The sequence below is a fragment of the Salinibacterium sp. SWN139 genome (assembly GCF_015864625.1).
In the GTDB taxonomy this organism is placed as follows: Bacteria; Actinomycetota; Actinomycetes; order Actinomycetales; family Microbacteriaceae; genus Rhodoglobus.
In genome coordinates this window covers 1-57,671 of record NZ_JADYWV010000002.1, presented here as the reverse complement: position 1 = coordinate 57,671, position 57,671 = coordinate 1, and the positions used below count along the sequence as shown (strand labels likewise).

Genomic DNA, 57,671 nt, shown 5'->3' with positions numbered 1-57,671 from the left:
GACTCGGATGCCCGTTGGAAGGCGTAGTCGCGAGGCTTGGCGTGATGTGAGCCGCCCCCATCGAGATGCCCGCCAGCGCCGCGAACGGAACGATGCACTGGCCTGGGCGGCCGCTTTCGTCAACGAGGTCAGCTGACATCCAATCGCGGCCGATGATAACGGGGCGCACCACGACGCGGGTGCCCGTGATCAACAGCACCGAAAGGGTTAGCGGCGACTCTGCACTGCTGCGAGAGTGGAGCGCCATAATGCGGTCGCGGATGCTGAGCCGCCCCAGTCGCAGCCGTTCCTCTTCCGCGTCAATCTCGAGATCATCGGCGGTTAATTCGCGCTCGAGCTGGCTCTCGAGGTCGTCAAAGAGGTTGTCCCAGCGCATGGGTTGACGGTACTCACGGTGGCCTCGGGCTCCGAAATGTTATCCACAATTGAAAATTGGTCATAGACAACTGGTCTACTTCCTGATTAAGTGTGGTCTACCCCCTTATGGGGGTAAACATCGCCGTCTTGACCTTTTACCCGGGAGATCATGAGTACCGAGCCACTTCCCGCCTCCTTACCGAGTGTGGAAATACCCCCACAGGCGCGCCAGCGCACTGGAACCCTTCCGTCGAAGGTCATCCGGCCCCGCTTCGTTCCCGACGAATTTTTTGGGCACCAGCCGACCCCAAGCGCCGAGCTACCTGACCCCGCTCCCCTCGTTGAGAACCTCACTCGTTGTGTGATCGAGGTTCTCGCCGGCGCGCGCGACCTGGAGCAAATCGCTCGCTGGGTCACTGATGACGTTTACCGTCACCTCCTCAAGCGCACCGTGCTTTCGGCTCGCGCCCGCCGCGCCAAAGGCCAGCCCGTTACTCGGCCCAGCTTCAGCATCGGCTCAATTCGACTCTGCGAACCTCGCGATGGCGCGATCGAAGCTGTGGTCATCGTCCGTGGTCGTGCCCGCACCCGCGCTGTCGCGGTGCGCCTTGAAGGCCTCGACAAGCGTTGGCGAGCGACCGCTATCAACGTGCTGTAGTTTCACACCCCTACAGCGCACACAAACGAACGCCCCACTCAACATGAGTGGGGCGTTCGTTTGTTAAGAGCCGGCATTCAATTGCCCGCCTGAGTTCGTGCTACTTCTTGCGCTTCTCCTGCGCACGACGCTGCGAGCGGTTCAACGGCGCTTCGGGAGCAGCGCCCTCGGATCGCTGACCGAACGCGCCACGATCGTTGCCCTGGGGCTGAGCCTCCTGCTGAGGAGCAACCTTCGGCTGACGCTGCTGCGCCTGAGCCGTTGCCGCACGCTCAACCTGGCCGCGATCGTTGCGAACCTCAACCTCACCCGACGCATCAGCGCTTGGCGCCGAATAGCTGAGTTGAGTTGCCGGTGCTGCCGGTGCATCCAACCCGCGCGCCTGAACAGTCGTTGCTTCTCCGCCGCCATTGACTTCGACATCAAGGTTGAAGAGGAAGCCAACCGTTTCTTCGCGGATCTGGCCCATCATGCTTTGGAAGAGAGCGAATCCTTCACGCTGGTACTCGACGAGCGGATCACGCTGGGCCATAGCCCGCAGACCAATACCGTCTTTCAGGTAATCCATCTCGTAGAGGTGGTCGCGCCAGCGGCGATCGATAACACTCAGCACAACACGACGCTCGAGCTCACGCATGGCGGTCTCGCCCAGTTGCTGTTCGCGGCGCTCGTAAGCGATCACCGCATCCGAGTGAACTTCCTTGGACACGAACGCGCTCGTCAGCTTGCCGCGCGCACTGCCCTCGGTGAGCACCTCGTCGACAGTGATACCGACGGGGTACATCGTCTTGAGCTCGGCCCACAGTCCCTCGAAGTCCCACTCCTCGGAGTGACCCTCAGCGGTGTGAACGTCAACAACCTCGGTTACGACGTCTTTCAAGAAACGCTGAACGCGATCCTTTAGGTCGTCTCCCTCAAGGATGTGGCGGCGGTCACTGTAAATTGCTTCACGCTGACGGTTGAGAACATCGTCGTACTTGAGAACGTTCTTGCGAATCTCAGCGTTACGGGATTCAACCTGCGACTGCGCACTGCGAATGGCGCGGCTGACGACCTTGGACTCGATAGCGAGATCATCGGGAACCGACGAACGCCCCATGAGCGCCTCAGCGGCACCGCTGTTGAACAAACGCATGAGGTCGTCTTGCAGCGACAAGTAGAAGCGGCTCTCGCCCGGGTCACCCTGACGTCCGGAACGACCACGGAGCTGGTTGTCGATACGACGAGATTCGTGGCGCTCGGTTCCCAGCACGTAAAGCCCACCGACATCGATGACCTTCTTGGCTTCCTTCTCCACTCCAGCCTTCACTTCAGCGAAGACGTCGTCCCATGCAGCTTCGTACTCGTCCGGAGTTTCCGACGGGTTAAGACCGCGAGCATTCATCTCGGCAACGGCCAAGAACTCAGCGTTTCCTCCGAGCATGACGTCGGTTCCTCGACCAGCCATGTTGGTAGCAACGGTGACAGAACCGAGGCGACCCGCCTGAGCAACAATTGCTGCTTCACGAGCGTGGTTCTTGGCGTTCAGCACTTCGTGCTTGACGCCCTTCTTAGCAAGCATGCGCGAGAGCAGTTCGCTCTTTTCAACGCTCGTTGTACCCACGAGAACCGGCTGGCCGAGTTCGTGGCGCTTAGCGATGTCAGCAACTACCTGCTCAAACTTTGACTGCTCGTTCTTGTAGATCAGGTCGGACTGGTCGATGCGCTGCATCGGTCGGTTGGTGGGGATAGCCACCACGCCAAGCTTGTACGTCGACATGAACTCGGCTGCCTCAGTCTCGGCAGTACCGGTCATTCCCGACAGCTTGTTGTAGAGACGGAAGTAATTCTGCAGAGTGACGGTCGCGAGAGTCTGGTTCTCGGCTTTAACCGCGACACCCTCTTTGGCCTCAATCGCCTGGTGAATACCTTCGTTGTAGCGACGACCCTGAAGAATACGGCCGGTGTGCTCATCAACAATCAGCACTTCGCCGTTCATCACGACGTAGTCCTTGTCTTTCTTGAACAGCGCACGAGCCTTGATCGAGTTGTTCAGGAACGAAATCAGCGGGGTGTTAGCCGATTCGTACAGGTTGTCGATGCCGAGGTAGTCCTCAACCTTTTCGATACCGGGCTCAAGCACACCAACGGTGCGCTTCTTCTCGTCGACCTCGAAGTCGACCTCAGGAACGAGTTTCTTCGAGAGGTTCGCAAACTCGGTGAACCACCGGTTTGCCTCCCCCGACGACGGACCCGAGATGATGAGCGGGGTACGCGCCTCGTCGATGAGAATCGAGTCGACCTCGTCAACGACAGCGAAATAGTGTCCGCGCTGAACCATGTCGCTCGCCTGCCAGGCCATGTTGTCGCGCAGGTAGTCGAAGCCAAACTCGTTGTTGGTTCCATACGTGATGTCAGCCGCGTACTGTTCGCGACGCTCAGGAGGCGCTTGACCGGAGACGATACATCCGGTTGTCATGCCCAGGGCGCGGAAAACGCGACCCATAAGTTCAGATTGGTAGCTGGCCAAGTAGTCGTTGACCGTGATGACGTGCACCCCCTGCGCCGCGATGGCGTTGAGGTAGGCAGCGAGCGTAGCCACGAGGGTCTTGCCCTCACCGGTCTTCATCTCAGCGATGTTGCCCAAGTGCAGTGCTGCACCGCCCATGAGCTGAACGTCGAAGTGACGCATGCCCAGGGTGCGCTTTGCCGCCTCACGGACCGCAGCGAAAGCCTCAGGAAGCAGGTCGTCGAGCGACTCTCCACCGGCATAGCGTTCACGCAGTTCAACAGTCTCGTTCTTCAACTCGTCATCAGTGAGGGTGTTGAAGTCATCCTCGAGATGGTTAACGGCCGCCGCGTAGCCTTTCAAGCGTCGAAGAAGTCGACCCTCACCTACGCGAAGAGCGCGTTCTAAAACATTCGCCACCGAATACTCCCATTCTTGTCGGACGGGTCCGACGCTGGCACTGCTCGACGAAGCGCAGTCTTTTAGACGCTTACGTCACGGTAACGCGGTGCGTGCAATCAGCGCACAGCCGCGTTACCGGTTCGTAATCGTATCAACTCCAAGCCAAAAACTTGGTGTACTTAGCCGTTAGCGACCTTGCGCTTGCGCGAGCGGCCGCTTGGGACAACGTCATCTGCCTCTTCTTCGAGAGCAATAACGCCGTAATCCCAGCCCTTGCGGCGGTAGACCACACTCGGACGATCGGTCTGGCTATCGACGAACAGGAAGAAGTCGTGGCCGACCAATTCCATGTGATCGAGAGCTTCCTCAACCGTCATGTGGCTGGACGGGAACACCTTGCGGCGAATGACTACTGGCGAGTAGTCCTCGTCCCCTGGTTCCGCCTCTTCCCCCTGAATAGGAATTGCGCCGGTCGCGACCTTTTCGATCACGTCGGGACTTGCGGGGGTGATATCAACAACCGCAAAACCGCCAGCACTCGCTTCACGAAGAGAAGTGGGGCGGTGGTTTCCGCGGTGAACTTTTTTGCGATCCTTCGACTGGCGGATTCGCTCGACGAGCTTGGCCATAGCCAAATCGAAAGCAACATACTTGTCTGAACCAGCAGCTTCCGCTCGCACAAGCGGACCTGGTCCAATCAACGTCAACTCAACGCGGTCGTCTCCACTGGAACCTTTAGTTTCGTGGTGTCGGGTTACCTTGATCTCGAAGGCGATTGCCTTCTCGGCCAAGTGAGAAACCTTCTCAGACTTTTCGATCGCGTACTCACGGAAACGATCCGTGACTCCTACATTTCGTCCGTTGACGGTGATTTCCACGGCGACCTCCTAGCCATAATGCGCGGCTGCCCCGTGAGGCAGCTTCTATTTCGCGCCCTTTTCCATACCGTAGCCCTCACCGCTGGCAATGTCACGAACCGTCAGCGTTCTTGGAGTGAACCCGATGGTTGCGGCCGCGATGACCGTTCCGCCCGCAGCAGAAATTGCCCGCGCTGCTTCATCGAGTGTCGCTCCTGTGGTGAGCACGTCATCCACAATGATTACGCGGGTACCGGCAAGTGAACGCACCGCGATGAACGCGCCCTTGACGTTCGCTGCACGCTCCTCAGCGCTCAACAATTTCTGGCTGCGAGTTTTCTGAGCGACGCGAAGCGCCCGGGCGTGGCGGATCCCGGCAGCTTTCAGTACGAGCTGGACAGGGTGATAGCCGCGCGTACGGAAGGCCTTCGTGCTGCTGGGGACCGCAACGATCTCGATCGGACCTGATAGTCCCCCGACGGTCGCCGACTCGCTGAGCGCACGCCTAAGCGCCGCGAGGAGGGCACCGGAGAGCGGCCGGGCGATGTCGGTGCGGTGATGGTTCTTGAAGGCGAGCAGAACCCGGCGAACCCGATCCTCGTACCTCAGCGCGGCGTACACGCGCAGGTGCTGTGGCGTCGAGTGGATGCTCGTGTGCGCAACAAGGCTGCGCGCACATTCGCCACAGAGCGCTCGGTCGTGCCGCTGGCATCCGGCACATTCCACAGGAAGGATGAGCGCGAGAGCATCCCGCAGGGCGTCGCGCACGAGCGCACCCCAACCAGTGTTCTCGCGACCATCGTGCGGCTGTTCAGGAGGCTGCTCGTAAGGCGTCATAAAGAGAGCGTGCCGGGAGGCATCGCCCCGTTACCACGCTCCCGGATGATCCGTGGAGAGCTGCTATTGCTGCGACGCCATGAAGGAGGCGTCGAGCCCCGCGAGCACCCAGGCTTGGCTGCCCTGGGGGCGCCACACTTCTCCATCGGCAAGCACGCGGAGTCCATCGCTGTTTGTTCCTGTGCTGACAAGCTGCGTTGCCCCGTCGACGTCGCCAAGCTCACTAGACGGACCGCCAATCTCGTAGGCCGTCACCTCGGTTGAGTCAGCGCTGCCGGAGAGCGTCGCGACCGTGCTCGAGCCGACCCAGGCGGCGTCAATGGCATCACCCGCCCGAACCGGCAACGAGACCGGGTTCACGAGTTGCACCGGAACATTGCCCTGCTGACGGACGATCCCGTACACCAGCAGTTGAGGCCCAGTCGGCGTGGAGAGATACACGAGCAAACGGGCACCGTCGCGTGAGACATCCAGCGACACAATCGTTGAATCTGCCGGCAGCATCGTTTGCAACGGATGCTCTGTGCCGTCGACCTCGAATGTTGACAGCGACGTCGCTCGCGCTTCTTGCGCCGACCAGACGAACCGGAACGGGTCGAGCGAAGGCGCAACAAGGCCAGAGCGCTCATCGATCAACCGTGGAGCGACACCGACCGTCGCAAAGTAGGCGCCGCCATCGGAAGCCCGGTAAGCGACAGACAGCCTGTCGGCCGAGAGCGCCGCGCTTGTTGCACCGGCCTCGACAACAACCGAGCTCAGTTCGTTGAGTTCGCTGAGTCCGTCGCTCGTGCTGAATCCAAATTCGCTGCCGGTTCCGACAACGAGCGGCCCAGCCGACCCCGGCTCAATGACCGCAGCGCTCTGCCCCGAACTGCTGCTCTGAAAATCTCGCCCATCCACTGTCAATACGACAATGGGCGTATGCAGGGTGGCAGAAAGCTGTTGTTGCATCCGTTCGCGAGCAACAGTGTCTGCGGCGAGCGCCTCCGAACTCAGGTCAACGACAGCTCGCCCCGAGGTAAGGCTGCTGGTGGCACCCAGTGTGGTGGATGCCGGGAAAGCGGTGAGCAGCACCCCCTGTTGCACCCATGCGGAGTCCGCAGCCAACAGCGCCTGAATGGCACGGGATTGGGTGGACTCCCGCACAGCGAACCAACGAACATCCGGAATCAGAAAGGCGAAGCTGGGGTCGAAGTAGTACAGGACCTGTTCTTCGAAACTCACCTCGAAGCCGCGATCGGAGAGCACGATGCCGGGTGGCGCTACAGAAATACGCCACTCGCCAGCCACCTGCTCGAGCTCGAAAGCGAGCGTTTGCGATACCGGCGTACTCAGCTCGGAGTACACCCCACGCTCATCGATCACCGCTTGCGCCGAGAAGGAGTAGGTGAGCGTAGTCTCGTCACCCGCCTCAGCAATGGTCGGCAACTTGTCGCGCTCAAGGACCGTTGCGCTTGCTGCGGGATTCCAGGTTTCGCTCATCGAACTCGTGAGGAACTCGCGGGCAACCGAATAGTCGCTCGATGGTGATCGCACTGCGTTCATGAAGTCGGTGAGGATTTGCTCTTGAGTCGACCCCGCAACCGGGCCTGAGGCCACAATTTCGTACTGGGTGTCGTCTTGTTCATCGATGAGCGGCCCCGATTGAACGTCGCTCGAAAGCGGAACACCCACACAACCGGTGAGCGCTACCGAGACGGCAGCCAGAAGGGCGAGATAAGTCAGAGAGAACTTAGTCATTCGGGCCCTCCAGACTCGGTACGTCATCATTCGGCGGTAATTCGAGCGGCGAGGAACGCAACTCAGCGCCGCGGGCGCGCGGGATGGTGAGGCGGAAGCACGAGCCGTTGTCTCCATCCGACCACACTTCAAGCCAACCGCCGTGGAGTGCAGCGTCTTCAAGGGCAATTGCAAGGCCAAGCCCGGTGCCTCCGGTGGTGCGCTGGCGTGAAGGGTCTGCACGCCAAAAACGGTCAAACACTCGTTCGAGAGCAACTTGGCTCATGCCGACGCCATAGTCGCGCACGGCAATAGCGACCGCGTCTTGATCGCTATCAACCCACACCACAATCGGCAGTCCGTCGCCGTGGTCGATGGCGTTGCTGAGCAAATTCTGAAGGATGCGGCGGATGCGACGCGGGTCGACATCCGCTTCAAAGTAGCCACCGGGTGCCACAAGTCGCAGTTCGGATCCCTTGCTTGCCGCAAGTGACGTGAGGCTCGCGATGGCGTCTTCGACAAGGCGCACGAGGTTTGTTGGCTCGGTTTCCATATCGACGGCACCTGCGTCGTAGCGACTCATTTCGAGCAGGTCAGCGAGCAACAGCTCGAATCGTTCCACTTGAGTGTGGAGGAGCTCAGCAGTGCGGGCCGTCGCGGGCGGGAATGACTCACGTTGATCGTAGAGAACATCGCCGGCGAGCCGGATAGTCGTGAGTGGCGTACGCAGTTCGTGCGAGACATCCGACACGAAGCGTTGTTGCACTTGCGAGAGCGCAGCCAGCCGCGTGATCTGTTGCTGCATGCTCGTGGCCATTCCGTTGAATGAGCGCGCCAACGTCGCAATGACGTCGTTGCCCTGAACCGGTATGCGCACTTCAAGCTCTCCAGCGGCAAGGCGTTGGCTCGTTTCAGCAGCCAATTTTACGGGGCCAACGACGAGCCGCACCACGACGAAGGTGACGATGCCGATGAGCGCAAGCAGGGCAAAGCCGCCAAGACCGAGCGTCTGCTGCACAACCACAAGAGTGTCTTGAGTGTCTTGGATGTCGTACACAAGATAGAGCTCATATTGCGTGCCCCGGATATCGAGGGTTGACCCCACGACAAGGCCCGGATGCACAGCCCCGTCTTCGGGCTGCTCGAGCGCCACAGACTGCCAGTAGGTTCGCTGTTCGGTGGACTCCGCCACGACGTCGCGCAGCTCTTGTGAGATGAGCGACTCTGACTCCAATCCCTGAGTCTGTACGTCAGCCGGAACCCGCGGACCATCCTGATCCGGCGTGCGCAAGATCGCGTAGCTCGTGCCACCCGTGCTCGAGGCGACGCTCTCAATCACGCCAGCAAGCTCCCGCATCATGTCGTCGAGGTCTTCAAGACCAAGATCTTCATCAGCGGCATCAAACACTTGCTGGCCGGCAAGCGTTGCGTTCGCCGAAGTTCGCGTGAGCTGGTCTCGACTGGCATCAAAAAGGTTCGCCCCGACGCTTAGCGACATATAGCCCGCGATCACGGCGACAACAACCGACGACAGCAACACCGTGATTGCCACGGTGCGCACTTGAAGCGACGAGCGCCACAGAGCAGCAATACGCTGCATCCAGCCGCGCCAGTCGAATTCGAGCATGAAAGTTAGGCGCTGGCGCCGGCGCGGTAGCCAACCCCGCGAACCGTCATGACGATCTTCGGGTTATCGGGGTCTTCTTCAACCTTGGCGCGCAACCGCTGCACGTGAACATTCACGAGGCGAGTGTCTGCCTTGTAGTGGTAGCCCCACACTTGCTCCAGCAGCATCTCGCGCGTGAAGACCTGCTCGGGCTTCATCGCAAGCGCCAACAGGAGCTCAAATTCGAGTGGCGTCAGGTTGATTTTGGTGGCGCCGCGGCGAACCTCGTGGCCCGTCACATCCAGCTCAAGATCGCCGACGGTCAGAGTGCCGGTTGCGGCGTCACTGGCCGGACGCAAGCGAGTGCGCACACGCGCCACGAGCTCCTTGGGATTGAAGGGCTTGACCACGTAGTCGTCAGCCCCGCTCTCGAGACCCTTCACCACATCAGCCGTGTCGCTCTTGGCCGTGAGCATGATGATGGGCACGCCAGACTCTTCCCGGATGCGGGCACAAATCTCAATGCCATCCACGCCGGGCAGCATGAGATCAAGCAACACCAAATCGGGCGCCGCCGACTTGAAGGCGTCGTACGCTAGGGCGCCGTCTTGACAAAAAAATGGTTCATAACCTTCAGTGCGTAGAACGATTCCGATCATTTCTGCCAGGGCAGTGTCGTCATCGACTACAAGAATTCGCGGGTTCACGTGTCCTCGATACTTTCTAGCTCTCGGGCTAACAGAGTGAGAAGCTTTCGCATAAGAGTAGTCGAGTGTGAAAACATGAGTGAGATTGAATAGATGCAGTTCAACATTCGAGGGTGAGACGTGAGCGATAACAGTCCGTGGCAATCGCCAGATAGCAGTAACCCTGTCGACGGTTCCCAGCCGCTTGCACCCCCTGCTCCGTCCGCGGCGTACGCGCCCGGAGCGACAGGCGAAGCCCCTTACGGCGCGCCGGGAGCGCCCCAGTACGGCACCCCAGCACCCTCGTGGACCCCACCACCCAAGCCCGGGCTCATCCCCTTAGCCCCCATGGGACTCGGCGCCATCCTTTCTGCATCGCTGATGGTGCTGCGCCGCAATCCCCGCCCCACGTTTGGATTCGCCCTGCTGATCATGAGCGTCGTCATGGTCGCTTCGCTCGTACTCGTGGGCATCGTGACCTTTGCCGGCGTCGAACGCACGCTCAGCGCGAGCGATGCGGATGCCGCTGCCATCGAAGCTGGCGCCACGGCGGGAACAATTTTGTCGGCACTATTCGCCGTCGTGCTCTCCTTGATCGGTGGCGCACTCCTTCAAGGAATTGTCTCGCTCGAGGTGGCACGCGGTGCTGTCGGCGAACGACTACGCCTGCGCGGGCTGTGGGCGGCAGCGAAAGGCCGCATCTGGGCTCTCGTTGGCTGGTCGGCTCTCGTTGCTGCCGCCGCCATTATCGGAATCGCTCTCATCGGTGGCATTGCTGTGCTGTTGTTCACGTGGGGTGACACGGCTGGAATCGTCATTGGAGTGCTCGTGATGCTGTTCGGCATCGCCGCAAGCGTCTTCCTCGCTGCCTGGCTCGGTACCTTTTTCGCTTTCGTGCCGAGTGCGCTCATGATCGAGCGTTTGCCGCTCGGCCAAGCGATTCGTCGCTCATGGTCGCTCGTCAAGGGAAGCTTCTGGCGCACCTTCGGTATTTTGCTGCTCATCATGGTCATCGTGAACACTGTGTCGAGCGTGGTTACCGCCCCGCTGAGCTTCATCGGCGGTCTCGGCGTTGGCCTCCTCAATCCAACCGGCGACGAAGATGCCGCCATTGTCGCTTTCATCGCGCTCTACATCGTGACGATCGTCGTTTCAATTGTGATCAGCGCCGTCACGATCGTCATCCAATCGGCAGCCCCCGCCTTGTTGTACATCGACATGCGGATGCGAAAAGAAGGTTTCGATCTGGAACTCACTCGCTTCGTCGAGGCTCGTAACGCTGGCGACTTCTCGGTCCCCGATCCGTACCTCACCCTCGACAGCTCGCCTCGACGCACACCTGAAGCTTCTCCTTACACGGCTTCATGACGCTAACGACGCTCACGGTCACCGTGCCCGCCCTGCTGTCATCCAGCTGGGCGCGCGCGGTTTCTGGCGAGGTTCCGGTCGATCCCGACTCGGAGCAGGCCACGAATTGGCTCATCGAAGAGTTGTCAAAAGCTCCCTATCAAGCAGCGCGGCCCACTCTCTTCGATCAGGTATCGAAGGCATTTAGCGACTGGCTCGCGAGCCTCACCATTGGCGAAGGAACGGGCATCCCGACCATCGTGTTGATCGTGCTGCTGGCACTTGTCGCGATCGCCATTATTGCTGCGATCGTGGTCTACGGACTCCCCCGCCTCAACCGCAAGAGCCGCCACGAAGAGGGCATCTTCGGCGAGGCCGACTACCGCACAGCAGCCCAATTGCGGGTATCAGCAGAGCAGGCTGCTGCGCGCGAAGACTTTGCTGAAGCGATCGCCGACATGTTCCGTTCGATCGCCCGCGGGCTCTCCGAACGCACTCTCGTGAGCATGACGCCTGGCACCACCGGTCACGGCTTCGCCAGCCGGGCTAGCCGCGCGCTGCCCGAGCTCGCCCGCGAGCTTGGCCACAGTGCCGACGTTTTCGACCTCGTGCGCTACATGCGTAAACCAGCAACACGAGAACAGTACGAGGAACTGCGCACGCTGGAAGCACGCGTGCGCGCGGCCAAACCTGATCTTGCCGAGGCGACCCTGTGAGCGACACACAAGCAACCGCAACAGAAACGACGGTGCTCACCCCCCGCATCGGCACCACAGCCAAGCGCGCTCTCTACTGGGTTGCCGGCTCGATTCTCGTGGTTCTCGTCGCGATCGCGAGTCTCAATCTCGCCGGAACAGCAGTCGAAGGCCCACCGCTCGACCCCACCAGCGCCTATGAAGCAGGAACGCAGGCGCTCGCCGAAGTATTGCGCGATCAGGGCGTCGACGTCGTGGTTACGACGACGCTCGATGACACTCGCGCAGCGCTCGGCTCTTCCGACGACAGCACCCTGTTCTTCACCAACTTTGAGGCATACCTCAGCGAAGATCAGGTAGCCGAGGCAACCGAACTCGCGGTAACCGTCGTCTTCGCCGATCCCACCCTCACCGAGCTTCTGCGGGTGGCACCAGAAGTCGCCCACGCCGGCCAAAATGCGGATGCTGTTTCGGCATCCTGTTCAGCGCCTCTCGTCGCACAGGCCCCCGATATCACCGCCGGCCCGAGCAATTACCGCGTGATCGAGCCGAGCGCCGAGATCACGGCCTGCTACGGAAACGACGACGATGGCTACGGGCTGATCGTGCTCGACCGTGGCGATACTGAACTTCGGATTCTTGGCGCCACTGATGCACTCAGCAATGGCGCCATCACGGCAGCCGACAACGCAGCCTTCGCTCTGCGGCTCCTCGGCGAGCACGAAACGCTCGTCTGGTACACGCCAAGCTTCCTCGACCTCGCCAACTCCGGTGACGCCAAGACGCCCGCTGAACTCGCCCCCGGGTGGGTCTTGCCCGGTGTCTGGCTCACGATGCTGACACTCCTAGCTGGCGCACTCTGGCGTGGGCGCAGATTCGGCCCGCTCGTGATTGAAAAACTGCCAGTAACTGTGCGCTCAAGCGAGACGATGCAGGGGCGGGCGCGGCTCTATGAGCGCTCCACGGCGAGACTCCACACCCTCGATTCGCTGCGCATCGGAACAATTCGCCGTCTCGCCGTACTGTGCGGCATGCCGACTACGGCATCCGTCAACGATGTCATCAACCGAGTATCACCTCTTGTTGGTCAGCCGATTGAGCCGTTGAGACAGTTGCTCATCGATCGCGAGCCCGCCTCCGACTACGAACTCATCGCCCTTTCCGATGAATTGCTTGCTCTCGAAGATCGAGTTCACGCTGTCATCCGCCCCGCCTAACAACCTCAGCCCCACCGAGCCAGAGATAGAGAAGAATCGAGATATGACTGACGAGCAACTGCGGCACGCATTCACTCAACTCCGCACCGAAGTAGGCAAGGCGGTCGTTGGTCAGGATGCGGCTGTTACCGGCCTCACCATTGCACTGCTCACGGGCGGCCACGTGCTGCTCGAGGGTGTTCCCGGCGTTGCCAAGACCCTCCTCGTGCGCACCCTCAGTCGTGCCCTGCAGCTTGACACCAAGCGCGTGCAGTTCACGCCTGACCTCATGCCAGGCGACGTCACCGGTTCGCTCGTCTACGACGCCAAGGCCGGCGAGTTCGAGTTTCGCGAAGGCCCCGTCTTCACGAACATTCTGCTCGCGGATGAGATCAACCGCACACCTCCGAAGACTCAGTCATCGTTGCTTGAAGCGATGGAAGAACGCCAAGTTTCGGTCGATGGCCAGTCACTCAAGCTGCCGGTTCCCTTCATGGTCGCGGCCACGATGAACCCCATCGAATACGAAGGCACCTACACGTTGCCCGAAGCGCAGCTCGACCGCTTCCTGCTGAAACTCGTGCTCGATCTGCCCGAACGTGACACTGAAATCGAAGTGCTCACGCGCCACGCTGCTGGCTTCAACCCGCGCGACCTCGCCGCCGCCGGTGTGACCCCCGTGCTCGATGCGACCATGCTCGCCGCCGCGCAGGATGCCGTAGCAAAAGTCGGTGCAAGCCCCGACGTGATTGCCTACGCCGTCGACCTCGCTCGCGCCACTCGTCAGAGCCCCTCCGTGAAGCTCGGGGTCAGCCCTCGTGGTGCGATCGCGCTCATCTCGGCAGCCAAGGCCTGGGCGTGGCTCACCGGTGCTGACGCGATCACGCCCGACCACATTCAGAGCATGGTGTTGCCGGTTCTGCGCCACCGCATTCAGCTGCGCCCGGAAGCCGAGCTTGAAGGCGTTTCATCTGACGTGATTTTGCGATCGATCGTGCAGCAAGTGCAGGTTCCGATCTAACGATGGCGCTTTCTGGATGGTTCGTCGCCCTACTGGCGCTCGGCATTGTGCCGATCGTCGTGACCGGCGAGCCCTTTGTGCTCACGCTGTGGCTGCTCTTCGTCATCGTCGTCGGAGCCATCGACCTGCTGCTGGCGGTGTCGGTGCGCTCGCTGCGTTTCGAACGCATCGCGCCCGACCGGGTGCGCCTCGGCGAAACCACGAGCTCAACCCTGCGCATCACAAATCCAACCCGCCGCCGACTGCGCGCGGTAGTGCGCGATGGCTGGCAGCCATCCGCTGGCGCACATACCAACCGGGTTCCGCTGACCGTGCCGTCGCGCGAACGTCGGGAACTCAACACCGTGCTCACACCAGTACGGCGAGGAACCCGCGAAGCCGCGCACGTTACGGTGCGGTCGTACGGCCCGCTGCGACTGATTGCGCGTCAAACCACGGTGAGCGTGCCGAGCTCTTTCACCGTGTTGCCCCCGTTTAACTCTCGCAAGCACTTGCCATCTCGGCTCGCTCGCCTGCGGGAGCTTGACGGCGCAACGAGCGTCATGATTCGTGGTCAAGGCACCGAATTTGACAGCCTGCGCGACTACGTGCGCGGCGATGACGTGCGCTCCATTGACTGGCGTGCCACCGCACGTCGCTCTGAACTCGTGGTGCGCACGTGGCGTCCAGAACGTGATCGCCGCGTTGTCATCGTCGTCGACAGCGGTCGCACCTCAGCCGCACGAATCGAAGACGAGCCCCGCATCGACACCGCGTTCGAATCAGCGTTGCTGCTCGCCGCCCTCGCTTCAAGTGCCGGCGATCACGTCGACTTCATAATCTATGACCGCCGCGTTCGCGCACGGGTGCAGGGCGCCAGCGGCCCCGACCTGCTCTCGAAAATGGTCAACAGCATGGCGCCGGTGCAACCGGAACTCATCGAGATGGACTGGGAGTCCGTTCCCGGTCTCGTTCGCCAGGCCACCACCCAACGCGCGCTCGTCGTTCTCGCCACCACAGCCGAATCGCCAGGCGGAAGCCTCGGTCTGCTCGCCATGCTCCCCCAGCTCACCGCGAAACACACTGTTGTGGTGGCTTCCGTCACCGATCCCTCCATTGCGGATGCCACGCTCGACCGCTCCACGCGCGACTCCGTCTATCTCGCCGGGGCTGCCGAACGCGCTCTCCTCGATCAGTCGCGAGTTGCCGCCGCGATCAACCAGCTCGGAGCATCCGTCGTCTCGAGACGCCCCAGCGAACTGCCGCTGGCTCTTGCCGACCACTACATCGCGCTCAAGGCCGCCGGAAAGCTGTAGCAGCCCGCCAAGCGAAAGCTATCGCTCGAGTCCATGAGCGCGCCTAGCGCAGTGCCGCTACTGCGTTCTGCGGGCCAACGCCTAGTTGGCGACGATGTGGGTAGCCCCAGCGTCGAACTCGCTGAGGTCTCCCGTGTTGCCGGCGCGAGCGCTGCGCCCACCCAGGATCCACTGGTACGCCAAGAATCCGGCGAGCGCGACAGTACCGATGCCGATCTTGATCGGCCACGGCCAGTCTTGGCGAGTGACGTAGCCCTCGATCACTCCGGACACGAGCAGGGCAAGGATGAGCCCGACGACGATGGTGAAGAGCGAGCGGCCAGCGTGTGCGAGCGACTGAGCCCGCGTACGGGCCCCGGGGGCGACCCACGACCAGAAGATCATCATTCCGGTCGCTCCGGCCACGAAGATGGCGTAGAGCTCAAGCTGGCCGTGCGGGGCGATGTAGAGAAAGAACACGTCGAGGCGGTCGAACTCGTTCATGATCGCCGCGGTGAACCCCAGCTGTTGGGCCGTATTGAACAGCAGGTAGGGCACGTAGAGGCCGATGATTCCGAACGCGACAGATTGTGCGGCAATCCACGCGTTGTTGGTCCAGACGAACCCGGTGAATGATCCGCCGGAGTATTCGGAGTAGTACCCCACGAAGTCATCTTGCGCGAGAGCTTCGCGCTCTGCCGGCGTTCCGAAGTTAGCGAGAACCTGCGGGTTCGAAATAGCCCACCACGCGAAGAGAAAACCAACAAAGAAGGTTGCGGCGGCGAGGATGAGCGACATCCAGCGCACCCGATAGAGCGCCGCCGGCAGCTGAACAACAAAGAACTGCGGGAGTTGGCTGAGTAGGTTTGCCGAGGCCCCGGTGAAGCGCAAACGCGCCCGACTGAGGGTGAGCGAGAGACGATCCGCCTGCGCCGACTGACCCGCACTCGTCTTCATCGCCGACAATTGCGTGGCACCCGATTGATAAAGATCAATCAATTCGTCGACATCGGTGCCGGAAAGTCGTCGTTGCTTGCCCAAATCGGCAAGGCGATCCCATTCTTCGCGGTGCGCGGCTGAGTAAGAGTCGAGATCCATCTGCTTAAATGATGTCATGGCGAGCCCACAAACGACGAACACATTTGCGTATGGTGACGAACCCGATGAGCTCATCACGGGTGAAGCCGTTGCGTTGGAGCTGCATTCGACCAGTTTTGTCTTGCGAGCGGCCGGCACCATGATCGATTTTCTTGTCTACGCGGCCGCTCTCATCGGACTCCTGATCGGCGCATTCGCCTTCGCGACCGCTGCCGGTCTCGACCAGGCAATCGCCACGGCTCTTACCGTCAGCGCGACCGTGATCTGCCTCGTGGTCATCCCTACCGCCGTCGAAACGCTCAGCCGCGGCAAGTCCCTCGGCAAGCTTGCGATCGGAGCCCGCATCGTTCGCAACGATGGCGGCGCGATTGGCTTTCGCCATGCCTTCATCCGCGCCCTGATCGGTGTGCTCGAAATCTTCATGACCGCGGGTGGTTTAGCAGCAATCGTGGCGTTGCTCAACACTCGCGCACAGCGCCTCGGCGATCTCGTTGCGGGCACCTACGCCCAATACGAACGTGTGTCGAAGTTCTCGAACCCTGTGGTGCAGCTACCTGGCCAGTTGGCCGACTGGGCTCGCACCGCCGATGTCGCCAAGATGCCAGATGCTCTGGCCCGGCGCATCTCCCACTTTCTGGTTGCCGCCCCCGGCTATACGCCGATGACGCGCCACCAGCACGCTCTGAACCTTGCGCACGAGGCCTCCGCCTACGTTTCTCCGCTGCCCGCCGTGGAGCCAGAAGTGCTGCTCGGTGCCGTCAGTGCTCTGCGGCGAGAGCGCGAGACAGTCGCGCTTGCTAGCGAGAAGGCACGGCTTGCTGCCCTCTCCCCCGCGCTGACCGGTGTTCCCCGCGGCTTTCCAAGCGACCGCGGCTAAGCGCGAATCAACGCAAGCGCGCGATCGCGAACGGTCTCAAGCGTTGCCTGATCGCCGGCTTCGGCGTTGAGCCGCAGCAATGGCTCAGTGTTCGACGGACGCACGTTGAACCACCAGAAGGGTTCGCCCGGTGCCGTCGTGCCAGTGACGGTGAGGCCATCAAGCTCATCGAACTCGGCATCGCCCTCAAAGGCCGCGCGAATGCGAGCGGTAGCTGCCGGAACATCGTCCACCACCGAATTGATTTCACCGCTCGCCGCATAGGGCGAATAGCGATCGGAGAGCACCGAGAGGGGCTCCGGCTGCGAACCGAACTCGGCAAGCAAATGCATCGCGGCGAGCATCCCGTTATCGGCGCCCCAAAAATCGCGGAAGTAATAGTGCGCCGAGTGTTCGCCGCCAAAGATCGCGCCGGTTGCCGCCATCTGATCCTTGATGAGCGAATGGCCAACATGGGTGCGCACCGGGATCGCCCCCGCGGCTTCGATCGTCTCGGCCACAATTCGTGACGTGATCAGATTGTGGATGACACGGATGTCGCCCTCGGGCTGTAAAGCGCGCACCCGCTGAATCTCTCGCAGGGCCACAACCGCGGCAACAGCACTGGGACTCATGGGATTTCCGCGCTCGTCGACCACGAAGCAACGGTCGGCGTCGCCATCGAAGGCGAGCCCGACATCCGCACCGTGTTCGAGCACTGCTTTTTGCAGGTCAACGATGTTGGCGGGTTCTAGCGGGTTCGCTTCGTGATTGGGGAAGGTGCCGTCGAGTTCGAAATACATGGGGATGATCTCGATGGGAAGTGCCGGCAAACCGGCCGCCGTCGAGAGCACAGCCGGAACCGTCATGCCGCCCATGCCGTTGCCGGCATCTACAACGACACGAATGGGGCGGATGCCGCTGAGATCTACAAGTTTGCGCAAGTAGCTGGCGTAGTCGCCAAGCACATCGAGCTCTCGCTGGGCGCCAACCGCGGAAACCGCTTCGATTCCCGTAGCCAGATACTGCTGGGCGCGGTCACGAATCGACTTCAAGCCGGTTGCGAAACTGATTCCCTGGGCTCCCGCGCGACTGAACTTGATGCCGTTGTACGTCGCCGGATTGTGGCTAGCGGTAAACATGGCGGCCGGGGCATTGAGCGAACCGGACGCAAAATAGGTTTCGTCCGTCGAGCAGAGTCCGATGAGAACGACGTTGGCGCCACGAGCGCGAGCGCCCGCCGAGAACGCTGCAGCGAAACCCGGAGACGAGTCGCGCATGTCGTGGCCGACGATGATTTCGTGGCCCGCGGCATCCACTTCATCAGCGAATGCGGCGCCAAGAGCTTCGACAACATCGTCGGTGAGCTGAGAACCAACAAGGCCACGAACGTCGTACGCCTTGATAAATGGTGCGAGATCGATGGGGTTAGCTTTGCTCATGCCCCAAAACTACATGGCGAACGACCTGCCACCCCTGAGGCACGGATAGTCGATCAGCATGGCGGGCGCACAAATCGTAGGTGTGTGGTTCTGCGCTGTAGCTCAGCGGCCCCAAAACTGCCATCGAGTCGGCATAGACATAGGTGAGGGTGGCGACTGCTTCGGAGTTGCAGGCGACCTTGCTGCACGGGCGCTGATTCATTGTGAGCCCTAGCCTACGACTGTGCGCCCACAGTTGGGCAACTGGCGGTCGTACAATAAGGACGTGGCTAGATCATCGAAGCGAGCGTCTACGCGCTCTGTGCGGGGCAACTGGCGCGACCGTCACGGTCGCGGCATCCGTTCCGCCGTCACTGGTCCTCACCTTCCGCTGCTGAGTAGTCGCAACGGAAACTTCGAGCTCACGGTCGCGTCTGCCGCCCAGTATTTGAAAGAAATGTGGCCGGAGGAACTCGCCAGTGCTCGGTTCGAGCTCGGGCTTATGCCCGGCAGCAGCCCCGAGGGCAGCAAGATCGTGCGCTGGACCGCTCTGCCTGACGAGAAGCGCATCGTTCTCTACCGCTTGCCCATCGAGCGCATGGCGAGGCTGCACCGCGATGACGAACTCCATAAGCGGATGCTTATCGAGAGTTGTGTTTTTCAGGCCGTTGCCGAGTACATCGGCAAAGAGCCGTGGGAGCTTGCCCCGGAGCGGTTCCGCAATTTCTAACGGCTATGGAAAGACGGTCAGCGGCGACGAACCCGGCGTCTGCGGGTCAATCGAGTACGCCGCAATGAAGCCGTTCTCCGCCTGCGTGACACTCGCATAGACCGGGCCACTCTGGGTGAGCGTAAACGTTCGTCCGCTCGATACCGGCACGCTGACGCTCGTGCCCGGCTCGATCGTGTACTCCTCGCTGAAGCCCGCGTCGGCGGTGAGAGCCACCTCAACTGCGGTCTCGCCAGCATTGGTCACGTTGACGGTGGCATCCAGCCCGGGAGCCACCGTGAATTGTGTGTCACCGCTGAGCGCCGGGCTCGAGGTGAACCAGGCAAAGTCTGTCGCCGAAACTTTGTCGCTCGCGCTGATTACGGCGGAGGTCGTGCGGGCAGCGGCAACGATGGGCTCGTCCGATTCGATCTGAACCGTGTAGGTGCCGGTGGCGAGTTCTTCAATCGGGATGTCGGTGACAACACCAGCGCTCAGGTCGAGGGTGAACTCAATGGGGTCACGCTCGGGATTCGTCGGTGTCAGTGTTGTGGTGATGCTCGCCGGTGTCTCACCGGGCACGAGCACCCGGATAGCCGCAATCACGTCATCCGTTTCGGTTGCGGTACCGCGCAAAGCCTGAATGGCCTTAAGGCTGGTCACAACCATGGCAGGAATCACTACCGAGCGAGAAGACGGTTGGCTTGCGCCCACGATCTCGACACCGCCAGCGTCGAGCCCGCGCACGATCGACTGCTGCAGTTCTGCCGTGATCTGGCCACCAGTGCTCGTCACGTGTACGACGGGAGAAGAAATGCCCGGGGCAAACCCGGCAAGCGACAAGACGCGCTGTCCGTTGGGCGGAACCACGATTCCGGTGGTTCCGGCCGCCGACACGATCCCACGCTCGTCGAAGATGTCGAGGGTGACTGTCGAGGCAACTTCGGTGGGATTGATCAGCGAAATCAACGTCGTGCGCCCGGTGGTTGTCGAACCGCCCACAAGCCAGCTATCGCCGCCGACCGCACGGCAGCCAGCAGCCGCGAAGCCCACATAGTCACCGATCTTCACGTATTGCGATTGCGCGCCACTCAGCCGCACGAGAGAGTCGGGAGATTGCGAGTCGGGAGCAGCACTCAACACCAACGGTTCAGCAACAGCTTCACCGGCTTCGGCATCCGAGGCGGTAATGCCCGACTGTTCAACGCTGCCCGTGCTCGACGAGAAACGAGTGAGGGCCTGCCCCAAGGTGAAGACAGTGGATGCCTCGGCACCCGAATCGTCAGAGAGCCGCAAGAGCGGCCCGGGGCACGTCAGCTGCTGCGCTGTGGGCACCGGAACAACGAGCTCGCTTGGCGGTGTCGCGGTGTACGACGGAAGATCAACAAAGCTCGACCCGAGCACCGCGGCGGCGGCGACTGCGATACCGAGTACTCCGACGACAACTCGCGCGCCGACGGCGGCAGCAGCTTTGGCTGACACCGGGCGTTTTGTGCTTGATTCCGGCTCCGGGGCGCCGGTGAGTTCGTGGTCATCATCGAACTCTTCGCCGGTGGGCTGATCGGGCAGCGCAGCGGCTTCGTCTGGGGTGAGTTCGTTGTCGATCATTGGTTCGCCTCAATCACGGTGACGGCGCTCTCGGCTTTGGCGGCTTTGAGACGACGGCGACGAGTCGTCGGAATCGCGAGCAGCAGAGTAAGACCGAAGACGACGACCTGGCCGGTGAGCACAATCTGCCCCCAATTGGTCTCGGTGTTACTCGCACCGACCGGAATCTCGGCTTCGCGAAGTTCGGGGTAATGCCAGAGGTAGCCCTGAGCGGTATCACCAATGGGGTTCAGGATGCTGTTGCCATCGAGGGCTTCGATGATGCGTTGACGCGTCTCGGCGGTGTCGGAATCGGTCGCCGGGGTAAGCACGATGAAGGCGATCTGCAGGTCGTTGAGCTCATCCGCGATTGCGTAGCCGCTGCGGGAGGCGATATTGCCGGCGAGCGTCGCGTTGATGAGTTCTGCGTCGGAGAGTTCTGTGCTCGTGGCAGCAAGCGTTGACTGCTCGTCAAGTCCGGAGCCACGACCACGGTGCAAGTCGACAGCAATGGTGGAATCGGAGGTCACGGTGATCTGCAGAGTGCCGAGTCCATCGCGCTGAGTGGACTCTGCCGCCACAAAGGCCGGCAGCAAACGTCCGTTGCTTGTCGTAACGGGCACAGCGCCGGAGGCCAGCGACCACAGCGGTGCCGCTGCGATACCGAGGATACCGATGAGGGCGACAACGGCGGGAAGCGCAGCATGACGACCGAGACTGTCAATCGCGACGATCACGGCGCCGCTGAGCCCGAGCCAGTAGAGGCTGAGACCGGCACCAGCCCAAACGGTTACTTCGGATTCACCCGAGGCGCTCACGGTCAAGTGAGTAGCCGCGACGGCGGTGGCGAAGCCTAAGAGGGCGAGCGCGAGGGAGGGAACAGCACGGCGGGTGCCGGGCACGAAGAGACTCATGAGGGCGAGCGCTGCGAACGGCGCGAGCAACAGCGCCACGAGCAGCGGACCATAGCGATCATTAAGGCCGAGGGTCGAGAGAAGTTCGCTCCACCCGTTGGTTCCCGGAACGACGCTACCGATCGCCAATTGCCAACCGCTTGATGCCTCGCGGGCTACCGGTAGGCCAGGGTCGGCAAAGATCGCCAGCAGAGCACCGCGACCCCACTGCTGAATGACGAGCGGCGCAAACAGTGCGGCCGCGGGAATCACAATCCAGATCAGGCGATGAGTCGACTTGGGACGCAACACGATCCATGCCACAAGTCCAATCAACAGAGCCGGAATCAAACTCGGCGCTGAGGCGGTGATCACGGCAAAGAGCAGCGCAGCCAGTGCAGCCATCGCCCAATTGTGGGCAGCACGCAAGGCCGTGAGGATCAACCAAGGCAGCAAGATATGGGCAAGAACCGCGCCCAGTTGTCCTTCCCCCAGCGCAATGAGGAAGCTCGGAGCAACCGTCCACGCAACGGCCGCGAGCGTTGGTGCCCACGTGCGTTCGGAGATGGCAGCCGCGCACAACCACGCCGCCAGTGCGGCAAGTGGCAACGCCAACAAATACAGCATCACGATGCTGAACGAAGGATTCCAGAAGGTCAGCGAGCCCAGTAGCGCCAGAACGGCCGCGAATGGATCCGCCGCAACTACCTCCTGCGCGAGATCGTTCCAGCCGTAGCCGACATGAGCCCACAGCTCAGAAACGGTCGTCGAGAGAGGCAGGAGTCCACCGCCGGTGAGCGCAACAGCATCAACAAACCGGGAAAAACTGACCATGCCGAGGATGCCAGCCAAGAGCACTACCCAAGCGCCGCCGTTGCCAAAGAACTTGGGACGCTCGACCTCGAAGGCCGCATCGGGCGCAGCCCCCTGACGTTCATGCGCTCGCACTTCACGAAGCTCCGCCCACGACATCCGCAATGGGTCGACGGCGGCGAACCCCACCTGTTTATTGCGGCGGAGATTGCGGCGTGCCGCCACGACTCCCCCATCGAAGATCGCAGCAAAAGCGGCAGCGAATTCGCCCCCAATTGCCGTTGGACGTTTCGCGACGAGATGGCCGAGCGACCGCAGGATCGCGAGAGGCAACAGCGTGAGCCAGTGAAGCGGCACTGCGAGAGCGGGCGCATAGACGAGTCGGCGGTGCAGTTGGGCAAAGCGCTGCACCCGGTTGTGAGCCGCCGCCGAGATCGAGCGCTTGCCAAAGAGTTCCGGTCCGCCAGAGCTTGCGACCCGAGCATCCGCGACCGCAACGACGCGGTGGCCAGCCAAACGGGCACGAATACAGAAGTCGAGTGCCGCATCCACCGAGGTAAGTTTCGGGTCAAAGCCGCCGAGCGCCGTCCACACTTGGCGACGCACGAGCATGCCAGCGCCGGCCACGCCCATGGCGTCGGTCTGCACATCGTGCTGAGCTTGGTCGAGTTCGTCGTTGACGAGTCCGACCGATCGCCCGAGAGGTGTCAGTGTTTCACCAAAGTTGGAGATTACGGACGGATCGTCCCACCGCACCAATTTAGGACCGGCAACAGCCACTGACGGTGCAATTTCGACGGCGCCGAGCAGTGCACGCAAAGCATTCGGATCCGGAGCGCTGTCGTGCGCGAGCAGCCACAACCATTCGTTCTCGGTGGCCTGCGGCGCTGCGGTGTAAAGCGCAGCACCGATCGCGCCACCAAAAGTCTTGTGCGCGTGAGCGTCCGCGATTTGCGCCGGGGCCGAGTCTGCCATGAGAGCCAGTGACTCATCGCTCGACTCAGCATCAACCACGATGACCGAATCGGGTCGTCGAGATTGGGCCGCGATCGCGGCAAGTGTTCGTGGCAAGTACTTCGCACCGTTTCGGGCGACTAGTACTGCGGTGACTCTCGGCTGCATTTGTTTGAGACTATGCGCCGCTCGCGCAGTTTTACACTCGACGCGCTGCAGAGCCGCGAGTCTGAGAGCCGCCCCAATTCGGGGTTACGGCTCCACTTGGCTGACTAGCTCGCGCGCTTACGAAGCTTGCGACGCTCGCGCTCAGAGAGACCGCCCCAGATTCCGAAACGCTCATCGTTTTCGAGAGCGTATTCGAGGCATTGGCTGCGAACTTCACACGAGGAACAAATCTTCTTTGCGTCGCGAGTTGACCCGCCCTTTTCAGGGAAGAACGCTTCGGGGTCTGTTTGTGCGCAGAGTGAGTCGGTCTGCCAAGAGAGCGCATTGCCGTCTTCATCGGCGAGAGGTTGACGAACTCCGGGAACCCCTAGTCGTACAGGGTCGACAAACCAGTCGTCGGGAACTCCCGCGCGGTATCCGCTGTTGCCCATCTGGTCTTTCTCCCCTCCGCTTTTAATGCGTTGCATCAAATCGCGTTACATAATTACACCGGTGTAGTTCCCGAGAGTCAAGTCGCAGATCATAATTGCCTCGACTACGAGTTAAGGGTTATGGCGCGCCGTGACTTAAATTAACTCAGCAAAGCGAGATCGTGGTCGACCATCGCCGCCACAATTTCATCAAACCCAACCTGTGGAGTCCAACCTAGGATCCGCTGAGCCTTGCTCGCATCCCCCAGTTGTAGGGCAGCATCCCCCGTGCGCAGCAAAGAATCGGAGACTGTCAGGCGCTCAGACCAGTCGTCGACGCCCGCCCGCTCAAATGCAGCGGCCACGAAATCTCGCACGGAATGGGAAACTCCCGTCGCAATCACGAAATCATCGGCCTGCGGATGCTGCGCTGCTCTAACGAGCGCATCAGCGTAATCCGGCGCCCAGCCCCAATCGCGGCGGGCATCCAGATTTCCGAGTTCAAGGGTGTCTTGCAGCCCACGCGAAATTCGTGCAGCAGCCGCAGTGATCTTTCGCGTCACAAACGTTTCGGGTCGACGCGGCGACTCGTGGTTGTACAAAATCACAGAAGAGGCCGCAACGCCGGCAGTGCGGTACGCCCCGACGAGTCCGTGAGCATAGGCCTTAGCGGCGCCATAGGGGCTTGTGGGGCGCACTGGAGTGCTCTCGTTCTGCGGAGAGACGCTTGGCGTGCCGAAGATCTCCGCGCTCGAGGCTTGAACGAAGCGGATGTCGGCGTCGCCGCGGTCGTGAATCTTCTTAACCGCTGCGAGCATTTCTGCCACGACCGCGCCGTTCAGTCGCGCAGTGAGGGTCGGATTCTGCCACGACTGGTACACGGAGCTCAGCGCTGCCAGGTTGTAGATCTCGTTCGGTTGCAGTTCTTCGATGAGCTCGCCGATCGCACTGTCTGCCGCCAGATCGAGCTCATGGGCGACAACTCCCGGCGTCACGAGTTCACCGGACTCACGGGTGACGCCGTGCACCTCGTAGCCCTGCGCGAGCAGAAGTTCGGCGAGATACGAGCCGTCTTGGCCGGTAACGCCGGTGATCAGTGCACGAGTCACGAGAGACCGGCGAGCGTTTTCTGTTCGGCAAGGTCAGCTTCGACCATCATCGCGACGAGCTCGGGGAATTTGACGCGCGGCTCCCAGCCGAGTTTTTCTTTCGCCTTCGCCGAGTTGCCCACCAGCAGGTCGACCTCGGCGGGCCGCATGAAGCGCTCGTCCAAGGTGACGTAGTTGGTCCAGTCGTCAATTCCTACCGCGGCGAAAGCGAAGTCGAGAAGCACTCGGATGCTCTGCGTCTCTCCCGTCGAAATGACGTAGTCGTCTGCCTCATCCTGCTGCAGCATCAGCCACATTGCTTCCACGTAGTCGCCGGCGAAGCCCCAGTCACGCTGAGCATCAATGTTGCCGAGGGTGAGAGTGTCTTGGAGCCCTAGCGAGATTCGCGCAACGGCTCGGGTAACTTTGCGGGTCACAAACTCCGGGCCGCGGCGCGGGGATTCGTGGTTGAACAGCACGCCAGACGAAGCGTGCATGCCATAGGACTCGCGATAGTTGATGGTCATGTAGTGGCCGTAGACCTTGGCAACCCCATACGGCGAGCGCGGCCAGAGCAGGGTGTCTTCGTCTTGCGGAACAGTCTGGACCTTGCCAAACATCTCAGAGCTGGATGCCTGGTAGAACCGAACTTCTTGGCCGGTAGCGGCAGTGTGCAGTCGCACCGCCTCGAGCGCGTTGAGCACGCCCATTCCGGTAACTTCACTGGTGAGGTGCGCGTTCTCCCACGAGTATGCGACGAAAGAAATAGCGCCGAGGTTGTAGAACTCGTCGGGCTGTGCAACGCTCATGGCGCGCATGAGGCTCGACAGGTCGGTGAGGTCCCCCGTGAGAATTTCAACATCCGGAATCACTCGCTCAAGCAGTTCGCGTTTCGGGTTGTTCTGGCCCCGCATGAGGCCGAAAACTTTGTAGCCCTTCGAGAGCAATAGCTCAGCAAGGTACAACCCGTCTTGGCCGGTGATTCCGGTAATGAATGCGCGCTTCATAGTGATCTCTCTTGCTTGCGGCCAGCTCTGCCTAGGTTCCGAGCCAACACGTCGGCCGAAGTAACGCTACTGGAACTTCAACGGTCGTGCAGGGGCGGCAGGCGGCCGCTCGGCTTCGACCTCGGTGGGGACAGCATCCGACTTCGTCATCACCACGATGAGCACGCCATCCTTCACGCGCAACCGCTAGACGAACAGCGCTTGAATGCGCACCGAGACAGTCTCACCAATGGCAAGCCCTCCACGCGCCTCCAGCGACAGCAACACTATTGCGTTGCCGCCACAAACAACTGACCGGCGCCCCTCACCGTGAGCACACTCTCATCGCCCGTCACGAATACTGTTTCCCCGCGCGAGAGCGACGTTGAGTTCTCGCTACCGTCGACAACGAATTGCCCGGCCGTACACAACAGGATTGCCGCACTGTGCAGCTCGAGCGTCGCATCCTTGGCCACTTCAAGAAGCTGGAAGTCACGCACGGGCGGCCGGAACACTCGTGCTGTTGCCCCGACGGGCTCGGGGGCCAGATAGGGCACCGGGCTCGCCGAGAAGTCGAGAACGCTTAATAGTTCGGGAACATCAACGTGCTTCGGCGTGAGTCCACCGCGCAGCACGTTGTCAGACGACGCCATGAGCTCAATGCCCAGCCCCCGCAGATAGGCGTGGATGTTGCCCGCAGGTAAAAACAGCGCCTCGCCCTTGGCGAGCGTCACATGGTTCAACATCAACGAAATCAACACGCCCGGGTCGCCGGCGTAGTAGCCGGCAAGCGTGCGCACGAGGGCGAATTCGTTGCTCGCTTTGTCAGCTTCGGCGAGCGCGGTAACCCGCTCCACGAGCTCCGGCACTGGCTGCGCGGCAGAAATGAGCCACTCGAACATCGCCCGCAAGTCGGAGTCAGCGCGAGCGAAAGCCAACCACTCGGTGAACAAGGCCGGGTGCGGGGCGCTACTGGCGGCATCCAATTCAGCAAGGCGATCGATGGATGCTCGGGTGTCGGCCATCGAGCGAAAACCGCACAGCGCCTCAAATGTGTCACTCACGGCAACGATAAGTTCTGGCTTAGCGGACGCGTCTTTGTAGTTGCGGAATGGCGCCGTCAACGGAATGCCTGCCGCGTTCTCACGCGCGAAGCCCTCAGCAGCCTGCTCGGGAGTGGGATGAGCTTGCAAGGAGAGCGGTGCTCCCGCAGCGAGCACCTTGAGCAGGAAGGGAAGCCGCTCGACTCCCTCGCCCACGACGTGCACGGCGTCGCGCTGGATCCACTCGTGCAGATCGCTCGCGCCTCCCGCCTGCGCGGGGTCGAGGATAACGCTGGGGCTCCCCGGGTGCGCACCGAGCCAGAGCTCCGCCTCGGGCTTTCCCGTCGGCTCCGTGCCCAGAAGCGCAGAGATTTCGCCAGCGGAGCCCCACGCGTAATCGCGAGGCGTATTAGTGATGCCTACAAACATTCAGTCCACTCTTCTCGAAGCGTTAGCCCAAAGTACCAACCGTCTAGAAACGACGCGTACTCACGCTTTAGGATCGCAGTGATTTCGATAAGCAATGGAGCGAAGACTATGTCATTTGAGACCCTCAGCAGCGACTTCTACGGCTACGAGAATGCGCTGACCGATCAGGAAAAAGACACCATCCTGAAGCTGCGCGCATTTCTCGATAAAGAGGTGCGCCCGATCGCCAATGATCTGTGGGCCAAGGCCGAGTTCTTCGATCGTGACGTGATCTTCAAGGGCCTCGCCGACCTCGGGCTCTTCGGTCTCCCGTGGGCTGAAACCCAGCCCTTCCCCAACTCGGCGGTCTTCCGCGGCTGGGTCGCCCTCGAGCTTGCTCGGGTAGACGCCAGCGTCGCCACACTGGTCGGAATGCAGAACGGTCTTGTCATGGGAGCGATCGGTGTGGCTGGCTCGCAAGAACAGCGCGACGAATGGCTGCCCAAGTTTGCCTCGGGTGAACTGCTCGGCGCCTTCGGCCTCACTGAGCCGCTCTCCGGCTCCGATACGGCACAGGGACTCCAGACCGTCGCCAAGCGCGAGGGTGACAACTGGATCATCAACGGTGCAAAGCGGTGGATCGGCAGCGGCTCAATCAGCGACGTCACGATCATCTGGGCACGCGACGAAGCCGACAACCAGGTCAAGGGCTTCATCGTTCCGACGAGCACCCCCGGCTACTCAGCCACCCGCATCGAGAACAAGCAGGCGCTGCGCATCGTGCAGAACGCAGACATTGTTCTTGAGGATGTCATCGTTCCGGAGTCGAACCGCCTGCAGAACTCCACATCGTTCCGCGACACCGCAGCAGTGTTGCGCCTTACTCGCGCCGAAGTGGCGTGGGCTGCAGTCGGAAACTCCATCGGAGCGTACGAAGCCGCCGTCAAATACACCGGCGAGCGCGTGCAGTTCGGCAAGACCATCAGCAGCCACCAACTCGTTCAAGAACACCTCGCCAAGAGCCTCGGTAACATCACTGCCTCCATCGGAATGGTTACTCGAGTTTCCGAAATGCTCGATGAGGGCATCCAGAAGGATGAGCATGCAGCCCTTGCCAAGGAATACACAGCAAGTCGGATGCGTGAGACTGTCGCTTGGTGCCGCGAAGTCCTCGGCGGCAACGGAATCGTTCTCGACTACGGAGTAATGCGCCACTTCGCTGATGCTGAAGCGATCTACTCCTATGAAGGAACTCGCGAAATGAACACGCTCATCGTGGGTCGCGCCATCACAGGCAAGGCAGCATTCGTCTAATCTTGCGTCATGCGACTTTTAGCAAGCCCCCGGGCGCGGGCGTGGTTTCTTAGCGCGTCGCTACTAGTCATTTTAGGCGGCGACGCCTGGCGCTACTCCTTCGGCTGGGGTGTTTTTGTCACCCTAGCCGTGGTGCTTGGCGCAGTGTCGCTGTACATTCTCATTGCCAACCGTCAGCAGTGGAGCATCGGTGGTCTCCCGTATCCGCTCATCGCATTCATGGCGCTGGCGACACTGTCAATTATCTGGTCATTTTATCCCGGCGCCACCGCGCTGGGATTGCTCAACACATGGCTGACAGTGATCGGCGCACTCGCCGTAGCAACCAGCTTCTCGTGGCAAGAAGTTCTCGATGCTACGGCACGAGCACTCCGCATTCTTCTCGGCTTATCGATCGCTTTTGAGCTAATCGTCGCGACCATCATTCGCCACCCCGTCGCTCCGCTCGCGCCGCAACCAGAGCTCACCGTGAACCCGGATGGCCCGCTGCCAATCATGTTGCTCTGGTCGCGTAACGTGCTCTTTGATGCCCTCGATGGCGGCCGTATCCAAGGCATCGTTGGCAACGCCAACCACTTAGGCTTTCTCGCGCTCCTCGCATTAATTGTGTTCGCTATCCAATGGGCTCAAGGCACCACGAAACGTTTCACATCGATCACATGGCTGGCGCTGGCTGGCCTAACGCTGTTCTTGGCGAGGTCGGCAACTGTCACGCTTGCACTGGTCGCCGTGATCGTTACGGCAACCGCGATCCTTATTATCCGTACTCGCCGCACGTCTCGATCGAGCGCCGTGGCTCAGATCACCTTTGTCGCACTCAGCGCCGCTGCCATCGCAGCGGCGCTGATGTTCCGTGAATCCGTTTTTGCGTTACTCAGCAAGAGCGAAGATCTCACCGGACGAGCCGAAATTTGGCAGAGCGTCAGCGAGCTTGCGCAACAACGACCCGGCTTCGGCTGGGGGTGGGTCAGCGTCTGGATGCCCTGGGCAGAGCCGTTCGCCGGTCTCGCGCAGCGCAACGGCGTTGTGCAGGTGCAGGCACACGATGCCTGGCTTGATATTTGGCTCCAGCTCGGATTCGTGGGCGTCGCCTTCTTTGGCGCGCTAGTGCTGACGACGCTGATTCGCACGTGGTCACTCGCCACTGACCGGCCCCAGCGCGCTGCCGGTGAACGACTGGCCTTCACCGCCGGCTCGGTCTGGCCCGTGCTCGTCATGATCGCCCTGGCCGTGCAATCGATCCCCGAAAGCCGCTTGCTTGGGGAATATGGCTTGTACCTACTTGTCATTATTGCGGTGAAGGCGAAACGCCCCGACTGGGCAGGAGTTCGTCAATGATTTCCCGCTCCGCCCTGAACACCGCAACGAATGCCGGCGCGGTGATCCTGTCGTCGCCTCGAACGTCCGCAGCGCTCAGCACTGTCGTCATCGGCACCACGGTAGCGGCATTCTTTCTGCGAACCGTTTTAGGCACTCCTGGCTTTCTCGCCGCCTTGGTGCTCCTCGTCGTGCTTGTCTCGCTGTCGGCATGGGCGCAGTGGAAGGATATTGGCTGGCGTGCCCTGGTGCCGATTTCACTCATCCTTTTCACGGGCTGGGTCTGGCTCTCCGTGGCATGGTCGCAGTACCGTGCGGAGAGCGTAGCGAGTGCGCTCTACTTGCTAATGCTCACCATTATGGGCATCTATATCGCCCTGGTGCGCGACACAATCCAAATCGTGCGGGCTTTTGGTGATGTGCTGAGGGCAGCTCTCGTGGTCTCTCTGGTTTTTGAGATTCTCACGGGCCTCATTTTCGATTCCTCGTTAGATGCGCTTCTGATCCAAGGAAATCTGGGCACAGCGGAACCAATCCAAGGTATTTTCGGCACTCGGAATAATCTCGGCATGATCGCCCTCATCGCGTTCATCACCTTCGCGATCGAATACTCAACACGATCCGTCGAACGCAATCTCGCGATCGGTTCACTCATTACAGCGGCGCTAGTTCTCTTGCTGTCGCAGTCTCCGCTCGCCCTCGGGGCTGGGCTAATCATTGCCGCTGCCACCGGCGCGCTTGTTGCTCTGCGCCGAGTTCCGTCCGGGCGCCGACGCTATTGGCAGATACTTCTGATGGCATTCACCGCGGCCACCCTGCTCCTGAGCTGGCTTTCTCGAACAACAATCGTGGCGTGGTTCGATGCGAGCGATGAACTCGCCTATCGAGTGGGCGTGTGGCGGCAGTTATGGACGCTAGAAGACAATTATCGGCTCGAAGGTTGGGGCTGGATCGGTCCGTGGGATGCCACCGTCGCACCGTATCTCGCGTTCAGATCCTTTGATTCCCGGGTACCCGACTCCGCACACAACGCGTACCTCGATGTATGGTTCCAACTCGGCGTCGTCGGGTTTCTTATTTTTGTCGGACTGCTCGGCTTAGCTTTCACGCGCTCATGGCTTTTAGCCTCCCGTCGGCGCAGCATCGTCTTTGCCTGGCCCGCTCTCGTGCTACTGGCACTAGCTATCGGTGCACTTGCAGAGAGCTCGATCTTGACCGACTTCGGCTGGCTCACTTTCGTCGTGTGCTGCGTCAAAGCGTCGCGAGAGCTCAGCTGGCGCCGTGCACTCGACTCGAGTGTTTCGCCCGGAATTTAGGTTCTATCGCCGCGCAGACGCAGACTGACGAGCATCCCACGCTGAATTCACGATGTCCTCGACACCGAAGCGGGCACTCCACCCTGTGAACGCTTTGATCGCATTGATATCACCGACGATCGCCGCAGGATCACCCGCACGACGAGGTTGCACATCAGCCAATAGGCGCGTTCCTGACACCTCGATAAGAGCGTCGACGATCTCACGAACGCTCGTGCCTATTCCGGTGCCGACATTCAAAATGATGTTTCCCGGGTCGTGCGGAAGGGCATCCAAGACAGCCAGGTGCGCTTCAGCAACGTCCACGACATGGACGTAATCACGCACGCACGTGCCGTCTGCAGTGTCATAGTCGTCACCAAAAATTACGGGCGGCTGATTGTCGGCGATCCGATCAAGACAGATAGGAATTAAGTTGAAGGCCACCGTGTCTGCGAGCTCGGCGCTGCCGGCTCCTGCGACATTGAAGTAGCGCAGGCTGGCGGCCCTCAATGGCCAAGCCTCGGCCGCGGCTGTAATGATCTGCTCACCGACCAGCTTGGTGGCACCATACGGACTAATGGGCTGCGCTAGGGCAGCCTCTGAAATCGCACCTGAGGCATTGCCATACACCGCAGCAGACGACGAGAACACGAGCTTGTTGACACCCGCATTTTCCATCGCCATGAGCAACTTGGCGACTGCGCCCACGTTGTCGGCGTAGTAGAGAGCAGGCTTTGCCACGGATTCCCCCACTTGCTTGTGGGCAGCAAAGTGGATGACTGCATCGATCGTGTTATCTCGGAGCACAGCCTCGATCTCACTCACAGGCGCTGCCGCCAAATCCATCCTGACGAACGGCACATCGCGGATTCGATCAGCTTGTCCCGACCCGAGGTTATCGAGAACAACAACCTCGTCTCCGCGATCAACGAGCAGGCGGACAGTGTGGGCACCGATATAGCCGGCTCCGCCGGTAACGAGAACGCGCATGAAACCAGTCTAGGAGTTAGCAGGTGGTGAGTTTTGCGACTTTACTAGTCAACGCACTGGTGCCTCCGAGAAGCACGACTTTGGTCGCCCCGAGATCCACGATGTCTTGAAGCATTGCCTTCGGGACACAGGTCGTTTGCACGATGTAAAGCGGCACTGACTGCGCACCGGCGACCGCTGCACCAGAGAGCGCGTCAGGAAAGTTGTACCCGGATGCCAGATAAACCGTATGGGCATCGTCGAACGCAGCGTTATTGATTGCAGCCGACACAACGAATCGGTCGCTTCCGCCGATTCTCTCGACGTTGGATGAGCCCAGTAACGATTTGAGGCTCGATTCGATACCGCTGCTGACCGCTGCTGTACCGCCAGCAATCTTCACGCTCGTGATTCCCAGCTTCGTCAGCAGCGATTTCGTTGCCGAATCTAGCTTGGATGAATTGCCGGGAACCAGAATCACGGGGCTACCGTCGGCCGCGGCCGCGGAGCTCGCAGAAAGGGCATCAGCGAAAGTCGTTCCAGTGGCGATATACGCCGACGTCGTCGTACCTGCGGGGAAGGCAGATTCTGCAATCAGCCGCGAGGATTCGTACCGATCATCACCGGAAATACGCGAGATCTTTGGTGCATAACCAGCCAGACTGTTGTAGACAGTTTTCGAAACTGCTCCCGTGCCTCCGACAACAACTATCTCTGCTGGTTTCAGTCGTTTCAGTTCAGCACTGGTACTCGACGGAACACTGGACGATGCCACCAAAAGTAGGGGGCCATCGAATAGCGCCGCAGCAGCTGCCGCGCTCAAGGCATCGGGAAAGTCCGTTCCTGTTGCGACGTAGACGCGGTCGATACCGGAGTCGGGGTACGCCTTAGCGGAGAGTGCCGCTGAAACAACGAACCGGTCGTCTCCACTCACCCGAGAAACGGAAACATCAGGCGTGATGTCAGTGGGATTGCCGAACCACGAATAGTAGTAGTACCAGAAGTTGCGGTTTCCGTAGGAGGAACACTCATCGCCGACACCGCCAAGATTGGCTAACGCTGCGGCGTTGGGTACGTACGGCGTGTAGTTGTAGAGGGCCGCGGTGGCGTAGTTAGAAATCTTTACTGTCTTACTGCCGCAGGTGTTGTTACCCGGGTAGTAGGCGATGCTGAAGGTGCCAGGTTGCTTGGCGAAGTTAGCGGCCTTATAGGCCTTGAATTGACGGGTTCCCGTGAACACCTGAAAGCCGAAGCCTTGCGCATCCTCGGAGCAACCGGTGTCGTCGGGGCAACCATAGCCAAGCGCATTGTTGATGTTCCACGAGGTGGGGTTGGGGTTAGTGATCAGCCCTTGCTCTTTTTGCAAAGTCACCAAAATGACTTTCGCGCTGATTCCGCACGCGACCTGTGCCCGATAAATGATCGTCGAAGCTAGGAGGTTGTCTCCGCCCTTAATCTCGTTACAGATCAAGTTTCCGGTGGTCTGCGAGATTTCTTTCGCACGAGTCTCGACGTCTTGGCGCAGCGTCTTGAGCGCACCAGAATTCGCGTTCAAGAATGCCTGAATTTCACTCTGAGTCATCGCGGAACCGTCGTAGAACTCATCGTCGCTAATGATGTTTCCCGGGTCAAACTCGCTGCCGCTGATGGCATAAGCAGCGGTCGCCGGAGCTGAAACGACAGCACCTGTCGCCAGCATGGCTACAGCCGCGGCGATAGCCGCGACTCGGTAAATTCCGGCTCTGGCCGTCAAAAAAGTGTGCATTCTGCAATCCCCCAAGCAAACACGCGTTGTTACAGGATATGTCTAATGGGAAGAATGTGAAGACCCACTTTGAGTGGCACGGCGCGTGGCGCCGCACTTCGCCCCACACATGCGCTAGCTAAGAAACGCCCGCCGATCGTGAAGTCAGTGCACGAATCCCGCCCCAGAGCAGCGTACTTGATGAACTTTTCACGATCAGCACAGATCTCAAGAAGCGTCGCTTCAAGCGTCTTTGAACGGCGAAGCTGGGACGTGAGAGGCGTACAAGCCTGGTCCGCGCAGATCTGCTCCGTGCGAGAGTAAAGCGACGGCCACTCCAAGGGTGTGCAGTTCAGAAAGCTCGGTCACGACATCATTGCCGAAGTAGCCACCGAACAGTGGCGATTCAGCCTCGATAATTACGGACATACACGAGCGTCCCCTGCGCTCGAAGTACCCGCGGTGGCGATCGCCGAAGAGGTACTCCATTGAAAGAGCAAACGAATAGGATTGGCGTGTTCCCCACGACTAATTCTCTGGAGTGTGAATGCACCAAGTGAACCCCCTGCAGCACGACACCGCCGATGTCGCTGACAACGCTTCCATCGCCGCAACGGCGCGGGTTTGGCACTACGCACAAGTCCGAGAAAATGCATCGGTTGGCGAGAACTGCGTGATTGGCCGCGGAGCCTACGTGGGCAGCGGAGTCGAAGTCGGCGACAATTGCAAAATTCAGAATTACGCACTGGTCTATGAACCGGCCAAATTGGGTCGCGGCGTGTTCATCGGGCCGGCCGTTGTGCTTACCAACGACCATTTTCCTCGCGCAATCAACGCTGATGGTTCTGCCAAATCGGCTCATGATTGGAAACCGGTCGGCGTCGATATTCGCGAGGGGGCGTCAATTGGTGCCAACAGCACGTGCATCGCACCACTCGTGATCGGCCGTTGGGCGCTCGTCGGCGCAGGCTCAGTAGTCGTCAAAGATGTTCCAGAGTTTGCGTTGGTGGTCGGCAGTCCCGCTCGCCGCATCGGCTGGGTGGGTACGTCCGGGCATCCGCTCACTGAAATTTCACCAAGCCTGTGGGAGTGCCCGGTTACCGGCGCCCGCTATCAAGAAACCGCTACCGACCTTCTGATTGAGGTGCAAGATTCGTGATCCCCGCAGCTAGGCCCCAAATCGGCCAAGACGAACGCGATGCCGTTGACCGTGTGATGAGTTCTGGCATGCTCGCGCAGGGTCCGGAAGTCTCTGCCTTTGAGACTGAGTTTTCGGCGATCGTTGGCGGAGCGCAGTGCGTTGCAGTCAATTCGGGTACGTCTGCGTTGCACATGGCGTTTGTCGCGGCCGGAATCGGTGCTGGCGACGAAGTAATCGTCCCGTCGTTCAGCTTTGCGGCAACCGCCAACGCCGTTGCGCTCGCGGGTGCCACTCCCGTGTTCGTTGACATCGAGCGGGATTACTTCTCGATGGATCCCGCCGCGGTTGAAGCCGCCATTACGTCGCGAACGAAAGCGATTATGCCGGTGCATCTCTACGGGCATCCGGCACTCATGGTTGAACTGAGCGCAATCGCCGCCACACACGATCTCTTGGTCTTTGAAGACGCAGCCCAAGCGCACGCGGCGTCGGTCAACGGCATTCCGGTCGGTAAATGGGGAATTGCTGGCTCGTTCTCCTTCTACCCGACGAAGAATATGACCTCCGGCGAAGGTGGCATGATCACAACATCTTCCGATGAGCTCGCCCGGGTTGCACGATTGCTTCGCAATCAGGGAATGGAACGTCGTTACGAGAACGAAGTCGTGGGATTCAATACCCGCATGACAGACATTCACGCGTCGATTGGCCGCGTACAGCTGACCAAGCTGGCCGGCTGGACCGCACAACGTCAAGCCAACGCCGCGTTTTTCGACGAGCATCTCAGTGGCGTCATCACACCTCCGGTCGCCGCTGGCTCCGTACACGTTTATCACCAGTACACGATTCGGGTAGTCGATCAGGATCGCGACGCTTTCGCTGCGGCTCTTGCCGAACGCGGCGTAGGCACCGGGGTGTACTACCCCACCCCCATCCACCAGCTGCCCTCGTTCAAGCTCGATCTCGACCTTCCGGTGACGGCCGAAGTCGCCACTCAAGCTTTGTCATTGCCCGTGTACCCATCCCTTACCGAAGCGGAACGCGAAACGATCGTGAATGCCGTCAATGACGTAGCAAAGGCAGGCAGCTAATGACGCTTCGCGCAGGTGTACTCGGACTCGGCGTCATGGGGCGCCACCACAGCCGTGTTCTCAATGAGCTTGAGGGCGTCGAATTCAAGGGTGTTTATGACCCCTCGGATGCCGTGCCGTCGCACATCGAAGGCAAGCCCGTGGTTCGCGATCTCGACACTTTCCTCGACATGGGCTTCGATTACTGCGTCGTCGCGGCGCCCACGATTTACCACTTGGAGATCGGCACGATGCTCGCAAGCCGCGGCATTCACGCGCTGATCGAGAAACCTGTTGCATCCACCTCTGAAGCAGCATTCGAATTGCGCGATCTCTTTGACGAGGCCGGCCTGGTCGGCGGTGTTGGCCACATTGAGCGCTACAACCCTGCACTCCAGTCGGCGCGCCAGCGGATCCAAGACGGATTGCTCGGTGAGATTTACCAGGTGACGACTCGTCGCCAAGGACCATTTCCCGGCCGCATTGCTGACGTGGGCGTCATCAAAGATCTCGCCACCCACGACATCGATCTGACCGCCTGGGTTACTCAGCAGGAATACGTCTCGATAAATGCACGCACCACGTTCCGCAGTGGTCGCGAGCACGAAGACATGGTTCTGGCCGTTGGCACGCTCAGCAAAGGCACCATTGTTAGCCACACGGTCAACTGGCTTACGCCCTTCAAAGAGCGCACGACGATAATCACGGGGGAACATGGCTCTCTCGTCGCCGATACGCTCACGGCCGATCTGACCTACTTCGAAAATGGCGTTCGCCATCACCAGTGGGATGACATTTCTCAGTTCCGCGGAGTGAGCGAAGGCGACGTTACTCGTTTTGCTCTCGATAAGAAGGAACCGCTTCGTGCTGAGCACGAAGCGTTCCGCGATGCAGTGCTGTCAGGGGACACGAGTGCGATTGTGACGCTGGCACAGGGTGCCGCAGTAGTCGCCACAGCTGAGAAGTTTGTTGCGGATGGCCTCGAGCATCGTCTCTCAACGATCTAGCTTCTCTCCCACCGGTTTGATGGCCGGTCGATGGCCCCGCGGAATGCTGCGGGGCCTCTAGGCGGCGCTACTTGTCGCCGTCGGCCGCCGGAGGCTCGGGAACCTCTGACGAATTCTGCTGGTTATCGGCGCGCGCCAACGCGACCTGCCGAGCCATCGCTGTGAGGTCATTTTCGAGACGACGAAAACGGCGGTACGTCGTTGCCGCGACGCCCAAGAAAGCCAGCACGGTGATGTAGAGCAACAGGTCGGTTCCTCGACCGACGCCGAGCAGACGCGCGGCGAACGTCCACACTTGAGGAACGAAGATGGATGATCCTGCCGCCACGATGAACAGCAACATGAAGATCCGTTGGATCGCTTGATTGCGTGCTCCCCCGCCACGCAACATAACGATCGCGACGACGATAACGGCAATGATCGCAAGGATCTGAAAGATGATGGTCACGATGCCCTACTTGAAGATAATTTCGACGAGGATATTGATGGCGTTAAGCACCGACTGCCCCTTGCTTTTGGAGTACTCGGTGTAAACGATGTGCGTGGGGTGCTCGGCCCACGTCGCTTTGTGCAGACTGATTTGATCGACGAGTTCTGACGCGTGCGCCATGCGGTTCTGTCGCAGCTGAAGCTTGAAGATCATGTCGCGTGAGATGACCCTCAGTCCGTTGTGCGCGTCGGTGAGCGCCATTCCGGTCGTGATTCTGGTGTAGCCCGTAGCCAGACGAAGAACAAACCTTTTCAGGCCGCTCATGTCGGTGCGATTGTCGAGAAAACGCGACCCGATGACGATGTCGAGCTTCTCATCGCGCAGGCGTTGCACCATGTCAAGCGCATCCTGAACCTGATGCTGGCCATCGGCGTCGAAGGTAACGACTTCCGTCATCTCCGGAATCAAACGAACGAATTCAAAACCGGTCTGCAAACTCGCGCCCTGACCAAGATTGATCGGATGCTGCACCACGATGGCGCCAGCCGATCGAGCTTGCGCTGCGGAGTCGTCGGTAGAGCAGTCGTCAACACAGACCACATGAGGAAGCGATTTTCTCAGTTCCTTAATCACGGACGCAATGACGCTTGCTTCGTTATACATCGGAACAACAACCCACGTTTGCGCCATGCAGCTAGTTTCGCACATTCTGTGTCGCGCAAACTCGATTCACGGGGGCTTTGACCACTATGTTGGCGGAGCCGATACGCAGTATCGAGCCTTTGATCGTGCGCGCAACCGGAGCGTGTTTATCCTGACGGCGGTCGCTAAGCGCCGCCACCCTGGCGTCCGCGCACACGCTCGCCTCGCGTACGCCAAGGACCGCGAAGCTCTACCCTGCTAGTCCGCGAGCATGTCCTCCAACGCACTGCGTACGAATGCTGTCTGCACATCGAAGCTCAACGGCAGGGCCGCCGCTGCAGCCGCGTGCTTGTAGCGGTTCACTTGTTCCACAGTGAGCGATTCCATTGACGCTACGAGATCGTGCACATCGAAGGACTTACTCACGATGCCAAGACCATAATTCTCAAGCTCTCGAACCATCTCCTCACTTGGCCCGATCGCCATGCCGATGCGCGCCTGCACATAATCGAAAAACTTGTTCGGCAGCGTGAGCCGCGCATTCGTGTGGGTCGGTGGAATCCAAAAGATTCCGAGATCGTAGGCCGAGAGCGTGGCGGGGAGTTCGTCGGGGCGCACCGGATCGTGGAAGCGGATGCGATCCACCCCCTCGGCAATTGCTCGAAGTTCCGCGAGGTGCGCACCTCCGTCGGCGGCCGACACGAGGTACAGATCAAGACTGAAGCGCTCAGGGAGTTTACAAAACGCGAGGATCATTGTTTCGAGGCCGCGACCGCCGATCGCTGCACCGCTGTGCACACACCGAATACGGTCGTCTCGGCTTGCCTGCACTGGCAGCTCCATAAAGGGGCCCGCATTCGTCATGAGCTTGGCGTCCACTCCGAAACGTTCTCGATAGAGTTCGACGATTCCGTGAGAAACAGTGGTGACGAGCGCGGCCCGGTGCAGGTAGGTCTGGCAGAGATGCACCATGAACGGCGCAACGAGCAGCCGCCACGAAGTGATGTGTGTGCGTTCCTCGGGCGCCCACTCGTGCAAATCTGCCCACACTGGCGCAGTGCCCGCGAGTCGGAATCCGAGATCGAGTACCCGAGCATCGTTCGCAACGACGAGGTCCCAGCCGCCTTCGGGAGCGTCGAGCAGAGCCGCGTGCGCGAGCGCCCATTGAGCGGCAGGCGACGAGCACTCGGCGGCCTTATGCGCGTGGACGGCGAGCTTCGCTACTCCCAGCAGGGTCTGAGGCAGAGTCGTAAGCCCGTCGGGCACTTGTACATGCCGCGTCGCGCCGACAGGGGTCTCCCCGAAACCGACGGTAGTCACCTCCCCAAGTTGCGAGAGCAGATGAATCTGCCGCAGCACTCGAGCATCCCGTTCGATAGGGCTGAACGAGATGCAAAGGATCTGTTTCGCGGAGCTCGTCACGGTGCGAGTTTAGCGCGAACAGGGAAGGCTCACCGGTTAGAATTGTCTGAATCGGTCCGCCGGCCGACAGTATTTTTCATGAGGAGTACGGTTGCATCTAGTCGTCGTGTCGCGGATCTACCTCCCCGAGCCGTCGGCGGCGTCGTTCTTTCTCAGCGCTGTCGCCGATGAATTGAGTTCACGCAATCACGAGGTCACCGTACTCACCGCCGCCCCGCCGCGCGGCTACGCGATGCCGGAGCGAGCCGAGCGCATTCGCACGTTCCCGGTGCTCCGTGATCGCACAGGTTATGTGCGCGGTTATCTGCAGTACATGAGCTTCGACATCCCGGTTTTCTTCCGACTCCTCTTCACTAAACGTCCATCCGCAGTGCTCGTCGAGCCACCCCCAACGACCGGAGTGATGGTGCGTCTGGCGTGCTGGCTGCGCCGCATCCCCTACGTGTACGACGCCGCTGATCTCTGGTCCTTCGCTGCTGGACACGCAACGAGCTCGTCTCTCGTACTTCGCACACTCGAAGAGCTCGAACGCCGGGCGCTCAGCGGCGCACAGCGCATCGTCACCGTCTCCGACGAGGTGAAGGAGCGCATCGTCGCTTGGGGAGTCACTACCCCCATAACGACAACGGGCCGCGGCGCAGATACCTCGCAGTTTCATTACTCCCCCGCACCCTCGAAGCCCCTATTCCTCTACGCGGGGAGTTACTCAGCCTGGCACGGGGCCATCGTGCTCGCCGACGCGTTCGCCGAGTTTCTCACCTCGCATCCCGGGTTCACGCTCCGTTTTGTGGGTCACGGCAGCGAGCTCGAATCGATCCGCGAGCGTGCCGATCAGCTTGGCATCGCCGACGCAGTTGAGTTCGCCGATCCCGTCCCGCCTTCTGAACTCAACGCGCAGCTCAGCGCAGCAACGGCATCGCTCGCGACGCTACTGCCAGGCGGCGGATACGAGTTCGCATTCGCGACGAAAACATACTCATCATTGGCGAGCGGATGTCCAGTGATCTTTGCGGGCCCAGGCCCGACCGCCGCGTTCCTGGCGCGGGTCAACACCGAGGTGCACGCGGGAGCGCCGGTTGCCTACGATCCCGCGGCCATCGCGGCGGCGATGCGTGAGATTGCGGATGCACCGGCACCTCCCGCATCTCGCGAACGACTTGCCGCCTGGGCCGACGAACACGTATCGATGCGGGCGGCCGCGGAACGCGCCGCGGACGCGATCCTCGACGTCGCAAATGGAGCAACCGCATGAGCACCGACCTCACACTATCCGCGGTCGTTCCGTGTTTCAACGGGGAGGACACCCTCCCCCGGCAACTACGCGCACTCACCTCACAGCCGCGCGAGTTCCTGCACGAGATTATCGTGTCAAATAACATGTCGACCGACCGAACCTCGGAGATTATCGCGGAGTTCGCCGCCACAGACGACCGGGTGCGTGAAGTCTCGGCGGACCGCGCTCAGGGCGCGGTCTTTGCGCAAAACGACGGCGTGCGGGCGAGCACGGGCGACTTCATCATGTTGTGCGGTGCGGACGATGAGGTACAGCCGGGGTGGGCCGAGGGCTTCTACCACTCTGGCAAGAAGGGTTCAAAGATCACTGGCTGCGTCATCGTGCACTGTAGGGAATCGGGGGCGATCATTCGCGAAATTTCCTCGCTCACCGACTCCACGTGGCCAGGAATGATCTCGCTCGGCGGCGGGCAGGCTGGCTTCGCGCGCGAAGCGTTCGATACTGTAGGCGGGTTTGACGAGGCGTTCTCCGGGGCGGCGGAGGACACCGACCTGTTCTGGCGAATGCAGCTGGCAGGATACTCGATCGATTTTACTGAAGCCGCACGCTTCAAGTACTTCGCGCGTACGACACCCGCCGATATTCGGCGACAGCAGACCTCATATGGCACGGGCAAAGCACAGCTTTATGCCAAGCACCGCGGTGCCGGTATGCCGCGCCGGAGCTCCTATCTCGCGCCGATCATGCTCGGCGTAGCGTCGCTGCGCGCCCTTGCGTCACGGCCGGGCAGCGAGAAGCGCCTCACCGCCGCTTCGACCTTCGGCTACAACTGGGGCCACATCAGGGGATCGTTCCGCTACCGCTGTTGGTACCTCTGAGCCCTCGGGCCTGCCGGACCTGAGACGTCCGGTGCAGGCTCTACCCCAAGAGGCCCCGCACCGCGTCGAGCCATCCGGCCTGCTGAGCTTCCGAACTCAGCTCCTTGGCACCGGCGTGAGCGTTCGATTTCCAGCGAGCGACCTCACCCCGCTCGAGCTTGTCGAGCACCGCAACGATGTCTGCAACGTCGAAGCCTGCGGCTGCTACGCCGAGATCGTACTCCTGCAGCAGACGCTCCATATCGACGGTGGGCCCGATAACCATGCCCAGGCGCGCCTGCACGGAATCGAAAAACTTGTTCGGCAACGCGAGCCTGATGTTCGTGTTAGTCGGAGGCAGTATGTGCAGCCCCGCGTCATAGCGGTGCAATATATCGATGAGTTCATCGTGCGGCACCGGCGGGTGCAAGGTAACACGTTCGCCGAGTTGGGCAGCGCGGGCCTGCAGCTCGCGGCCGAACGGAGTCTCCTGCTGAGTGAGATACAGATCGAGCGTGACATTTGTGGACGACTGAGCGACGGCGTCCATCATCACCTCGGGCCGACGATTCCGCGCGGTAACGCCGGCGTGCACGAGACGAATCGGATCGCCGACCGGGGCTGGCGCGAGATCAGCACGGTACGGTGCAGCATTATGCACGACGCCACAATCAATACCGAAGCGCTCGCGATAGCATTTCGCGATCGTCCCGGAGACTGTGGTGGCCGCTGCCGCACGCGTGGCCTGGTTTGAGAGCACCCACTCTTGGTAAGGCTGACGCACTTTCACCCACACCGGTATATCGTCGTGCAGCCCCGGATAGTACTCGTGCAAATCAAGCAGCACCTTGGAGGGACCGACCATCGAGTAAGCGACCGGCAAGGTCTCGAGTTCATTCGCGAGCACAGCATCGAAGCGACGCCCGCGGAGTTTCGCTATCGCGTTCTTGCACCGCTCGTCGCCCGCGAACGCCGCCGCATACATCCGCAACCGCACGAATACAGCTTCACGGTACTTCGAAAAGGTGGACACCGCAGGATCAAGCCTGATGTGCTCGATGTCCTCGCGGACAGCTTTACCGTACCCACAGGTGACGACGTCGTAGTGCTCGGCGAACATCAGCGCCTGTTTCTTCACACGAGCATCGTTTACGAACTCGGTGAACGAAAGGATGAGTAGCGTCGGCCGTGCGCTCATAGTAGTCCAGCTAGCTCTGCCTGCAGCCGGAATTCGGGAACCTGCGCGACGACCTCCTCGAACGTGCCACTGCCCAAGATTTCGCCCTGATCGAGGTAGCAGATGCGGTCGTATTCGCGGATTGTCGCGAGCCTGTGCGCAACAGTGATGAAGGTAACTTCGCCCTGCAGCTCGCGCATCGACTCAGTCACGCGGTTCTCGGTCGCCGTGTCGAGAGCACTCGTCGCCTCATCCATCACGATAACCAATGGATCGGAGTACAGAGCTCGCGCAATGCCGAGCCGTTGCTGCTGGCCACCCGATATCGACGAGCCGCGTTCACCGATCCGCTCCTCGATTCCTGCACCGCGGCTGGCGAGCTCCTCGAGGTGCGCGCGTGCGAGCGCGGCGGTAACCCGGTCGGAATCGTAGTCGTCTTCCCACGTAAGGGCCACGTTCTGGGCGATCGACGCGTCGAAGAGCGCGACGCGCTGCGGAACGTACCCGACCCGTTGCCGCCACTGTCGCATGACAGTGTTCAGTTGCTCGTCGTCAATCCACATCGATCCGCTTGTAGGAACGCTTAGCCCGAGCAGAATATCGATGAGGGTCGATTTGCCTGATCCTGAAGGGCCCACGATGGCGAGGCTCGAGCCGAATGGCACAGTGAACGAGACATTTTTGAGCACATCGGCATCGGCGCCCGGATATCTAAAACACACGTTCTCTAGCGCGAGTTTCTGCGGTGCCACCGAAAGCTTGGCGGTGTCGGCGCGCTGTTCCTGCGCCGTGCTGTCGCCGCGCAGATCCGTGAGCTCCCGGATCACATCACGTGCGTACACCTCATTCGCGGATGCGGCGGTGAAGCTCGCCTGCACCTGGTTCATGGCTGGGATCATACGGAAGCCCGTCGCGGCGAATAACGAGATCGCGACCACAGCCTGCGCCGTGCCGTTCGCCCCTCCTCCACCGACGAGGTAGGCACTGCCCCCCACGATGAGGAACCCGCCGATGAGCGCGGACTCGAACACATACTTCGGGACGATGCCGAGGAACGAAATGTTTGCCCGCGCGCGGGTCGCAACCTTGCGGTTCTTCGAGACGACCCTGCCGACCTCTTCGAGCTTGTCGCGGAGCACGACCTCTTTGAGCGCTTCGACCATCTCTGTCATGACAGTCGCAACCTTGTAGGCGTAACCGCGGTTGTCGCGCCCTGCCGCTTGAGATCGACGAGTCACAACGAACAGCATGAATACCGCGATCAACGAGAGATATACGAAGGCGATGAGCGCAGTCAACGGCTGGGCGAAGACGAGAACGCCGAGCACCGCAACGAAGGTGAGTGCGTTGCCTGGTACCTGGGCAAGCGGCAAGATGAACCCGAGGTTGGTATTAGCCATCGAACTGTCGACGATGCGCGTCACCTCGGCGGTACTCAATTGCGAGCGCTTTAGCCAACTCGCGCGCGTGTATCCCTGAAATAGCTCGTCGCCGACCTGAAGTTCATACCGGGCGAAGCGGCGCGTCGCGTACCAGTGCAGCACGACCGCGAACACGCCCTTCAGAATGAAGAGTAGACAGATGACTGCGATGATCCACACGGTTGCAGAATCAGGCACCTCTCCGAGCACCGGAAGAACGACTGCGCCGCCGGTCACCAACGGAGTGACCACGAGCATGATGAGCGTGAGCGCGATGATGTCGAGGATTGCGAGCAGACTAGTCGCTATTGAGTACCAGACATAGTACGGTTTGGCACCCGCCGGCAGCACTGTGAACAGCTCATTGAGTGTGCGCCACAGATTCCTCATCGTGCTCCCCCCTCGACTCCATCGACCCACACCGCGAGCACACGGCCGCTCTTGTCCCCGTTGTGGATTCGAGTAACGAACCCCGGTCCGGCCGCCGCGCGCTCGAGCGCCTCGGCGGGCTCTGCGATTATACGGAGGATCGTCTCGCGCAGCGCTGCTGCTGAGGCCTCGATTATAGGAAGTTCTTCGCCGGTAAGCTCCGCGACTCGATCGCGGTGCGGCACGTGAGAGACAACGATGCGCCCGGCGGCCATCGCCTCGCAGGCCGCGACACCGTAGGGACCGCCACGGAACTGATCGAGAACGATGTCCGCCGATCGATAGAGTTCTGGCATCTCTGAGTGTGGAACCCCGCTCACACTCTGGTATCGGATGAGCCCCAGCTCGTGCAGCTCGCGCATACTCTCTTCGATGAGTTCAGTTCCTTTGATGAATGACTTAGAGGGCACGTGCACGACTTGAGGCACCCCGCCGTGACTGAGCGGGATCTGGCCCCCCGCCCACAGGGGCGGGTCGACAACCGTCGGCAACCACGTCGCGTGAGGAACATCGCTCAGTAAATCGACCGTCGAGACAAAGACTGGAGCCCCAGTCGCGGCAATCAGCTCTTGGCTACGACGGGTAACACCGCGCATCGTCTCCGCGAATTCTGGGCTAGATGCGAAGTAGGAGTCGGGTTCGACGGCCAGATGCCGATCGGGATCGCGGATGTCGGAGCCGTGGAAGATAAGACCCACTTGCACGCCACGAGCCGTGAGCGCCTGAGCTTGACCCGCCGCCGAGTTATAAAGGCGGCCCGCGACCCCGCGGTTCGATTCAATAAGCACAGCGCGATACTGCGTGAGCGCTTCGAACTGGGCGCGCTGCCACGAGCGCGAGAATGCCGCATAGCCAGCGTGGGCTGGGAGATCGACGGGGAACTTGAATGCGTCATCGGCAATGAGCTGCATGCTCGTCGCCCGCACGTCAGGTTTGGCCCGCTCAAACGAACGCGCCCACTGATACCCCTGTCCGGCACTGTTCGCGGGCCCGATGAGCACACGCTCTCCCTGATCACCAGTGGGGGCCGTGCCAGGTTTGCCGACGCCGCGCTGCGCGAGCTTCATCATTGTGAGGCCCTGGGCTGCTCGTGCCCGGAGGTTGCGGATCACATTCACCATAAAGTTCTTACGCACCAGCGGTCACATATTCGGCGCCAGCGTCCATGCTGCGCTCAAGGTCTTCCTCGCCGAGCGACAGGTGCGCGAGCGCAAATGGCACCTGCGACGCCACAACGGTCGACGACGGAACGACGACCTCAGTGCCGACGACTGGCTCGAAGGCTGGAATGAACTCGAGGGTCATGCGAGACCTTTCACGGAGTATGTTTGCTGAATTACGCTCGCCCCAAGAGTACCGCTTCGCACCTGCCGAACAGCAGACAGGCGCCGCTATACGCGGCTGGCCGACCGCCAACGTCCGTAGCCGTCGCGCTTTAGACTTGACTGCGCGTAAGCGTTGCGTCACACAACTCTAAGGACTCGGTTTCGTGAAAATTGCGGTAGTTGCCCTCGGTAAAATTGGCCTCCCTTTGGCCGTTCAATTCGCTTCAAAGGGCCACGAAGTCGTGGGAGTAGACATCAACGCGAGCTTTGTCGATCTCATCAACAAGGGCATCGAGCCGTTCCCCGGTGAAGCCCACCTGCAAGAGCACCTGAGCGAACTAGTACCGTCAGGCAAGCTGCGCGCGACCACGGACTATGCCGACGCGATCCCCGGCGCTGATGCAGTAGTGCTGGTCGTTCCACTCTTCGTCGACAATGACGCCAACCCCGACTTTGGATGGATGGATGTCGCGACCCGCTCGCTCGGCGAACATCTCACTCCTGGCACTCTCGTCTCCTACGAGACCACGCTGCCGGTCGGCACGACGCGCACGCGTTGGAAACCGCTGCTCGAAGAAGTTTCTGGCCTCACGGAGGGCACCGACTTCCACCTGGTGTTCTCGCCCGAGCGAGTGCTGACGGGTCGCGTGTTTGAAGACCTCCGCAAGTACCCGAAGCTCATAGGCGGGCTCTCTGACGAGGGCGCGGCTCGCGCCACCGACTTCTACAACGCTGTTCTCGACTTCGACGAGCGCCCCGACCTCGTGCGCCCCAACGGCGTCTGGGATCTCGGATCAGCCGAAGCATCCGAGCTCGCTAAGCTCGCTGAGACCACCTACCGCGATGTAAACATCGGCCTCGCCAATCAGTTCGCTCGGTTTGCGGACAAGACGGGTATCGATATCTATCAGGTCATCGAGGCCACAAATTCGCAACCGTTCAGCCACATCCACCAGCCCGGAATTGCGGTTGGCGGACACTGCATTCCGGTCTACCCACGCCTGTACCTCTGGAACGACCCTGACGCGACTGTTGTGCGCGCCGCTCGTGAGGCGAACGCGGGTATGCCCGAATATGCGGTCGGGATGCTCGAGGGCGCCCATGGAGACCTCACGGGCCAGCGCGTCGCGGTACTGGGTGCCGCGTACCGCGGCGGCGTAAAAGAGACGGCGTTCTCGGGCGTATTCCCGACTGTCGCCGCTCTCGAAGCCCGTGGAGCCGTCGTGAGCGTGCAAGACCCGCTCTACACCGACGACGAACTTGGTGCGCTCGGCTTTGCGCCGTTCCACTGGGGCGAGTCTGTCGACGCCGTCGTAGTGCAGGCCGACCATGCCGAGTACCGCACTCTGACCGAGGAACAGCTTCCGGGCATCCGCACGTTCATTGATGGACGTCGGGTCAGTTCGGCGACCCAGTGGCCGAACACCATCTATCGCGTTATCGGTTCGGCGTAGGCATCTCACGCCGTGCAGACTCGCACACGCGTGTCAACGCTTCCGTATTAGCGTTCGATGGTTCGGGACCATGCTTCGACCGAAGTCAGGCTTGCAGCGTGTTCTCGGTATTGCTTTCGTAGCGATTTCCACTCCCGCGAGAGCTGCCGATTGAGCTTGAAACTCTCCACGAGCAGCGCGCGGAAGGTAGCGCGATCTCGCACGTACCAGGATGCCGCGCTGCCGTCTGCAGTATCGACCAGCACACTATCGAGCAGCGGAATGCGCCACCACGTTGCATCGCGCTTTCCCAGTTCGACGTGGGGTCGCGTATGGAGGTCTTCGGGCGTCTTTCGGAACCAATGGCGCACGAGGGCCTTTGCCGTAAACAGAGCGAGCCCGATGTTTCCGACCGGAGCCGCTGCGCTAGCAGGGTACGACTGCTTTCCGTCGCGGCTTCGCGGGCGTGTATCAGCCGAGTAGTGCTGCATTTCGGCGAAGTCAGCGGCCTGCGTGCGCAAGTTCTGCAGTGCCGTCGGCATGAGATCGTGCAGCTTCTCTGGCCCGGCCAGCACATCCTTGAATGCTTGATTGCGCAACGTGGCCGGGTAGTACTGAAACGAGATCAAGTGCTTAATATCAAGTTTTCGATACTCTCGGAGCAGGCCTGCCCCGGAGGAATCTGACGAGTGCAGGAGAGCAACAATGAGACGGTTGCGAGCATGGAAGTAAGCCTGCCAGTCAATAGTGTCGTCTTTATCGACCCATGACACGTGCCACAGCGCGGCGCCTGGCAACGAAACGGTTGGGAAGCCTGCCGACTGTGCACGGAGACCATATTCAGCATCGTCCCATTTGATAAAGACAGGCAGCGAAAGCCCAATCTCTCGGATGATCTGGCTAGGGATGAGGCACATCCACCATCCGTTGAAATCGCCGTCTTGCCTTTGGTGCAGCCACGGAGTGTCTCGAAGACTGCTCTGGGCGAAATCGTGTCGTTCGTGGTTGCGATCAGCCGGCCCCCACATGAATGTTCCTCGGTCGACCACTTCGGCGAACGCATGCAGCACGGAGCGCTTGCCCAGATCGAGCATGTGCCCGCCAACGATCGTGGGGCTCACGCAGTAGCGGGCAAACCATACGGCACGTAATATGCTTTCGGGTTCGAGCTCAACATCATCGTCAAGCAACATGACGAAGGCGGAATCTTCGCGGTCGAGAGTCTCGATCATTCCCCGGGCGAAGCCACCGGAACCGCCCAAATTGGGCTGGTGCACTATCTTCAGCTGCTCACCAAGCGCTGCAGCGACGTCATCATAGCCGGCCTGCTCCATGACTCTTTTGGTGCCCTGATCCACGATGAAGATCTTGTCGATTGCTGGGAGTACACCGCTGCTCGATGCCAGTGACTTGAGCGTCTCGACGCAGTAGTCGGGCTTGTTGAACGTGGTAATACCGAGTGAGACTTTGCCTTCTGTGACGGGGGCGTCGGTCACAGACCATACGAGATCTGACAGAAGAACGTCACTATCGGCGACGATGTCGATCCAGTACCAGCCTCCGTTCACGAACGGTGCAAGCGACAACTCGAAGCTGTAGCTGCTCTCATCGCGCAGTGAGCGTGTCTCGACTACGCGCGCCTCACCGCTATCGTCCGACCGCATCATCCTCACGGCGCCATTGCCAGAAGCAGACAATCGAGCGGTCACTGATTGAACGGTGGTCCAGTGTTGCCAATACCCTGCAGGGAAACCATTGAAATAAGTCGCCAAAGACACGGTGTGCCCTGCACGCACTCGCACGGAGTGGCGCCCGACCAACTCGACCGAGTTTGACTCTGGAGCATCCACATAAAGGGGCAGCAGCTCCTCGACATTCTGTTGGGGAAAGACAGCACGTTGGATGACCGTAGCGAGAGGTGAAGGAAGAATCATTGTGTCCCCTAGTTTGCCTTCTTTTGGCTGAGTTCGATGCGCGAATGGTTGATGCTTGGCTCAAGCACCCGGCAAACGCAGAGTTCTTAGTGGTGCGAAAACTGCGAATATCTCGATGTTCGCATCGCAAGCGAAGACCCCTCGCCCATTTGGCAGTTCGCACATCATCAGACGAAGCCCGAGAAGCGACTCGCTGAACGCTCGCGACGAACTCCCAAAAACCACCACTGATTGCCTCGGCGAATACCCCCGTAACTCGAAACCTGTGATGCTCCTCCGTAAGACCCTAGGATTCTTCACGCAGGCGCGCGCTGACGTAACATTGCGAGATGAACTCTGAGAAGACTTACGGCATCAACGAAGTGGGAAACTCAGTTGTCGCACACGATATTCATGAAATTCTCGCCTCCGCCCTGCCCTGGAATTCGCTCTTCGGCAAGACAGTTCTTGTCTCTGGTGCGAGCGGGATGATTCCCTCCTATGTTGTTTACGTATTGCTCGCTTTGAACGATACCCAGAACGCTGGCATCAACGTTCGAGGTTTGGTTCGCAACGGCGCCAAAGCTCGTGCAATTCTCGGCGATGTCGTGGACCGTCCCGACTTTGCTCTAATCGAACAGGATGTAGCAACGGCATTCGTTCTCGACGAGCCGGTCGATCTCATCGTTCACGGTGCATCGCCAGCCCGCCCAGCGCTGCATTCGAATAGCCCCGTTGACACGATTCGCGCAAACGTCCAAGGAGCCTTCAACCTGCTGGACGCCTGTGTGGCTTCAGACGGCGCTCATTTTGTGCTGATGTCCTCGGCAGAGGTCTACGGACAGCGGCCTGACGACGCCAATCTCGTTTCGGAAGACTCGTACGGCGCCGTCGATATTTTGAACCCTCGGGCTTGCTACACCGAAGGCAAGCGTGCAGCCGAAACCATCGCAGTGAGCTATCACGCGCAGTACAAGGTTCCTATTACCATTGCCCGCTTCGGACACATCTTCGGACCCGGCATGGCTTTGGATGACGGGCGAGTCCAGGCTGACTTCGCCGCTGATGTGATCGCTCACCGGGACATCACGCTGAACAGCGATGGCAGCGCTCGCCGCACCTACACTTACTTAGCGGATGCCGTAGCGGGGATGTTCAGCGCTCTCCTACTGGGAGAAAACACTGCTTACAACATCTCCGATCGCGATGGCTTCATCAGCATCCGCGACCTCGCGCATGCCTTCACCGCTGCACGCCCGCATCATGAATTACAGGTTCGATATAGCGAGCAAGTCGACATCTCGAAGTACAACCCTATTCAGGGGCAGGGCCTCGATGATTCTCGACTCCGCGCCCTAGGGTGGACTCCGCACGTGGGACTCTCGGCTGGACTGGATCGCACCATCGCCTGGCACGAAGAAAGGGCGGCACGTTAATGCTTGGCTCAGCAAACGCAGTTGATGAAGCTCCCGTTCCGGATCCAACCCACGTGTTAGCGGTCACTAACGTGGAGTGGGCGCGAGCCGAAATGACAATTCAGGTTCTACTTTCTCCCCTCGGTGATTCCGCAGTGCCGCACACCGAGCCAGTAATCACGTTCCAACTCGTCGACAGCCTGCGTACGTTACCCGTACCTGCCGTCTCAGTTGGCAACGGAGCCTACGCCTTGCACCTCAACATCACGGCTTTCGGTGGACGCGACACGATTCCTGACGGAACTTGGCGCGTCTACGCTCTTCTCGATGGCGAACGCGGCCCCATCGCTTCGTTCGACGGTGCACGGCTGAGCGAACTTGATGCCGCATCGCGGGTGTTCCTCTTTGACGCGAATCGCTCTTCACTCACCGTTTCCTACGGCATTGCCGACAGCGGTAGCGGGCTCGATTTCCTCATGCGAGTTTTCAAATTTTCACGAACGCCCCTGCGAACTTCGCATCCGTTATCCCCCAAACGGTTGCGTGAACGTGTTGTCGGCAAGACCGCAAAGTTCCACTACGCTCGCTGGATCTATAGTTTCCTCACTCGTTTCGTAGGACAAAAGCCTGGACGAGTACTTTTTGCATCCGATCAGCGAGGCGGTATGGAGGGAAACCTTCTCCGGGTTCATGACCGAATGGTCGAGAAAGGTCTCGACAAGAAGTTCGATTTCCGCACATCGTTCCGTCTCCCCCAAACCACACGTTGGCCCACGACAATTCACATCCTGTACCTGATCGCTACCAGCGAGATCGTGCTCCTCGACGATTACTTCGCTATGTTGCGAGGACTCAAGATCGACCCGCGCAAGCGAATCATTCAGCTCTGGCATGCGGGTAGCGGGTTCAAGTCTGTGGGATACAGCCGCTTCGGAATGTCAGGATCCCCCAATCTGTGGGATGCACATCGCCAATACACCTTCGCAATTACGGGGTCGCGGCACCTCGTGCCGGTGTACGCCGAAGTATTCGGAATCGAGGAAAGTGCCGTCATCCCGACTGGTCTGCCCCGGGTAGACGGCTTCCTCGACGAAGAGCGCACTGGCAAGTTTGTAGAAGGTTTCTACGCCGAGCGCCCTGAGTTTCGGAACAAACGGATTGTTCTTTTCGCCCCCACTTACCGCGGTCGAAGCATCAACAATGCGTTCTACGACTACGACCTCATCGATTTTGATGCACTGTACAAGGCGTGTGGCCCCGATACAGTCGTACTATTCCGCATGCATCACTTTGTGAAAGATGAAGTTCCCATTCCGACGCAGTACAAAGATCGCTTCTTCGACTTCACCCGTTTCAAAGACGGACTCAGCCTCCTACATGTAACGGATCTACTGATCACGGATTACTCGTCAATAATTTATGAGTTCTCCTTACTCGACCGCCCTATGTTGTTCTTCGCTCCCGACGAGGTCAACTATTCGGCTGTTCATGGATTCCACCGTGACTACTACGAAACGGCCCCTGGCCGGGTATGCACGACATTCGATGCTCTCATCGATGCGATCACTTCGAATGACTATGAGCAGTCGAAAGTCACACGCTTTCGAGAGCAGAACTTTGACAGAATCGACACTGGGGCAGCTGATCGCGTAATCGACTGGCTAATTCTGAACGATCCACGCACCACGCCATTCAAAAACTCAGATTCGGCAGGCGAACTCCATGCATCGAGTTCAGCCACACTTACATCTCAGTCGCAGCAGAAGGACGAAGAACTTTGAATATTGCAGTGATCTTTGCGGGCGGTATCGGCTCGCGCATGACATCAGCATCTCTCCCGAAACAGTTTCTCGAAATTCACGGCAAGCCCTTGATCGTGCACACGATCATGCACTTCCAGGACCATCCCGAGATCGATCGCATTGCCGTGTCGATCCTGCCCGAATGGCGTGATCGCTTCGCACAGTTGGTCTCCCGCCACGGACTCACCAAAGTGAACTGGATCGTCGAAGGCGGCCCGACCGGCCAAGAGTCACGCCACAAGGCATTGCGCGCCATCGCGAACGACGCCACCGACGACGCCGTCGTACTTCTCCACGACGGTGTGCGCCCCCTCATCAACGCCGAGCTCATCAGCGACAACATTCGCACCGTGCGTGAACGTGGCGCCGCGATCACCTGCACCAAGGTGAACGAGACTGTGATCTCTTCCGAAGGGGAAACTATCGAAGAAGTGCTCCCTCGGGACTTCCTCTACCTCGCCCAGGCCCCGCAGAGTCTGCGTCTGGACGCCGCAATGGAGATCTACGACCGCGCCCTCGCCGAAGGCGAGAACGACTCCATTGACACCGCCAGCCTTCTGCGCCGCTACGGACACACCCTCTACCGCGTCAACGGGCCACGCTCGAATATCAAGATCACAACTGCGGAGGATTACTACCTCTGCCGCACCTTCTTTGACCTCCTCGAGCGCGACCAAATCGGACGGTAGCCAACCTGCACAGCACCCGCGCACTGCCGATCTCTTTTCGAGCCGAATACCGTAGGCTGGCACCTACTCGACAAGGCGACACGACACAAAAGCTAGGGAATCACAGAGTTGAAAATCGGAATAATCGGAATTAACCGGTACGCAAAGTATCTGAACTTCGCGTGTAACGCGCACGTATTCGCGTTTCAGAAGTTTCTTTCCGAGAATGGCCACGACTCTACGATCCTCGACTACCAACCTGCTTACTTCAACAACTTCAACCTCCGGCATCCTGCCGATTACGCCGAGCAAAAACACCGTGAGGCGCTTTTGCGAAAGCCTAAAACACGCCAGGAGGCCGCAGCCAGGCAAAAGGCAATCGCGAAGTGGTCTGAGCTAGAAGAGAGCTATAGAAGCGTTTACGCCGAGCGCGAGCAGCGCTACGACAAATTTGAAAAGTTTATTGCCAAGAATCTCGTATTTACCAAGAATGTATACGATTCAGACTTACTGGAAATCGAGGATCCCGGGTTCGACGCTTACATCTGCGTCACCGACGTAATCTGGCAAGCGTTTCCCCGTATTGGCTTCGACCGTGGCTTTCTCTTGGGCAGCAAGGCTTTGGAGGGGAAGCCGAAAATCGCCTACGCTGCCAGCCGAGGCGCGTCCCCCGATTTCGACAAGAAGCACAAGAAGCAGTTCTTTGGCTATCTCCAAGACATCGACTCGATCAGTGTTCGTGAGCAGGACTTCAGCGAGTACATTGAGCGGGAGTCCGATCTCTCCGCTCCGCTTGTGCTCGACCCTGTGATGTTGCACGACAAGAAGTTCTGGCAAGAAGTTTCGGTTAAGCCGCCCGAAGAGCGCTACTTGGTTCTTTACTACGTGATGGAGAGTGCAACCGACACCGTCGATAAGGCCGTCGAATACGCCAAATTGCACGACCTCACGATCGTGGAGCTGTCAGATCACCCAAGTCGCGAGGGAAAAGTGATCGACCCGGACGTGAAACACATCACGCGCTACAGTGTTGGCATCGAAGAATGGCTTGGTTATATCGAGCACGCCGATGCTATATTCACAAACTCCTTCCATGGCTGCTGCTTCGCAGTGTTGTATGAGAAGACCTTCTTTGTCGGTAGCCGTAATGGTCAGAAGGTACCTAATTTTCTGGCAACTTTTGATTTGAGCAGTCGCCAATTTTCGCCCAACGACGATGTCAACAAGTTATCTGAGGCAATCGATTACGTTGCCGTTAATAAGATTCTTGACGAAAAGCGCAAGCACTCCAGCACTTTCATTTTGGATGCGATTGGGAACGCTAAACAGAGAGTTGCCTCGACGCCGGTCATCGACCACTCCCGCTACGACAAGGCTCGACGTCGACTCAAATACCCCGTGCGTTTCCACAGCGGACCTTACGAAAATAGTCTCATCTCTCTGCCGCACAGGGCCTCCAAGAGCGGACTAGTTACCGACCGCCTCGCCAGCGGGGCCCTTGCGTACACGCGCAAGGGGGCGCGTTACCTCAACGACGGCTCAAGCGCGGTCGAAAGCAACCGGTTCCGCTCGTCACGCTACGCGTTTGATGGTTGGACGATGCGCTTTCGCGTGGATAACCGCTGGTTCTGGTATCTCGACGACGGCTCCATCGTCGTGGGCGATGCTGAAGGCTCAGGCCTGGAAGCCCGGAAAGCTGTGCTTGCGGACAGCGCCCAGATCCCGCATCTCCCTGTCAACCGCATCGCTGTCGTAATAATGACCGCACGTTGGAGCAAGCTTGACAGCGAGCGAGGCACCAAACAGGATCTAGTCCGCCGAGCGTGGTCGTTCGGGCGTCGAGCGGTTGCTAAAGCACGGCGCAGCCTAACGAAAGCACGCTGACCGCGCGACACGACGGTGGCCACAGGCAAGCTCGGTCTCAGTCGTCTACGTGAAAATCCGGGATTGTCCTCGCAAACTCTCAGCCATGGCAATGGCACGCTTTCGCAAAACTCTGGACTGAGGTTTTCGAGAGAATGATGGAACTCCTTAGCTTTGATAGTCTCAAGGCGTTGCCGAATCCGGCGACCAAGAAGTGGAAAGAGGCCGGAGATTGAGTCAACACAGCGAGAAGTCGAAAGATGCGCCCCCGTCGTTCGCGAGACGCGCGTTTAGGAAAGGCAGGCGCATCCTCGGAAAGATATATCGGCGGCTTCGGAAGCTATTACCCGGAGGGCGTTCGAAATCGCAGTTGAGAATCCTTGTACTAACGAATCGCGATTCAGACAACACCGGCGATCAGATTATTGAAGCTACAGTAATCAGCTTGATCAAAGCAGCAATGAAAAACCTCGGAGTGCCCGCAGCCGGATACACGATCGCAACCCGCGCTGCAGGAATCATTAGCAGAAAGTACATGCAGACGGGAGACCCTACGTTGCTCAAGGGTGCCCGGAAGGCAATATCTAAATCAGACGTCGTGATCTTCGGCGGAGCACCTTTGTTCAATTATGCCTATCAAAGCTTTTACCTCCGCACGATCAAGACCTTAGAAATAGCTCAGGAATTTGGTGTTCCGGTTCTTTTCTCGAGCATCGGTGTCGAACCCTTCGACCCTAGTAACGCCAAGTCTCTGCAGCTTAAGGACGCCCTTGCACTGCCCTGTGTTCGTCAGATCACGACACGTGACGATTTCGATTCACTGCAGAAATACGTTGAAGGGACAAACGTTCGCGTAGCTCACGTCTCTGATCCCGCGGTGTTTGCTGACGTCATCTTTGACAAGGTCCGAGCAGTTGGATCACCAACAGGGCGGTCCCCGAAGAAGCGCATTGGCCTCGTTGTCACTCGTTCAAGGCTTTTCAAAGATAATCAGATCGAATTCTCTGAGGCGGATCAGCGCAAGTTCTGGATCGACGTGATCGAGCTGCTCACTGAGCGCGGTTATGACTACAAGCTGTTCACGACCGGTCATTTTACTGATGAGGTATTCCTTGACGCGATGGTTCGCGCAGAGAGCATCCCGCTGCGCAACGTCGCTTTCAACGTGAACTCCCCTGAGGAACTGATCAACGAGCTCAGCGCAAGCGATGGTGTCATCGCCTATCGCTTACACGCGAGCATCACCTCGTTCGCGTATGCGATCCCTTCCATTGGTTTGTCATGGAACTTCAAAGTCCCCGATTTCTACAAGTCGGTCGGATACGGGCACCGTGCTCTCAGCCATCAGCATTGGAATGCGGCAGAGGTCGTATCCGCACTAGAAGATGCGATGAGCGACGGGGTCACTAAGAACGAGGACTTCCTAGCAAGCGTCTACACAACCCTGTTTACTGGCTTGAAAGATGTCTTCGCTCCGCGCAGCACACGCGCCCCCTATTCCTACGCGGAACTTCGGAGGAAGCTACCACGCTACGAAGGCACCAGCGCTGCTGACTACCGAGGAAAGATGCAGAGAAAGCTCCGGCGGACCTACGAGGAATACCAAAAACACTCAACGTTCCACTACAACAAGATGGCCGCCGACGAGAAGGAAAAGTCCTAGTAATACGCGACCGTTATCTCGCTGACGCCACGTCAGCGAGATAACGGTAGCGAGCTCAGCTAGCAGATTGGCTCGCGAGGCATTCGGAATACTGCGCTACTCTAGGGCCCTTGCTTCACCTACGATCGGGCAATGCCGAGCATTTCAACCGTTGTATCAGCGGTCGAATTTTTCGGAAGATGAGCTTGCTCGTCTAGCCTCCCCGTCTCACGTAGCACTCGAACTTGAGGTCTCGTTGATCCTGCTATCGTTTCGATATGGTTCATCTCAGCCCGGCAAGTCAGTTCACAATCGGCTCCCAGATTCGGGTCGAGGTTGCGGTGGAAGCACCAGGCGAGACTCCCCGCACCCTGTGGTTCCAGATGGATGGATCTCTTGCACCGTCGCCTGAGGCGGTCGCGGACGCCCTGTTTCCGATTGGCTTGATGATCGCAATGGTGACAGACGGCACGCTCGAAATGGCCTCACCGGTATCTGCGCGTTTGCTTGATCAGGCCGACAAGATTCAAGACATTCTGCTTAGTTGGCATGGTTCCAAGC

General features: G+C 60.0%; 50 protein-coding genes (1 of these 50 running past the window's edge). 23 read left to right on the top strand and 27 right to left on the bottom strand.

Annotated elements, in window-relative coordinates; translation table 11 throughout:
- Nucleotides 1–376 carry the 5' portion of a hypothetical protein gene (locus tag I6E74_RS05405; protein WP_197123763.1) on the bottom strand. Its footprint begins 224 nt before the window's first position, so the window shows 376 of its 600 coding nt (coding positions 1–376); its start codon is at nt 374–376; the stop codon falls past the left edge of the window.
- 150 nt (nt 377–526) lie between these two features.
- Between I6E74_RS05405 and I6E74_RS05400 the strand changes: the two genes are divergently transcribed.
- A complete protein-coding gene (locus I6E74_RS05400; RefSeq protein WP_197123761.1) occupies nt 527–1,015 on the top strand; it encodes an Rv3235 family protein in 489 nt (162 codons plus the stop codon).
- Between the two features lie 100 nt (nt 1,016–1,115).
- Here I6E74_RS05400 and secA read toward each other — a convergent pair whose 3' ends face one another.
- From secA to mtrA, 6 genes are all read right to left on the bottom strand, one after another.
- Entirely contained in the window at nt 1,116–3,923 is a 2,808-nt protein-coding gene (secA, locus tag I6E74_RS05395; protein WP_197123759.1) for a preprotein translocase subunit SecA, read from the bottom strand.
- Nucleotides 3,924–4,084: 161 nt separating this feature from the next.
- Nucleotides 4,085–4,783: a ribosome hibernation-promoting factor, HPF/YfiA family gene (hpf, locus tag I6E74_RS05390; protein ID WP_197123757.1), complete on the bottom strand. Its 699-nt coding sequence runs from the start codon at nt 4,781–4,783 to the stop codon at nt 4,085–4,087.
- Nucleotides 4,784–4,828: 45 nt separating this feature from the next.
- Entirely contained in the window at nt 4,829–5,599 is a 771-nt protein-coding gene (locus I6E74_RS05385) for a ComF family protein (RefSeq protein ID WP_197123755.1), read from the bottom strand.
- Between the two features lie 63 nt (nt 5,600–5,662).
- Nucleotides 5,663–7,339 carry an LpqB family beta-propeller domain-containing protein gene (locus I6E74_RS05380; protein ID WP_197123753.1) on the bottom strand — a complete coding sequence of 559 codons (1,677 nt, stop codon included), beginning with the start codon at nt 7,337–7,339 and terminating at the stop codon, nt 5,663–5,665.
- Entirely contained in the window at nt 7,332–8,945 is a 1,614-nt protein-coding gene (gene mtrB / locus I6E74_RS05375; protein WP_197123751.1) for an MtrAB system histidine kinase MtrB, read from the bottom strand. Before mtrB ends, I6E74_RS05380 begins: the two co-directional genes overlap by 8 nt.
- 5 nt (nt 8,946–8,950) lie before the next feature.
- Nucleotides 8,951–9,631 (bottom strand): MtrAB system response regulator MtrA, encoded by a 681-nt coding sequence (mtrA, locus tag I6E74_RS05370; protein ID WP_197123749.1) that lies wholly within the window; start codon nt 9,629–9,631, stop codon nt 8,951–8,953.
- A 120-nt stretch (nt 9,632–9,751) separates the two neighbouring features.
- Between mtrA and I6E74_RS05365 the strand changes: the two genes are divergently transcribed.
- From I6E74_RS05365 to I6E74_RS05345, 5 genes are read left to right on the top strand one after another with little or no spacing between them, the layout of a single operon-like run.
- The gene (locus I6E74_RS05365; protein ID WP_307784390.1) at nt 9,752–10,978 is read left to right on the top strand and encodes a hypothetical protein; all 1,227 of its coding nucleotides are present in this window, start codon (nt 9,752–9,754) and stop codon (nt 10,976–10,978) included.
- Nucleotides 10,975–11,673: a DUF4129 domain-containing protein gene (locus tag I6E74_RS05360; RefSeq protein ID WP_197123747.1), complete on the top strand. Its 699-nt coding sequence runs from the start codon at nt 10,975–10,977 to the stop codon at nt 11,671–11,673. Before I6E74_RS05365 ends, I6E74_RS05360 begins: the two co-directional genes overlap by 4 nt.
- Nucleotides 11,670–12,869 (top strand): DUF4350 domain-containing protein, encoded by a 1,200-nt coding sequence (locus I6E74_RS05355; protein WP_197123745.1) that lies wholly within the window; start codon nt 11,670–11,672, stop codon nt 12,867–12,869. Before I6E74_RS05360 ends, I6E74_RS05355 begins: the two co-directional genes overlap by 4 nt.
- A 43-nt stretch (nt 12,870–12,912) precedes the next feature.
- The gene (locus I6E74_RS05350) at nt 12,913–13,869 is read left to right on the top strand and encodes a MoxR family ATPase (protein WP_197123743.1); all 957 of its coding nucleotides are present in this window, start codon (nt 12,913–12,915) and stop codon (nt 13,867–13,869) included.
- A gap of 2 nt (nt 13,870–13,871) precedes the next feature.
- Nucleotides 13,872–15,164, top strand: a complete 1,293-nt coding sequence (locus tag I6E74_RS05345) for a DUF58 domain-containing protein (protein ID WP_197123741.1) — start codon at nt 13,872–13,874, stop codon at nt 15,162–15,164.
- Between the two features lie 81 nt (nt 15,165–15,245).
- On the opposite strand, the gene I6E74_RS05340 is transcribed toward I6E74_RS05345, so the two are convergent.
- Nucleotides 15,246–16,241, bottom strand: coding sequence for a stage II sporulation protein M (locus I6E74_RS05340; RefSeq protein WP_197125178.1), 996 nt, complete (start codon nt 16,239–16,241; stop codon nt 15,246–15,248).
- Nucleotides 16,242–16,257: 16 nt separating this feature from the next.
- Between I6E74_RS05340 and I6E74_RS05335 the strand changes: the two genes are divergently transcribed.
- The gene (locus I6E74_RS05335) at nt 16,258–17,118 is read left to right on the top strand and encodes an RDD family protein (protein WP_197123740.1); all 861 of its coding nucleotides are present in this window, start codon (nt 16,258–16,260) and stop codon (nt 17,116–17,118) included.
- Here I6E74_RS05335 and I6E74_RS05330 read toward each other — a convergent pair.
- Both I6E74_RS05330 and I6E74_RS05325 read right to left on the bottom strand, forming a co-directional pair.
- On the bottom strand, nt 17,115–18,539 hold the full coding sequence (locus I6E74_RS05330; protein ID WP_197123737.1) for a phosphomannomutase/phosphoglucomutase: 1,425 nt from the start codon (nt 18,537–18,539) through the stop codon (nt 17,115–17,117). The two genes, I6E74_RS05335 and I6E74_RS05330, sit on opposite strands and share 4 nt — an antisense overlap.
- Entirely contained in the window at nt 18,526–18,741 is a 216-nt protein-coding gene (locus tag I6E74_RS05325) for a DUF3499 family protein (RefSeq protein ID WP_197123735.1), read from the bottom strand. The genes I6E74_RS05330 and I6E74_RS05325 overlap by 14 nt, the downstream gene beginning before the upstream one ends.
- 63 nt (nt 18,742–18,804) lie before the next feature.
- Between I6E74_RS05325 and I6E74_RS05320 the strand changes: the two genes are divergently transcribed.
- Entirely contained in the window at nt 18,805–19,248 is a 444-nt protein-coding gene (locus tag I6E74_RS05320) for a metallopeptidase family protein (protein ID WP_197123733.1), read from the top strand.
- 3 nt (nt 19,249–19,251) lie between these two features.
- Here I6E74_RS05320 and I6E74_RS05315 read toward each other — a convergent pair whose 3' ends face one another.
- The 6 genes from I6E74_RS05315 to manA form a co-directional block, all read right to left on the bottom strand.
- Nucleotides 19,252–20,835 carry a DUF5719 family protein gene (locus tag I6E74_RS05315; protein ID WP_197123732.1) on the bottom strand — a complete coding sequence of 528 codons (1,584 nt, stop codon included), beginning with the start codon at nt 20,833–20,835 and terminating at the stop codon, nt 19,252–19,254.
- Entirely contained in the window at nt 20,832–23,642 is a 2,811-nt protein-coding gene (locus tag I6E74_RS05310) for a glycosyltransferase family 2 protein (protein WP_197123730.1), read from the bottom strand. The genes I6E74_RS05315 and I6E74_RS05310 overlap by 4 nt, the downstream gene beginning before the upstream one ends.
- A gap of 104 nt (nt 23,643–23,746) precedes the next feature.
- Nucleotides 23,747–24,073 (bottom strand): WhiB family transcriptional regulator, encoded by a 327-nt coding sequence (locus tag I6E74_RS05305; RefSeq protein WP_197107160.1) that lies wholly within the window; start codon nt 24,071–24,073, stop codon nt 23,747–23,749.
- 140 nt (nt 24,074–24,213) lie between these two features.
- The gene (locus tag I6E74_RS05300) at nt 24,214–25,161 is read right to left on the bottom strand and encodes a GDP-mannose 4,6-dehydratase (RefSeq protein WP_197123728.1); all 948 of its coding nucleotides are present in this window, start codon (nt 25,159–25,161) and stop codon (nt 24,214–24,216) included.
- The gene (locus I6E74_RS05295) at nt 25,158–26,147 is read right to left on the bottom strand and encodes a GDP-mannose 4,6-dehydratase (RefSeq protein ID WP_197123726.1); all 990 of its coding nucleotides are present in this window, start codon (nt 26,145–26,147) and stop codon (nt 25,158–25,160) included. Before I6E74_RS05295 ends, I6E74_RS05300 begins: the two co-directional genes overlap by 4 nt.
- A gap of 266 nt (nt 26,148–26,413) precedes the next feature.
- Nucleotides 26,414–27,598 carry a mannose-6-phosphate isomerase, class I gene (gene manA, locus I6E74_RS05290; RefSeq protein WP_197123724.1) on the bottom strand — a complete coding sequence of 395 codons (1,185 nt, stop codon included), beginning with the start codon at nt 27,596–27,598 and terminating at the stop codon, nt 26,414–26,416.
- A 108-nt stretch (nt 27,599–27,706) separates the two neighbouring features.
- On the opposite strand from manA, the gene I6E74_RS05285 reads away from it, so the two are divergent.
- From I6E74_RS05285 to I6E74_RS05275, 3 genes are read left to right on the top strand one after another with little or no spacing between them, the layout of a single operon-like run.
- A complete protein-coding gene (locus I6E74_RS05285; protein WP_197123722.1) occupies nt 27,707–28,891 on the top strand; it encodes an acyl-CoA dehydrogenase family protein in 1,185 nt (394 codons plus the stop codon).
- Between the two features lie 9 nt (nt 28,892–28,900).
- Entirely contained in the window at nt 28,901–30,229 is a 1,329-nt protein-coding gene (locus I6E74_RS05280; RefSeq protein ID WP_197123720.1) for an O-antigen ligase, read from the top strand.
- Nucleotides 30,226–31,524, top strand: coding sequence for an O-antigen ligase (locus I6E74_RS05275; protein ID WP_197123719.1), 1,299 nt, complete (start codon nt 30,226–30,228; stop codon nt 31,522–31,524). Before I6E74_RS05280 ends, I6E74_RS05275 begins: the two co-directional genes overlap by 4 nt.
- 3 nt (nt 31,525–31,527) lie before the next feature.
- Here the strand turns inward: I6E74_RS05275 and galE are convergent, their stop codons facing one another.
- The 3 genes from galE to I6E74_RS05260 form a co-directional block, all read right to left on the bottom strand.
- Nucleotides 31,528–32,496 (bottom strand): UDP-glucose 4-epimerase GalE, encoded by a 969-nt coding sequence (gene galE / locus I6E74_RS05270; protein ID WP_197123718.1) that lies wholly within the window; start codon nt 32,494–32,496, stop codon nt 31,528–31,530.
- 16 nt (nt 32,497–32,512) lie between these two features.
- On the bottom strand, nt 32,513–34,240 hold the full coding sequence (locus I6E74_RS05265) for a cell wall-binding repeat-containing protein (protein ID WP_197123717.1): 1,728 nt from the start codon (nt 34,238–34,240) through the stop codon (nt 32,513–32,515).
- Nucleotides 34,241–34,462: 222 nt separating this feature from the next.
- A complete protein-coding gene (locus I6E74_RS05260) occupies nt 34,463–34,648 on the bottom strand; it encodes a hypothetical protein (RefSeq protein ID WP_197123716.1) in 186 nt (61 codons plus the stop codon).
- A gap of 118 nt (nt 34,649–34,766) precedes the next feature.
- Here I6E74_RS05260 and I6E74_RS05255 point away from each other — a divergent pair, with 118 nt between their 5' ends.
- From I6E74_RS05255 to I6E74_RS05245, 3 genes are read left to right on the top strand one after another with little or no spacing between them, the layout of a single operon-like run.
- Complete coding sequence (locus I6E74_RS05255; protein WP_197123715.1) at nt 34,767–35,378, top strand: acyltransferase; 612 nt, start codon at nt 34,767–34,769, stop codon at nt 35,376–35,378.
- A complete protein-coding gene (locus tag I6E74_RS05250) occupies nt 35,375–36,451 on the top strand; it encodes a DegT/DnrJ/EryC1/StrS aminotransferase family protein (protein ID WP_197123714.1) in 1,077 nt (358 codons plus the stop codon). The genes I6E74_RS05255 and I6E74_RS05250 overlap by 4 nt, the downstream gene beginning before the upstream one ends.
- Nucleotides 36,451–37,437 (top strand): Gfo/Idh/MocA family protein, encoded by a 987-nt coding sequence (locus I6E74_RS05245; RefSeq protein ID WP_197123712.1) that lies wholly within the window; start codon nt 36,451–36,453, stop codon nt 37,435–37,437. Before I6E74_RS05250 ends, I6E74_RS05245 begins: the two co-directional genes overlap by 1 nt.
- 67 nt (nt 37,438–37,504) lie before the next feature.
- Here I6E74_RS05245 and I6E74_RS05240 read toward each other — a convergent pair whose 3' ends face one another.
- The 3 genes from I6E74_RS05240 to I6E74_RS05230 all read right to left on the bottom strand — a co-directional run bounded on the left by I6E74_RS05240 (nt 37,505) and on the right by I6E74_RS05230 (nt 39,931).
- Nucleotides 37,505–37,885, bottom strand: coding sequence for a DUF2304 domain-containing protein (locus I6E74_RS05240; protein WP_197123710.1), 381 nt, complete (start codon nt 37,883–37,885; stop codon nt 37,505–37,507).
- Nucleotides 37,886–37,891: 6 nt separating this feature from the next.
- Nucleotides 37,892–38,557: a glycosyltransferase family 2 protein gene (locus I6E74_RS05235; protein ID WP_197123708.1), complete on the bottom strand. Its 666-nt coding sequence runs from the start codon at nt 38,555–38,557 to the stop codon at nt 37,892–37,894.
- A gap of 210 nt (nt 38,558–38,767) precedes the next feature.
- Entirely contained in the window at nt 38,768–39,931 is a 1,164-nt protein-coding gene (locus tag I6E74_RS05230; RefSeq protein WP_307784389.1) for a hypothetical protein, read from the bottom strand.
- A 91-nt stretch (nt 39,932–40,022) separates the two neighbouring features.
- Here I6E74_RS05230 and I6E74_RS05225 point away from each other — a divergent pair, with 91 nt between their 5' ends.
- Together I6E74_RS05225 and I6E74_RS05220 are read left to right on the top strand one after the other, a co-directional pair.
- On the top strand, nt 40,023–41,183 hold the full coding sequence (locus I6E74_RS05225; protein ID WP_197123706.1) for a glycosyltransferase: 1,161 nt from the start codon (nt 40,023–40,025) through the stop codon (nt 41,181–41,183).
- Entirely contained in the window at nt 41,180–42,043 is an 864-nt protein-coding gene (locus tag I6E74_RS05220; protein WP_197123704.1) for a glycosyltransferase family 2 protein, read from the top strand. Before I6E74_RS05225 ends, I6E74_RS05220 begins: the two co-directional genes overlap by 4 nt.
- 40 nt (nt 42,044–42,083) lie before the next feature.
- Here the strand turns inward: I6E74_RS05220 and I6E74_RS05215 are convergent, their stop codons facing one another.
- From I6E74_RS05215 to I6E74_RS05200, 4 genes are read right to left on the bottom strand one after another with little or no spacing between them, the layout of a single operon-like run.
- A complete protein-coding gene (locus tag I6E74_RS05215) occupies nt 42,084–43,220 on the bottom strand; it encodes a glycosyltransferase family 1 protein (protein ID WP_197123702.1) in 1,137 nt (378 codons plus the stop codon).
- Nucleotides 43,217–45,010, bottom strand: a complete 1,794-nt coding sequence (locus I6E74_RS05210; RefSeq protein ID WP_197123700.1) for an ABC transporter ATP-binding protein — start codon at nt 45,008–45,010, stop codon at nt 43,217–43,219. Before I6E74_RS05210 ends, I6E74_RS05215 begins: the two co-directional genes overlap by 4 nt.
- A complete protein-coding gene (locus I6E74_RS05205) occupies nt 45,007–46,185 on the bottom strand; it encodes a hypothetical protein (RefSeq protein WP_197123698.1) in 1,179 nt (392 codons plus the stop codon). Before I6E74_RS05205 ends, I6E74_RS05210 begins: the two co-directional genes overlap by 4 nt.
- The gene (locus I6E74_RS05200; RefSeq protein ID WP_197123697.1) at nt 46,178–46,354 is read right to left on the bottom strand and encodes a hypothetical protein; all 177 of its coding nucleotides are present in this window, start codon (nt 46,352–46,354) and stop codon (nt 46,178–46,180) included. The genes I6E74_RS05205 and I6E74_RS05200 overlap by 8 nt, the downstream gene beginning before the upstream one ends.
- Before the next feature lie 184 nt (nt 46,355–46,538).
- Here I6E74_RS05200 and I6E74_RS05195 point away from each other — a divergent pair, with 184 nt between their 5' ends.
- Nucleotides 46,539–47,828 (top strand): nucleotide sugar dehydrogenase, encoded by a 1,290-nt coding sequence (locus tag I6E74_RS05195; RefSeq protein WP_197123695.1) that lies wholly within the window; start codon nt 46,539–46,541, stop codon nt 47,826–47,828.
- Nucleotides 47,829–47,875: 47 nt separating this feature from the next.
- On the opposite strand, the gene I6E74_RS05190 is transcribed toward I6E74_RS05195, so the two are convergent.
- Nucleotides 47,876–49,741: a glycosyltransferase gene (locus I6E74_RS05190; protein ID WP_197123693.1), complete on the bottom strand. Its 1,866-nt coding sequence runs from the start codon at nt 49,739–49,741 to the stop codon at nt 47,876–47,878.
- Between the two features lie 329 nt (nt 49,742–50,070).
- Between I6E74_RS05190 and I6E74_RS05185 the strand changes: the two genes are divergently transcribed.
- The 6 genes from I6E74_RS05185 to I6E74_RS05160 form a co-directional block, all read left to right on the top strand.
- On the top strand, nt 50,071–51,156 hold the full coding sequence (locus I6E74_RS05185) for an NAD(P)-dependent oxidoreductase (protein ID WP_197123691.1): 1,086 nt from the start codon (nt 50,071–50,073) through the stop codon (nt 51,154–51,156).
- Nucleotides 51,156–52,916 carry a CDP-glycerol glycerophosphotransferase family protein gene (locus I6E74_RS05180; protein ID WP_197123689.1) on the top strand — a complete coding sequence of 587 codons (1,761 nt, stop codon included), beginning with the start codon at nt 51,156–51,158 and terminating at the stop codon, nt 52,914–52,916. The genes I6E74_RS05185 and I6E74_RS05180 overlap by 1 nt, the downstream gene beginning before the upstream one ends.
- 8 nt (nt 52,917–52,924) lie before the next feature.
- The gene (locus I6E74_RS05175) at nt 52,925–53,626 is read left to right on the top strand and encodes an IspD/TarI family cytidylyltransferase (RefSeq protein WP_307784445.1); all 702 of its coding nucleotides are present in this window, start codon (nt 52,925–52,927) and stop codon (nt 53,624–53,626) included.
- Between the two features lie 108 nt (nt 53,627–53,734).
- Nucleotides 53,735–55,489 (top strand): polysaccharide pyruvyl transferase family protein, encoded by a 1,755-nt coding sequence (locus tag I6E74_RS05170; RefSeq protein ID WP_197123685.1) that lies wholly within the window; start codon nt 53,735–53,737, stop codon nt 55,487–55,489.
- A 193-nt stretch (nt 55,490–55,682) separates the two neighbouring features.
- The gene (locus I6E74_RS05165) at nt 55,683–57,131 is read left to right on the top strand and encodes a polysaccharide pyruvyl transferase family protein (protein WP_374221047.1); all 1,449 of its coding nucleotides are present in this window, start codon (nt 55,683–55,685) and stop codon (nt 57,129–57,131) included.
- Nucleotides 57,132–57,388: 257 nt separating this feature from the next.
- On the top strand, nt 57,389–57,671 hold a 283-nt coding region (locus I6E74_RS05160), incomplete at its 3' end, for a hypothetical protein (protein WP_197123681.1).

Bases quoted from the DNA above. Each gene is read 5' to 3' on its own strand.
- I6E74_RS05380 (WP_197123753.1), bottom strand. From the start codon at position 7,339: ATGACTAAGTTCTCTCTGACTTATCTCGCCCTTCTGGCTGCCGTCTCG.
- I6E74_RS05220 (WP_197123704.1), top strand. From the start codon at position 41,180: ATGAGCACCGACCTCACACTATCCGCGGTCGTTCCGTGTTTCAACGGG.
- I6E74_RS05345 (WP_197123741.1), top strand. From the start codon at position 13,872: ATGGCGCTTTCTGGATGGTTCGTCGCCCTACTGGCGCTCGGCATTGTG.
- I6E74_RS05260 (WP_197123716.1), bottom strand. From the start codon at position 34,648: ATGTCCGTAATTATCGAGGCTGAATCGCCACTGTTCGGTGGCTACTTC.
- I6E74_RS05275 (WP_197123719.1), top strand. From the start codon at position 30,226: ATGATTTCCCGCTCCGCCCTGAACACCGCAACGAATGCCGGCGCGGTG.
- mtrB (WP_197123751.1), bottom strand. From the start codon at position 8,945: ATGCTCGAATTCGACTGGCGCGGCTGGATGCAGCGTATTGCTGCTCTG.
- I6E74_RS05245 (WP_197123712.1), top strand. From the start codon at position 36,451: ATGACGCTTCGCGCAGGTGTACTCGGACTCGGCGTCATGGGGCGCCAC.
- I6E74_RS05295 (WP_197123726.1), bottom strand. From the start codon at position 26,147: ATGAAGCGCGCATTCATTACCGGAATCACCGGCCAAGACGGGTTGTAC.
- I6E74_RS05335 (WP_197123740.1), top strand. From the start codon at position 16,258: ATGGCGAGCCCACAAACGACGAACACATTTGCGTATGGTGACGAACCC.
- galE (WP_197123718.1), bottom strand. From the start codon at position 32,496: ATGCGCGTTCTCGTTACCGGCGGAGCCGGCTATATCGGTGCCCACACT.
- manA (WP_197123724.1), bottom strand. From the start codon at position 27,598: ATGTTTGTAGGCATCACTAATACGCCTCGCGATTACGCGTGGGGCTCC.
- I6E74_RS05350 (WP_197123743.1), top strand. From the start codon at position 12,913: ATGACTGACGAGCAACTGCGGCACGCATTCACTCAACTCCGCACCGAA.
- I6E74_RS05310 (WP_197123730.1), bottom strand. From the start codon at position 23,642: ATGCAGCCGAGAGTCACCGCAGTACTAGTCGCCCGAAACGGTGCGAAG.
- I6E74_RS05305 (WP_197107160.1), bottom strand. From the start codon at position 24,073: ATGGGCAACAGCGGATACCGCGCGGGAGTTCCCGACGACTGGTTTGTC.
- I6E74_RS05360 (WP_197123747.1), top strand. From the start codon at position 10,975: ATGACGCTAACGACGCTCACGGTCACCGTGCCCGCCCTGCTGTCATCC.
- I6E74_RS05200 (WP_197123697.1), bottom strand. From the start codon at position 46,354: ATGACCCTCGAGTTCATTCCAGCCTTCGAGCCAGTCGTCGGCACTGAG.
- I6E74_RS05210 (WP_197123700.1), bottom strand. From the start codon at position 45,010: ATGAGGAATCTGTGGCGCACACTCAATGAGCTGTTCACAGTGCTGCCG.
- I6E74_RS05340 (WP_197125178.1), bottom strand. From the start codon at position 16,241: ATGGATCTCGACTCTTACTCAGCCGCGCACCGCGAAGAATGGGATCGC.
- I6E74_RS05280 (WP_197123720.1), top strand. From the start codon at position 28,901: ATGCGACTTTTAGCAAGCCCCCGGGCGCGGGCGTGGTTTCTTAGCGCG.
- I6E74_RS05285 (WP_197123722.1), top strand. From the start codon at position 27,707: ATGTCATTTGAGACCCTCAGCAGCGACTTCTACGGCTACGAGAATGCG.
- I6E74_RS05180 (WP_197123689.1), top strand. From the start codon at position 51,156: ATGCTTGGCTCAGCAAACGCAGTTGATGAAGCTCCCGTTCCGGATCCA.
- I6E74_RS05185 (WP_197123691.1), top strand. From the start codon at position 50,071: ATGAACTCTGAGAAGACTTACGGCATCAACGAAGTGGGAAACTCAGTT.
- I6E74_RS05265 (WP_197123717.1), bottom strand. From the start codon at position 34,240: ATGCACACTTTTTTGACGGCCAGAGCCGGAATTTACCGAGTCGCGGCT.
- I6E74_RS05330 (WP_197123737.1), bottom strand. From the start codon at position 18,539: ATGAGCAAAGCTAACCCCATCGATCTCGCACCATTTATCAAGGCGTAC.
- I6E74_RS05215 (WP_197123702.1), bottom strand. From the start codon at position 43,220: ATGAGCGCACGGCCGACGCTACTCATCCTTTCGTTCACCGAGTTCGTA.
- I6E74_RS05315 (WP_197123732.1), bottom strand. From the start codon at position 20,835: ATGATCGACAACGAACTCACCCCAGACGAAGCCGCTGCGCTGCCCGAT.
- I6E74_RS05400 (WP_197123761.1), top strand. From the start codon at position 527: ATGAGTACCGAGCCACTTCCCGCCTCCTTACCGAGTGTGGAAATACCC.
- I6E74_RS05235 (WP_197123708.1), bottom strand. From the start codon at position 38,557: ATGGCGCAAACGTGGGTTGTTGTTCCGATGTATAACGAAGCAAGCGTC.
- I6E74_RS05190 (WP_197123693.1), bottom strand. From the start codon at position 49,741: ATGATTCTTCCTTCACCTCTCGCTACGGTCATCCAACGTGCTGTCTTT.
- I6E74_RS05385 (WP_197123755.1), bottom strand. From the start codon at position 5,599: ATGACGCCTTACGAGCAGCCTCCTGAACAGCCGCACGATGGTCGCGAG.
- I6E74_RS05255 (WP_197123715.1), top strand. From the start codon at position 34,767: ATGCACCAAGTGAACCCCCTGCAGCACGACACCGCCGATGTCGCTGAC.
- I6E74_RS05325 (WP_197123735.1), bottom strand. From the start codon at position 18,741: ATGAATCAGCGCCCGTGCAGCAAGGTCGCCTGCAACTCCGAAGCAGTC.